The organism is Aeromonas sp. HMWF016 (assembly GCF_963878195.1).
Taxonomy (GTDB): domain Bacteria; phylum Pseudomonadota; class Gammaproteobacteria; order Enterobacterales; family Aeromonadaceae; genus Aeromonas; species Aeromonas lacus.
The window spans coordinates 1-46,389 of record NZ_CAWNWX010000077.1 but is presented as its reverse complement, the minus strand read 5'-3'; the positions used below and the strand labels follow the sequence as shown (position 1 = coordinate 46,389).

Below are 46,389 nucleotides of genomic sequence, written 5' to 3'. Positions count from 1 at the left end.
TTCTATGGATGTGCGAACCCTGCGTGCGTTTGTGGCTGTCTTCGAGGAGCGCAACATCACGGCGGCGGCCACCCGCCTCTTCATCACCCAGCCCACCCTCTCCACCACTATCAAGACGCTGGAGGATGAGTTGGGGGTGACCCTGTTTGTGCGGCAGGCGCGCGGGGTGGAGGGGACCGAAGCGGCGCACCGGCTCTATCCCCGCGCCAAGCGGTTGATCGCCGATACCGACTCCCTCGCCCGCGAGTTTCGTGAAACCTCCCCCTGTCTCGAGGTGACGGTGGGGATTGAGGCGGATCTGGGTGATGGCGTGGTGGGGGCGCTGGTGCAAGGGGCGCTTGCCCACGAGGAGATCCTGCTGACTCTGGAAGAAGGCTGCTGTGGCGATGTGCGGCTGGGGTGTGAGTCCCTGCGCTGTGGTGACGAGCTCTTTATCCCCCTGCTGGAGGAGGAGTTTGTACTGGTGCTGCCACCGGCTCACCCGCTGGCGGGCAAGGGGGCGCTCACCCCGACAGCGTTGGCGGATGAACCCTGGGTCACCTGCCCGCGCCACGACTCCCACCTGCGGCTGATCGCCATCCTCGGCAATCAGGCGCCGCTCTATCCACGGCGGGCGGGGTCGCTGCGACTGGCGGCGACTATGGTGGCCGCTGGGGCGGGGATCGCCTGGTTGCCCCGTTCGCTTTGTCCGCCCGGCTGTACGGTCGCCGAGCTGGCAGCCTCTTCCTTCAAGCGGCGGGTGGGGCTCTGCTACGCCCCCGATGCGTTGCGCTCGGTGGCGGTGACTGCCTTGCTGGAGCAGGTGCGCGGGATGCAGCTCCCCGCCTGATGTCGGCATAAAAATGTCGGCATAAAAAAGGGCCATCCGGTGGGATGGCCCTGTTGCAGGCAAGGATGCTGCGTGGCTAGAGCGACGCCCACCAGAGCCGCAGCTGCAGGCTCCACTTCGAGCTCCAGCCGGTGGTGCTGCTCACAAGCGTCCCATCCTTGATAACGAGGAACGTCGGGGTAACCCCCACCTGCCACTTGGCAGCCAACGCTCCCGACTCGTCGTTGTGGGTCGGGAAGGTGAGCCCCTTCTTGCTCATCCCCATGCCAAGCTGCTCTGCGTTGCCGGAGCGCAGCGCCACCGTCAGCACGTTTTCCCCCTCCTGCCAGAGCTGCTGCACCGCCGGGGTAGTGAAGCGGCAGACACCACACCAGCTGGCCCAGTAGTAGACCAGCAGCGGCTTGCCCTGACTCAGGGTGGCGAGATCCGTACTGGTGCCATCCTGCAGGGTGACGGGGGCGCTCATCGCCCCCTCAGGCAGGGCCGGGCTGCGCCACAAATCCAGCAACGTCGAGATGACCAGCGCCATCAGCAGTAGCCAGAGCGCCTCCTTGCCCCAGCGTCGCCAGCGGGGTTGAGGGTTGGTGCTTGCCATCCCTTATCCCAGCTTGGCCAGTTCGGCCTTCACCAGCTGCTCCAGCTCCTCATAGGGAACGGCGCCCGGCACCAGCTGGTTGCCAATCAGGGTCGCCGGTGTGCCCTGTACCCCGAGGATGGTGCCGATACGCAGGCTGTTGCGCAGCTCTTCGGTCGCCTTGGGCGCGGGCTTGAGCGCCACGTTGCCGGTGGCGGCCAGCGCCTTGTTGATATCCGCCTCGGTCAGCATCCCCTGCTTGCTCATCAGCTTGTCATGCAGGGCGAGGAAGCGGGCCGGATCCTGCTGCCACAGGGTCAGGCTGTATTGGGCCGCCTTGGCAGAGCTCTGCCCCTTGAACGGCAGCAGCTTGATCACCAGCCCCAGATCGTCCGGATAGGCCTTGAGCAGTTTGGTCAGCTGGGGATCGAACTGCTTGCAGTAGGGGCAGTTGTAGTCGGTGAACAGCACCAGAGTCAGCTTGGGGTTCTTGGCGCCGAGGCGCGGGCTGGTGGCGCTGTTGAACAGCACATCCTTGTTGCCCTTGATGAAGTTGCCAAGCTGCGCCTCCTGGGCTGCCGCGTTCTGCTTCTCCCAGGATTCGGCGGCCTCATCGAGGATCTTGGGGTTGGCGATCAGGGTCTCGCGGATCAGCTCCTTGATGCGCGCCTCCTGCTCCGGGGTGAAGGGGGCTGCGTGCAGGGCCGGAGCCAGCAGGGTTGCGGAAAGGGAGGCCAGCAGGGTCAGGGCGCTAAGAGTCGGTTTCATGGTTGCTCCTTAAAATCGGGTGGTGCCAGCCTGAAGCAGGCCAGCCTTGTGCAATGTGGTCAGCAGATCGTCCTTGTCGAGCAGGGGTGACAGCGTGACCCCTTGCGGCAACTCCGGGCCGTAAATCTGGTTGAAGGGAACTGCAGCCGTGCCCCGCTTACGCAGGAAGGCGGCGATGGTGTCGCTTGGTTTGCTCCAGTCGCCGCGCAGGGCCACCACATCGGGGGCCGAGAGGGCCTGTTGCACCTCATCGCGTAGCAACACGTTGTATTTGTTGGCCTTGCAGGTGACGCACCAGTCGGCGGTGACATCGATAAAGACCCGCTTGTTCTGGGCCAGCGCATCTGTGATGGCGCGCTCAGAGAGCGGCTGCCAGACCACCTTGTCAACGCTGGCCGAGCCCTGTGCGCTAAAGGCACCGCTCAGCAGCAGGGGGCTGCCAATCAGGGCGGTAAGGGCGATCGCCAGCGTGAAGCCGCGCATGCCGTAACGCCAGATGATGCCAGCCAGCAGTGCCAGCAGCATGGCAACCATCAGCCAGCCGGTGGCATAGCTGCCGAGATGGTTGTCGAGCAGGCTGGTGAGCCAGAGGCTGGAGCCCAGCATCATCAGGCCGAGCAGGATGCGCAGATGGTTCATCCAGCGACCCGGCTTGGGCAGCCAGAGGGCGAGCCGCGGCAGGGCCGCCACCAGTAGCCAGGGCAGGCTCATGCCAATCCCCAATGCTGTGAAGATAAGCCAGAGCTGGCCAAGGGGCGCTGCCAGCGCAAAGGCCACTGCAGTGCCGAGGAAGGGGGCCGAGCAGGGGGTCGCCAGCAGAGTGGCGAAGCTCCCCTGCAGGAAGTGACCGCCGAGGCCGTTGCCGCCGCAGGTGGCGAGGCGGGTGCTGAGGGCGCTGGGCAGGCGGATCTCGAACAGCCCCAGCAGGTTGGCGCAAAACAGCAGGGTGACCAGCACCATCAAGCCAATAAAACTGGCGCTCTGGAACTGGATGCCCCAGCCGACGGCCCCTTGCGTAGCGCGTAGCAGGCTGCTCATAGCCGCCAGCACCCAGAAGGAGGCGATGATCCCGGCGCTGGCGGCGAGGAACTGTTTGCGCACCGCTCCCTGTTCACGCTCCTGATGTTGCAACACAGTTCCCAGCTTGAGCGCCAGCACCGGCAGCACGCAGGGCATCAGGTTGAGGATCAGGCCGCCGAGCAGCGCTGCTCCCAGCAACCAGAACAGCGAATGGCTCTGGTTGGGCAGTGCGAGTGGCGCGCCGATCGTCCCCTTGCCCTGCCACGCCTGTTCGCCGCTGGTGAGCAGCAGGCCGAGGGATTGGCCGCGCAGATCCGGCGCATCCCCCTGCCAGCCATCGCTCACCGGCACCCGGGCGATCAGGGTGTTGCCCTCGACCTCAAGCGCCGGTTTGCCAAATTCGGCACCCTCCAGAGCGTCGATAAAGAGCGCTGGTGATTGCCAGCCTTCTGCCCGCTCGGCGCGCAGTTGCAGCTGGTTGTGCTGATAACCGAGCTCGACCCGGGTTGCGGCAGGCAATTGCTGGGGCAGGGTACTCATCGCCTTCGCCCAGGCAAAATCGAAGTCGGCCGGGGCCTGCCCATCCACCGAGAGGGTGAAGGGAAAGTCGGTCAGGATGCAGACATTGCTGCAGGTGGAGAGGCGTAGAGTCCCCTTGAGCGGTTGCCCGGCGGGATAGTTGAGGCTCAGAGGGAAGGTCACGTCCCCCTGATAACCCTGGGTGCTGAGCCCAGCTACCTCGAAGTGGCGTGGCACCGGCCAGCGCCACTGAAAGGCACCGACCGGCTCATCCCAGAGGATCTGGGGGGCAATGCCCCCTTCTCCCGGACTGTGCCAGTAGGTTTTCCAGCCTGACTCCAGCTCGACATCGAGCAGGATGCGGGTCTGATCTGCCGTGCTGCGGTCGGCCTGCAGCCGTACCCGGGCGTGATCATTCTGTGGGCTGGTGAGCCAGCCCGTGTCGCTGGCCAATCCCATGGATTGCCACAGCAGACCGCCCAGTAGCAGGGCCGTCTTGAAGAGATTCGACATCTTTTTGGTCTCGCAAAAATTGAGTGACAGCTAACGAAAGAACGCTGCCGAACTCATTCCCGCCAGACGCAGAGGGTGAGGTGCAGACGCCGCTCGGGCGGCGAGATGACTCTGGGAGGGGGCAGTGGCGGTGTGTAGCGCCAAAGGGGGGCCAGCAGGGCGATCAGCAGGGCGACGGCAAAGAAGAGCTGTTCGACGCAGAGCAGGGTGGCGGCGCTCAGCCACTTGCCGTTGAGCTGGCAGCTGGTGGGTTGCGGGCTGGCCGGTTTGGCATCCTCTTGATCCGTTGCCGAGCCTGGAACGGGCAGTGCCTGACAGCTGAGGGCATGATCGAGCAGGGCAAGCCGGGCCAGCGGCTGGGCCGCACAATTGAGCACCAGCAGGCAGACCAGCAGCAGGAGATGTTTCGCTACCCGTTGTTGCAAAATCATGTTCGCCCCGTCCATCAAGATGGGGCCATCCTAACGACCAATGGCGGGTGGGGCAAGTCGGCGGCGTATTGATGTGCAGGACTGTGGGTGGCGCGACGGGGAGGGTGGTCGGTTCTGTTTGGCGAACGCTTGTTCGCTAAAAGGGGGATCAGTATACTGCGCCGAGTTAAAACTCGAGGTGTTCGATGCTCAAAATTGCCCGTGTGCTGCTGCTTGGTCTGCTGCTCATTTTCTGGTTCCTGTTCGGCCTGCTGCTCTGTCTGGTTCGTCCGCGCCATCCCAACAACGTCTATGTTTTCGCCCGCATGTATCACGCGGTCTGCCCGCTGATCGGGCTGCGAGTCAAGGTGACGGTGGCCGACGAGGTCAAATCGGTCGGCCCGGCGGTCTACGTCTGCAACCACCAGAGCAACTTCGACATCTTCACCGTGACCGGTGCGGTGCAGCCTGGCGTGGTGGCGGTGGGCAAGAAGAGCCTGCTCTGGCTGCCGCTGTTCGGCCTTATCTTCTGGCTCTCCGGCAACGTGCTGATCGACCGCTCCAACCGCTCCCGTGCCATCGGCACCATAGGTCAGGTAGTGGATCGCATCAAGAATCGCGGCACCTCCATCTGGATGTTCCCGGAAGGGACCCGCTCCCAGGGACGTGGCCTGCTGCCGTTCAAGGCGGGCGCTTTCCACACTGCGGTACAGGCTGAAGTGCCCGTGGTGCCCATCGTCTGCTCCAGCTACTTCGGTCAGGTCGACCTCAATCGCTGGGACAACGGCGAAGTGCTGGTGGAAGTGATGGCGCCGGTCTGCAGCAAGGAGCACGGTGCCAGCGGCATTCGCGATCTCTCCGATACCTGCCGCGCCCGGATGGAGGCCAAGCTGACTGAACTGGACAGCAAGCTGGGCCACAGCCATGCCGCCTGACGGATAGCGCAGACGAATCGACAAGGGAGCTTGAGGCTCCCTTTTTTGTTGGTAAAAATCACCACCAGGTTGGCTATTCTCACCAACAATCCCTTCTTGAATTTCCTCAGTAAATTCCCATCTATATGTAAAACAACAATAATTTTTCTTGGCACGGCTCTTGTAATGCAATGGGAAGAGATAGCCATCCCATCAACAAGGAGCCAGACCATGAGCGTATTCAGCCGCCTGACCGACGTGATAAATGCCAACCTGCACAGCCTGCTCGACAAGAGTGAAGAGCCGGAGAAGATGCTGCGCCTGATGATCGAAGAGATGGAGCAGGTGCAGGTCGAGATGCGTACCCAGGCCGCCCGCGTGATTGCCGAACAGAAACAGCTGGAGCGTCACCAGCAGGGGTTGCAGGCGCAGATCCTGGAGTGGTCGGCCAAGGCCGAGCTCGCCATCCAGAAGGGTCGTGAGGATCTGGCCCGCGCCGCCCTCACCGAGAAGCTGGCGGAGGTCAAAAAATGTGAACAGCTGGAGCAGGACAAGGCTCGGGTGGCCGAGGTGCTGGCCCAGCTCACCGCCGACAGCGAGCGGCTGGCGGCCAAGCTGACCGAGGCCCGCGAGAAGCAGAAATTGCTGACCTTGCGCGAGCAGACCGCCCACAGCCGCATTCGTGCCCGCGCCCAGGTGGACAACCAGCGCATGCATGAGCTGATGGCGCGCTTTGACGGTTTTCAGGGCCGGGTCGATCAGCTGGAAGCCCAGCTGGAGGCGGCCACTCTGGGGCAGAATCCCTCGCTGGAGGCCCAGTTCCGCGAGCTGGAGCTCAATGATGAGATCGAGCGCGAGCTTGCTCGCCTCAAAGGCCAGAAGGCGGAGGTGTAATCATGAGCCCCTGGCCCAAGGATCTGGTGCATCGCAAGCTGACCGGGGTCTGCGCCGGTATTGCCAGGCGGTTGGGGGTCTCCAGAGTCACGGTGCGAGTGGTGGCACTGCTCGCCCTGATCCTGATGCCGCCGCTGGCACTGGCTGCCTATCTGCTGGCGGTGCTGGTGATGCCGCCCCGTTATGAATTGAAGCGCTGGCTGGATTGACCGAAGGGTTGATCAGCCGGCAGACAAGGTACTGATAAGGAGCAAGTTATGCTGGAATTTTTCATATTGCTGGTGGTGCTGCTGGTCATGGCACTGACCGGTTTTACCCTGGTAGCCATGTTGCTGGTGAGCGGCCTGTTCGTGCTGCTTGGGGCACTGGGCGGCATGCTTGCTCTGATCATCAAGCTGGCCCCCTGGTTGTTGCTGGTGCTGGCGGTTTGCTGGCTGATCAGCAACCGCAGCAAGCGTTCCAATACCTACCTCTAACCCGCCTGAGGTTGTGCAAGACGTTGTGTGATGCTCCCTGATTTCCCCTTTCCGGCCACTCATCGAGTGGCCTTTTTTTGCCTGCATCCCTTAAGGCCGAGTCGTTTCGGTTAACCACTGCGCGCTCCAGCTCTGCCAGAGTGCCGGGCTTTTTATCAGCTGCTCCTTGAAGGATTTTGGCTGCTGTTTGAGGCGGTATTCGATGCGCAGGGCCGCCCCCTTCTCGCCGACTTCCTGTTGCCACGCCAGCGTCAGTGGCCCCTTGCCGCGCAGGGCGCGAGCGCCCTTGCCACTCTGGTGCTGACGTAGACGGCGCTGCGGATCCGTGCTGATCCCGGTATAGAGCAGGCCGGTGGCGGTACGCACCATATAGACAGACCAGCGGGAAGGGGCGGATGGTTGCTGTGCCGGTGTGGTGGTCGCGGGTTCTCTCATTCAAATTCTCTGTGCCAAACTCAGAGGCAGCTCAAGGAGGTGCGATGAGAGTCTGGTTTTGGTTGTGGTTACTGTTGTCGGTCCCGGCTCTGGGGGAGACGATCCGTCTCTACGATTACCATCAGCATCCCCCCTTCAACACCGGAGTGGATGCAGGGCTGAGCCGCGAGTTGGTCAAGTATCTCAATGAAAAGCTGGGGGGTGAACCCAGAATCGAGCTCTGGCTGGTCAATCGGGCCCGGCTGGCGCTGGAGATGGCGGATCCCGACTTTGACGGTCTGGTGGTCTGGGTCAATCCCGCCTGGGTGGGGGATCCCCATCGCGAGCGCTATCTCTGGACTTTCCCGGTGATGCGCGACACCAACGAGCTGGTCTCGAACATTGACAACCCGGTCACCTATCGCGGGCCAGACTCCCTCAAGGGGTTGGTGTTTGGCGGGGTGGAGGGCTACCGCTATCAGGGGATCGATGATGCCGCTGCACGGGGCGAGCTGGTGCGTCAGGATGCCAAGAAGGTGAAGACCAATCTTGAGCTGCTGGTGCGCGGTCGCATCGATGTGACGCTGGTGAGTGGTTCATCGCTGGGCTTTTTCATCGACGCACAGCACTATCAGGGCAAGCTGTTTATCTCGCCCTTCCCCCAATCCAGCTATACCCGCCATATCCTGCTGCCCAAATCTCGCCCAGAGCTGCATGCCACCCTCAACGACATCGCCGAGCAGATGGACAGGGATCCCCGCTGGCACAAAGTGCTGGAGTCCTATCGCGGTACGCCCTGAGGGCGGCGCTTGAGCCGGTGCAGCGGTAACAGGCTCACCAGCAGACCTGCCCAGACGAAGGCGAAACCGACCGCCTTGATGGGGTCCGGCGCCTCACCAAACCAGTAGATGGCGAGCAGGAAGGCGAGGCTGGGCTCGATATATTGCAGCAGCCCCACCGTGCTCATCCGGGTTCTCGCCACCGCGTAGCAGAACAGCCCCACCGGCAGCAGAGTCGCGGGCGCACTGCCCATCAGCAGCAGCTTGTCAGCCAGATCCCCGTTCACGAATGCCCCTTCCCCGTGCCACGCCAGCGTGCCGATGATGATCAGCGCGATGGGCAGTTGCACCATGGCTTCCAGATAGAGGCTGGTGCCGGTGTCGTAGTGGATTTTCTTCTTGATAAGGCCGTAGCAGGCGAAGTTGGCCCCCATGATGAGGGAGAACCAGGGGATCTGGCCGTAGCAGAAGAGCATGTAGGCGAGACCCGCCAGCGCCAGGGCGACCGCCAGATGCTTTTGCGGGGTAAGCCGCTCTTTGAGGAAGATGACGGCGAATACGATATTGAACAGCGGGGTCATAAAGAAGGCGAGGCTGGTGGTCAGTACCTGTCCGGTGGTGAGGCACCAGGTGAACATGCACCAGCTGATGGACATAACGGGACCCGCCAGCAGAATGAGGCCCAGCTGGCGCGGCTCGCTGCGCAGTTGTGCCCAGGGCACCTTGTGGCCAAGCAGCAAAAACAGGGCCCCCAGCAGTACCACAGACCAGAGCACCCGGTGGGAGATCAGCTCCCACATGTTGACCTCGGGCATGAATTGATAATAGAGCGGCAGCATCCCCCACAGGATGAAGGAGAGGGTCGCGGTGCCAGTACCTAGCCAGTTTTTCATTATTATCCGTTTATTAAATTAAACACCCATGGCGATAGTAGGGGGCTCGCCCTGTTTCCACAAGAGGGAAATCAGGGAAATGCTGGTACTATCAACGTCATGCAGCGAATCGATAAGTTGTTTGAGCAAATCAGGGCCTGCCGTCTGTGCGAGGCTCATCTGCCGCTGGGGCCTCGTCCGGTGATCCGCGGGGCCGAGAGTGCCCGCTTGCTGATCATCGGTCAGGCGCCCGGCACCCGGGTGCATGCCAGCGGTATCCCGTGGGATGACCCCTCCGGTGACAGGCTGCGCCAGTGGCTCGGGGTCGATAAAACCACCTTCTACGACGAATCCCGCATCGCCATCATGCCGATGGCTCTCTGCTATCCCGGCAAGGGCAAGTCGGGCGATCTGCCGCCCAGACCCGAGTGTGCGCCCACTTGGCATGACAAGGTACTGATGCTGTTACCCAATATCGAACTGACCCTGCTGATCGGCCAGTATGCACAAGCCCATTACCTGCGGGGGGCGGCCAAGGGATCGCTCACCGACACGGTGCGCAGCTGGGCCGACTATGGCCCAGGCTGGCTGCCGCTGCCGCACCCGTCACCGCGCAACACCTTCTGGCTCAAGAAGAACCCCTGGTTCGAGCAGGATGTGATCCCCCATCTGCAACAAAGGGTCACCCCAGTGCTGGGGTGACCCTCGTTGGCTAGAGCGCCGGTTCGACCTGCGGTTTGGGCTTGCTGCGGGCCATGGCGATGAGCGGCAGTATGATGCAGATACAGCCCAGCAGCAGCGGCAGGCCCGGCTGCTCATCGAACAGCCATACCCCGATGGCGACCGCCATCAGCAGGCCGGTGTACTCCGCCGAGGCGATTTTGCTCGCCTCCGCCTTGCGATAGGCCACCACGCACAAGCCCGCATAGACCATGATCAGCGCCGAGGAGCCGAAGGCGGGCCACCACATCTGCCACTGCCAGTCGCCCCCTTCCCACCAGGCTAGCGCGAGAATGAAGGGCATGCTCAGCACGTTGGTGAAAAACAGGGTCTGGGCGATGGGCTGCTTGAGCGGGATCCGCTTGATCAGCAGATTGTTGAGCGCCATGGACAGCGCCACTCCGAGCGCTGCCAGCGCAGCCCAGTTCACTTCGGTCGGGCGTAGCACGATCAGTACCCCGATAAACCCGATAACCGCAGTCAGCACCTTCTGGCGCGAGATTGCTTCCCCTGCCATCCACACTGCCAGCGGCACCATCATCAGGGGCGCGGCATAGAAGAGGGCGTTGGCAGTGGCGAGCGGCAAGCGGGTGAGGGCGACCACCATCAGGCAGACACCGACCGCCCAGATATGGGCCCGCAGCAGGTGCCACTTGATGGCCACCGGCGGGTTGCGTCGCCATGACCAGAGCAGCCAGGGCATCAGCAGAATGGCGGCTGAGAGCTGGCGGAAAAAGACAAACTGGAAGATGGGCTGATCCGGCTCCAGCACCTTGACCAGCGCATCGGAAAAAACCGCCACCATATTGCCCAGCACCAGATAAAGGATGCCGATCCCCACTGCATTCATACCACCTCCCACTTCAGATGAGGGGAGGGTAGCGTGCCGGTTGATATCCAGTAAAATGATAAAAAATGACCATCCATGAGATATTTAGATAATGAAGCTTCCCCCCCTGCGTGCGGTGCAATATTTCGAGGTGGTGGCCCGGCTGCTCAGCTTCTCCCGCGCCGCCCTTGAATTGAACGTCAGCCAGAGTGCGGTCAGCCACCAGATCCGCCTGCTAGAGGATTTTCTGGGGGAGCGGTTGCTGCTGCGTCAGGGGCGGCTGCTCTCGTTGACGCCGCAGGGGGAGAGCTATTTCGAGGGGATTGCTGCCGGACTCGGCCAGATTGCCCAGAGCAGCGAGCAGCTGCGAGGGGGCGGCGAGATGCGGTTGCGTCTCGCGGTTTATAGCTCGTTTGCGGTGAAGTGGTTGATCCCGCGGTTGGCCGGATTGCGCCAGCTCTATCCCGAGCTGGATTTGAGTCTGGAGATGGTGGCTGAGGATCCCGAGCTCTCCGATCGGGTGGCGGATTGCTTTATCACCGTCTCACCCCACGGGCGGGGCTACTGCCACGACCTTATCTATCAGGAGCGGCTCTTTCCGGTCTGCAGCCGCCGCTTGTTGCAGCAGGTGGAGGGGGAGTGGCCAGACGCCATCTGGCAACTGCCGCTGTTGTCGGTGCAGTCCATTTACAAGGCGCGGGGGGAGGATTGGCAGCGCTGGGCCAAGGCGGGTGGCTTGGTGATCCCTGACGAGGCGCGAATGCACCACTTCAGCCATGTGTTGCTGGCGATGGAGGCTGCAGCCTGGGATCAGGGGGTGGCATTTGTGAATGACTACATGCTGCGGCCCGATGATCCCCAGCTGGTGGCCTTGCCGGTACACCAGCTGGAGACGGGGGATGCCTTCTACTTTACCTGCAAGCGCTCGCGGGCCCATGAGCCTGCCATAAGCCGGTTGCGCCAGTGGCTGATGATGGAGACACGCCAGAGCATGCCTCTCTAGCGCGGAATCAAGCCTTCTTGAACTGGCTCAGGACAAACAGGCTGGTGGCGCAGACAACCACCGAGGGTCCGGCCGGGGTGTCCTGATACCAGGATAGGGTCAATCCACCCAGCACGGCGAGGCAGCCGATCAGCGCGGCAAAGCCGGCCATCTGCTCCGGCGTCTGACTGAAACGGCGGGCGGTAGCGGCGGGGATGATCAGCAGGGAGGTGATGATCAGCGCGCCGACAAACTTCATCGCCACGGCGATCACCAACCCAATCAGCAGCATCAGCACGCAGCGCAGCACATCGACCCGGATCCCCTCTACCCGGGCCAGCTCTTCCGAGATGGTCATGGAGAGCAGGGGATCCCACAACCGCCACAGGGTGAGCAGCACCAGCGCGCCACCGCCGTAGATCCAGAGCAGATCCATCGGTTGTACCGAGAGCAGGTCGCCAAACAGGTAGGCCATCAGATCCACCCGCACGTTATCCATAAAACTCAAGGTAACCAGACCGAGGGACAGGGCGCTGTGGGCCAGAATCCCGAGCAGGGTATCGGTGGCCACCTGCTGGTTGCGGCTCATGATCACCAGCAGCATCGCCATGGCAAGGCAGCAGACCACCACCGCCAGGGTGAGATCCACCTGCAGCAGGATGCCAAGCGCGATACCGAACAGGCAGGCGTGGGAGAGGGTGTCGCCAAAATAGGCCATTTTGCGCCATACCACGAAGCTGCCGAGGGGGCCGGCCAGCAGGGCGATACCGAGACCGGCCGCGAGGGCGTATAACAGAAAGCTGTCCACTTGAATGTCCTGTTGCTTGCGCTATTTGCTGTGAGCGTTGTTGCGAGAGGGCAGGCGGATGACGGGGGCCTGCGGTTCATGATGATGGTGTTCGCCGTCGCAGTGGTGATGGTGGGTATAGACCGCCAGCACCTCCTGTTCCGGTCGCCCGAACAGGCGGGCAAATTCGGGATGGCGGGCCACGCTTTCCGGTTCGCCATGGCAGCAGACATGGCGATTTAGGCAGATCACCTCGTGGGTGCTGGCCATCACCAGATGCAGATCGTGTGAGACCATCAGCACGGCGCAATTGAACTCGGCGGCGAGTTGGCCGATCAGGGCATAGAGCTCGATCTGGCCGGTGATATCGACCCCCTGCACCGGTTCATCCAGCACCAGCAGTTCGGGTTTGACCAGCAGGGCGCGTGCCAGCAGTACCCGCTGCATCTCACCGCCGGAGAGTTTCTGCATCCGGTTGTCCAGTAGCCCTTCGGCGCCGACTCTGGTCAGCGCCTCTTCGATAGAGAGGCGCCCCTTCTTGCCCAGCTGCAGAAAGCGGCGCACGGTGAGCGGCAGGGTGGGATCTAGATAGAGGCGCTGGGGTACATAGCCGACTCTCAGGTCGCGGCTGCGGATGATCTGGCCGGAATCCGGGGTGAGCAGACCCAATACCAGTTTGCTCAGGGTGCTCTTGCCCGCCCCGTTGGGGCCGACTAGCGTGGTGATTTTGCCTTTATTGAGGGTAAAGGAGACCTTGTCGAGCACTGAGCGTCCATCGAACGAAAGACAGACCTCTTTCAGCTCTACCAGTTGGGTCATGACAGCTCCGGGGTTTACAGCCAGTGAGAGTTATAATATAACAAAAAATAGAAGCTGTTATATTATCACACAATCACCCGCTGACGAGATTCACCAATGAGAATTATTGCTTTTTTCACTGCCCTGCTGGCGGTGAGTTTGCCTGTCCGTGCCGTGGAGGTGCTAACCACCATCAAGCCCCTTGGTTTTATTGCTGCGGCGATCACTGACGGGGTTAGCGAGCCCAAGGTATTGCTACCGACCGGCGCTTCTCCTCACGATTTCTCCCTGCGTCCCTCCGATATTCGCAGCATCAGGGAGGCCGATTTGGTGGTGTGGGTCGGCCCCGAGCTGGAGGGCTTTATGAGCAAGCCTCTGGCTAATCACCCCCATGTCTTGACCCTGACCCAGGTGCCGGGCATACCGCTGTTCAACTACGCGACCAAGGATAGCCATGATGGCCATCAACACGATGAGCATGCGGCTCATGAACATGGCGATGAAGGGCATGAAGGTCATCATCATGAAGGGATCGACCCCCATATCTGGCTCGGCCCGATGCAGGCCAAGGTGATTGCCAAGGCGATCGCAAGCGAAGTGGGCAAGCTGGATCCGGCCAATCAGGCTCGCTATGACGCCAACCTCGCGGCATTTGATGCCAAGGTAGATGCCAAGGATAAGGTGATTGCCGGCCAGATGAAGGCGGTGAACCAGAAGGGGTACTTTGTCTTCCACGAGGCGTATGGCTACTGGGAGCGTCACTACGGCATGAGTTCAAAAGGTCACTTCACCGTGAGCCCTGAGCGTCGCCCGGGCGCCAAGACGCTGGTGAATATTCGCAAGGCACTGGAAGAGAAGCAGGCAAGCTGCATCTATGCCGAGCCGCAATTCTCGCCGGCGGTGATCGAGTCAGTTGCTCGCAATACCGGCGCCAGAGTGCTGCTGCTGGATGAGGTGGGTGAGCAAGTTCCGCTCGGTCCGGATGGTTATCCCCAGTTCATGGAGCAGCTGGCCAGCGCCTTTGCCCAGTGCCGTTGATGCAGGGGCTCGAAGAGCCTGCTCTCTGTTGGCTGGGACTATACTGACCTCCAGCATCTGACATGGAGTGTCCGGTATGAAATGGCTGTTAATCCCCACCTGTATGCTGGCACTCGGTTGTGCCGGCGTGCAGGCTTCCCGCTTGTCGGAATATATCGCCAGCCCCGAGCTGCGGGAGAAGTTGCAGGAGGTCTACGGCGGGCGTGCCATTCAGCGCGCCGAGGCGTTTTCCCGCCTGCTGACGCCCAGAGCTGGTACCACGGATCAGCAGAAGATCGAGCTGGTAAATCACTACTTCAATAACTTGACCTACAGCGATGATCCCAGACTGTGGGGGGCCGAGGATTATTGGGCCAATCCGCTGGAGTTTATCGGCGCTCGCGGTGGCGACTGCGAGGATTACAGCATCTCCAAGTACTACACCCTGATGGAGCTGGGGGTGCCGGAAAAGAAACTGAGGCTGGCTTACGTCAAGGCGGTGCGTTACAACCAGTTCCACATGGTGACGCTCTATTTCGCTACCCCAAAATCTGATCCGCTGGTACTCGACAACATCAATAGCCGCATTCTGCCCGGTAGCCAGCGCACCGACCTTATCCCTGTCTACAGCTTCGATGCCAAGAGCATCTGGATCATGAAGTCTCGCCGTGAGGGAACACTGGCAGGCAGTGCCGACAGGCTGGCTCAGTGGACGTCGATGAAGACCCGGTTCTCCAGCGAGCAGCTGCGCTCCCCCCGCCGCCAGTTATAGTTTTCCGGCGGCTTTCAACTCGGCAAAATAACGTGCTGCGCCCGGATGCTGCTCAATGCTCAGCACCGGGCCGATTTTGTTGCGTGCCTGATGGAACATGTTGGCGTAGCCATAAGTCTGCTCGTTGAACTTGGTCTGCTGTGCCAGCATGGCGCGCGTCAGGTTATAGACCTCTTCTTCGGGAGTGGTTGCATTGGTCACCAGAGTGGCCGCGATAGCAAAGGTGGGTGTGGCTTTCAGATTGCCCGGATAGATGCGCGCGGGCACCTGGCTGCGCTGGTAATACCTGACCCCCTTGATCAGCTGGTCGCGCAGAGTGCCATCGACCGGTAGAAAGCGAATGGCACACCGCTTGGCAGTATCGAGCACGATCCGGTTGGGGTGCCCCATCACCAATCCATAGGCATCGATCTGTTTGCTGCAGAGCGCCTCGGCTGCATTGGCCATGCTTTTCAGGTCGAGATCCTGCTCTTTGGCGCCCAGCAAGTTGAAAAGAGCCAGCGCAGTCTGGCGGGTACCGGAGCCCTTCAACCCCATATCGATGGGGGCGAGCTTGAGCTGTTCCAGTGACGTGATATCGCCATCGGCCCGGATCACTATGGTAAAGGGTTCGGCGTGGGTCGCGAACAGCGCGCGCAGGCCAGTTTGTGCGGCGTTGGCGAAAGGGCTGCTGCCCTGACGGGCCTGATAGAGCCAGTCAGACTGCACCATGGCGTAGCGGCTTTCACCGCTCCGCAGTCGCTGCAGGTTTTCCATCGAACCGGAGGTTGCCTGCAGCGCACAGCTGATCTGTGGGTCTGTCTTGTATGCCAGCCGGCAGAATTCACTGGTGACCTGATAGTAGATCCCCTGCTCACCCCCTGTTGCTATGGTGGCCGGTGTGGCCATTGCTCCGGCTTGGCCGAACAGCATCAGCAAGATAGCCAGCTTTTTCATGATTGTGCCTCCCTGGCATAACCATCAACTCCCCAGGTGCGCAGCTTGGCGATGTCGCTGCCCGTGCCCGCCTCGGCCAACAGGGTGTAACCAGCCGCATGCATGGTTTGCGAGAGGAGATGCCAGTAGAGCGGCTCCTCGCTCAGCTGGCAGCAGACAAAGACAGGATTGAGGGGATCGAGTTGATTGAAGGTCTCCGTATTGAGCGGAATAGCGCTAAACGCCAGCTCGACCCCCTGCTCCTGCAAGCGGGTCAATATCGACTCACCCTCATCCGGGAAAGCGGTGACATCCCAGCGCCAGTCGAGTGTCTTGCCTCTTCCCTGGGTCAGCAGCAGGGCTATGGCTTGCCATTGCGGGTGGTGGAGCAGGGAGAGTGGTAGCGAGATACCTTCAACATGGTGCTGCAACCACTGTTCCAGAACCGCTTGAATGGTCGTCAGTTCGCTGTTGGCGGTGAGTGCCGGGTATGGCAGGAAGCGTTGGTAGAGGGTGATCTCGCCCTGTGTCGAGACGAAGGTTTGCAGGTGGCCGCCACGGGTGTCGGTCAGCCCTTGCAAGGGCTGCGCTGTGGATAGCGGCAGTTGCTTGCCCATCTGAGTGATTTTTAGGCGTTGCTGGAGCAGATCCCGCTTGCGCTCGGAGACCAGCTGATTGATGGAGAGCACCACCTCTTTGAGATCCTGCAGCCAGGGGGTAGGGAGGGCGCTGTTGAACTGGTGCTTGCGGACCCGGATCAGCTGCAGATTGATCTGCTCCAGCGGCCGTAGCAGCCGTTGGCTGACCAGGGAGATCACCAGAGTAAAGACAACCAGTCCACCCAGCAGTGCCAGTCCGATACGACTGATGGCATTCCACAGGTGCTGGTAGGCGTAGCCGCTGTGACCTTCCAGTGTCAGGGTTCCGAGCATGCGCCAGCCATCGGTCAGTTCTTGCTCAATCTTGACCGGTGGCATGCCGATAACCGAGGGAAGCCAGCCAGGCACGTTTTGCTGGGTAGCCTGGAAAACCTTCTGGAACAGCAGTTGTCCGTCCGGGTCGACCAACCTGACCGAGCTGACGAAGCCGCCATCGAACATGGCATTGACGATGGTTTCGGCCAGCACCTTGTCATCGTTGAGCAACGTGCCTTGCAGCACCAGACCCAGAGCGGTGACGGCAGTCTCCAGATTGGCGGACATCTGGTCGATGATGGATTGGCGGACTGTGGTGATTTCCAGCACAAACAGCAGGATGGCACCGATCAGAAACAGGATCAGGATTATCCTGCTCAATAGTTTTGATAACGTCATCTCCACTCCATGGAAAAGTTATTGCAACATTTGCGGTTTTTATTCTGGCGCTATGGCGAGCCGGTTCTTAAAAATAGGAAAAAATGGTTAAAAAAGACGATCATTTCTGCCCATCCGGGCTGGTTATGCATAAAATGTGAAGTTCATGCAGATTGCGATGAACTATTTGTATCGTTTTTTGTCAAACAGACAGTTTTATGCGGATTTGGTACTACCACATCGCAACTCACACTCTTCAGATATAAAGACAGGATAGCGGATGAAACGTCTCCGTCCCTTGGTAGCACAGGCTGCCAATTGGGAACCACCGGTTCCCCGCAAACACTTTTACGCAATGGTGATGCTGACGGCGATGACCCTGTCAGCAGTGGCATTGCTGCCGGCCCCGGGCGACATTCTGGAGCGGCCCCTGCGTTTGGAGTTGCCGATTGATACCGCTGGTACGGCAACCAACGAAAACAACACCGACTTTAACGACATCCCCGATCACGAACTGGTTGATCCCGCCACGCCGGACGATGATATTCCGGTCGATACCGCGCCGCAGTGGCAGGATTACCGGGTGCGCAATGGCGAGAATCTGACCGCCATCTTCAACAATCTGGGGCTCTCGACCACCACCCTCTACAAGGTGCTGGATGCGGACAACAAGAACTATCTGGCGCGGCTCAAACCGGGTCAGACCATTGAGCTGCTGATCGATCAGGACAACATCCTGCAGCAACTCAAAATCCGCCTGAACATCAAGCAGACGCTGGTGATGGCGCGTACCGACGACACCTATACCGCCTCGATGATCAACGAGAAGGTGGATTGGCAGCCTCAGCGTTACGATGGCGTGATCAATGGCAGCTTCTATGTCAGCGCCCGCAATGCCGGTATTCCGGCCAACCATATCCAGAAGATTGCCAACCTGTTCCAGTGGCGAATGAACTTTGCCCAGGACCTGAAAAAGGGTGACAAATTCAAGGTGCTGGTACGCCAGGAGACCGTCGAGGGCAAGAGCACCGGCAACAGCCAGCTGCTGGGTGTGGAAGTGACCAGCCAGGGCAAGACGGTATCGGCCTGGCTCTCCGATGACGGCAACTATTACGACGGTCAGGGCAACAGTCTGGAGCGTGGCTTCCGTCGCTATCCGACCCACAGCCGCTACCGGATCAGCTCCAACTTCAACCCGGCGCGTAAACATCCGGTAACCGGAATGGTGCGTCCTCACGAGGGTACCGACTTTGCAGTGCCGGTCGGTACTCCGGTGCTGGCAACCGGTGACGGTGTCGTCCAGAAGGCAACCAGCCACCCGCTGGCAGGTACCTATATCGTCATCAAGCATGGTCGCACCCTGTCGACCCGTTATCTGCACCTGAGCAAGCTGCTGGTCAAACCGGGTCAGCGGGTCAAGATGGGCGACAAGATCGGCCTCTCCGGCAACACAGGTCGCTCGACCGGTGCTCACCTCCACTATGAGCTGCGCATCAACAACCGCCCGGTCAACGCCATGACTGCCAAGCTGCCGATGGCCGAACCGCTCAGCGGCAAGGAGCGTCGTCAGTTCCTGGCCAAGGTGAAGGGCTACCGCAAGGAGCTGGCTGCGGGTTGATACCTGTAATCACAGCCTGAAATGAAAAGGCCCCGCCAGATTGGCGGGGCCTTTTTGCATGCGAAATCAGGGGTTAGTAGCCCTTGTCGAAGTCTATTTTGCCATCGAGGGGCTGGCCGTCGATAAAGCGGATATAGTTGCGCACGAAGATCTGGGCCACATCCTCGGGGAAGCTGTAGGCGCTGTTGTGAGGGGTAACGATGAGGTTGGGTTGCCCCCACAACGGGCTGTCGGCCGGCAGTGGCTCCTGTTCGAACACATCCAGCACCGCCATTGCCAGCTTGCCGGTTCGCAGTGCTGTGAGCAGATCGCCGGAGTGAACGGCATTGCCGCGTCCCACGTTGAACAGGATGGTGCCCGGTTTGCAGAACTCGAAGCGGGCGGCATTGAAGAGGTGGCGTGTATCGCGGGTCGCCGGCAGCACGCTGACGATGACATCGGCCTGCGCCAGGATCTTGTTGAGCGCCGGCAGCTGGTAAACCTGATCAAAGCTGGCTCGCTCCCGGCCACTGCGGCTGATGCCAAGCACCTTCATGCCAAAGTGCTTGCCGGTCTGGGCGATATGCTGGCCAATGCTGCCGGTGCCAAGGATCAGCATGGTTTTCCCCTTGAGCCCCTGATAGGGGTGGCTCTGCCAGAGGCGCTGCCTCTGCTGTTCCCGATAGAGAGGAATTTGTCGCATCAGGCTGAGCAGATGGCCAAAGACATATTCGCTCATCAGCGGGCCAAAGATGCCGCGTACATTGGTAAGCTGGTAGTCGCGCCGACTGTCCGGGTCGAGCAGTACGTCCACTCCGGCATAGGTAGACTGGAACCATTTGAGTTTTCCCGCCTTGGGGAGGAGCGGTTTGGCACGGGCCGGTTCTGCCATCAGAATATGGGCTTCGCCGATCAGCGTCTCGGCATCGCTCTGGTTATCGGCCCGCAGAATGCGCAGATGGGGGAGATTGGCGGCCTTGAGCAGACGTTCGTAGTGAGCATTATCCTGGCTGAGCAAAAGAAGGGTACGTTGGCTCATACTCTTGTTCCTTATCAGAATTTGCGGCGCGACAAGATGCCGCTCTCGTCCCATCTTACCCGAGTTGCCAGCGCAACATAGCCGACCAGGGCGCTTTTTCGTTTTCGCCGCGCCCCTCGTGGGCTACAATCTGCCCCACATTTTGCAGAGGATCCGACTCCAGTGTTTGGTGACAAGTTTTATAAGCGACTGGCCGAGCTACAGCCTTGGCAACAGACCGTCTACACCCTGGCGCTGGCAGAGCGCATGTACCCCAACTATGCCCTGTTCAGTCAGGCCTCCGGCTTTGGCAATGCAGACGCCTTCCGGCATGCGCTGGATCAGATGTGGAATTACCTGACCGTCAAGGGTTCCCGGGTCAATCTGGGAGCCATTCTCGAAGAGTTCGAAGCCCATATTCCGGATCCCCGCAAGTTTGAATCCTACGGTGCCTATCCGGCACTGGATGCCTGCGTGGCGCTGGGCTGTGCCTACAACTCGGTGATCTGCCGTGTTGGGGAAGAAGCCAACGATGCCAGTCATGCCTCCGTCGGTACCGTTGCCGGTTTTATCGAGATGATGGAAGAGCGGGATCTGACCGAAGAGGAGCTCTACGAGCACGAATACATGGAAGCCGAGCTGGAGTTTCAGGTCGAGCTGCTCAAGCGGGTTGCCCATGAGCGCGACAGCGACCGTATTCTGGCCATCAAGGCCTTTGCCGCTCAGGATGGCGTCTCCAACATCGGGATCAGCCTGGAAGAGTAATCGCCGGTGCCAACCACTAAAAAAAGCTCCCGTTTCGGGAGTTTTTTTATGCCTGTTCGGCGGTCAGGGGGCGGACGCTCAACACCGGGGCGGCATCGATTCCGTCGGCATTCATCATGGCGGAGATGCGCTGCAGGGAGGAGAGCAGCAGGGTTTGCTCCCAGGTTTCAAGGGATTGAAAGCGCTGAATAAAGCTCTCTTGCAGTGGTGTCGGCGCCTCGGCCAGCAGGGCGCGGCCGGCATCGGTCAGGGTCGCGTGTACCTTGCGCTTGTCGGTCTCGCTGCGAACGCGCTGCACCAGCTGGCGGCTCTCGAGGCGATCCATGATGGTGGTGGCGGTGGCCTGACTCATGTTGGTGTGGTCGGCCAGCTGGCGCATGGAGATCTGGCCCAGCTCATCAATCCCTTTGAGCAGCAAGAGTTGTGGCGAGGTAAGACCCGCCTCCTTGATCAAGCGCTTGGAGTGCATGTCGATGGCACGAATGATCTGGCGCAGCGCTACCAGCACTTCATCATGTTTTTCCATGGTGTCGGAGTAGGAAGTCGGGTTGAAAGGGTGAAAATTCTGCTCCCGGCAGATAAAAAGGTCAATATAGTTATTGCTCAAATGGTTTATGTTCAAATTAATTTTGTGTTAGTTTAGCCCCTCTTTGCGCTGTTTAACCTGACAAGAGAGGAGTAAACATGACCAATGAACTGGATATCAAGACCCTGGCCAGCGGCCTGAAAGTCGTGCGAGTTCGCTATGAACTACCTGATACATCAGCCTTTGTCCGCTATCAGCCCGCCTACGATGAAGACCCGAACAACCTCAAGGTTCACCACTACGATGGCGAACTGCCGCTCTCCTGTAGCGAGACAGGTACTTTCAACCTAAAGGAGTTGGTAAACGAATTGCGCTACGCCTATGTGCTGGTGCACCTCTTTCCTGACGAAAGCGCCATGAACTTCTATCTGACCGGCCTCGATACCGGTCTGGCCCAGCTGGAGTTTATCGGCGGCTCCTACGACTTCAATCGCCTCTGGATCACCAGCGGTGTCTCCAATCTGGGGGTGCCCATGGCCATCTTCCTCGGCAAGCGCCATGCAGTGAACGGTCAGCCTTCGGTCACTCTGGTGGATCACCGTGAACAAGCGGCCGGCAAGCTGGTCTATCGCGCCATCGGTGGCGCCGGTGATCACGTGGGCGAAGAGTTTTTCAACAACGACTAAGGAGGCTGGATGAGAGCAAGCAAAGGGCTATTTAAAGGCCTCAACCCCACCATGGCCATGACGGCGTTGACCGTCATCACCCTGTTTCTGCTGTTCGGGGTCTTTGTCCCCGAGACCGCCGCCAGCTGGTTTGTCGGAGCCAAGGATCAGATTATTGCCGGGTTCAAGTGGTACTACATTCTGGTGGTCGCCCTGTTCCTGTTCTTCGCCGTCTACCTGATGTTCAGCCGCTTCGGCAACATCCGGCTGGGCGACGACGACCAGGTACCGGAGTTCGGCTACTTTGCCTGGTTCGCCATGCTCTTTAGCGCGGGCATGGGGATCGGGCTGGTGTTCTGGAGCATCGCCGAGCCGATGAACCACCTGCAGGGCAACCCTTTTATTACCGAAGGGATGACCCCGGAAGCGGCCCAGATCGCCATGCGCCTCACCTTTTTCCACTGGGGCCTCCATCCCTGGGCCATCTATGTGATCGTCGGCTTGTCGCTGGCCTTCTTCAGCTACCGGCGCAAGCTGCCACTGGCCATTCGTTCCGTGCTCTATCCGCTGCTCGGCGATCGCATCTACGGCTTCTGGGGCCATGCGGCCGACGTGCTGGCGGTGTTCGGTACCGTGTTCGGGGTGGCGACTTCTCTTGGACTGGGGGTCTCCCAGATGAACACCGGCCTCAACCAGATGTTTGGCATGGAAGTATCGCAAACGAACCAGCTTTGGCTGATTGGTGGCATCAGTCTGATCGCCACCCTTTCTGCGGTCTCAGGCGTCGGGCGCGGGGTTAAGATCCTCTCCGAGCTCAATATCTGGTTGAGCGTGTTCGTGCTCGCGCTCTTTCTGGTGCTGGGGCCGACCACCTATATCCTCAACGCCTACGTGCAGAACATCGGTGACTACCTGCAGAACATCGTCAAGCTGAGCTTCTGGACCAACACCGAAGCCAATGGCACCTCGGCCTGGCAGTCGAGCTGGACGGCGTTTTACTGGGGCTGGTGGATCGCCTGGGCGCCGTTTGTCGGCATGTTTATCGCCCGTATTTCGAAGGGGCGAACCATCCGCGAGTTTGTGCTCGGTGTCTTGTTGGTGCCTTCGTTGCTTGGCATGTTCTGGCTCACTGTGTTCGGCGGCACGGCGATGAATCTGGAGTTGTTCGGTGGTGGTGGCGTGGTCGCTGCGGTCAATCAGGATGTGACGCTGGCGCTCTACAAGACGGTCGAGCTGCTGCACTGGGAAACCTTCGGCTGGATCGCCAAGGCTGTGCTGACCCTGCTTATCTGCACCTATTTCATCACCTCCAGTGACTCGGGCACGCTGGTGATTACGACCCTGCTCTCCATCGGTGATCAGGAGCCGCCGGTACTGCACCGTGCCGTATGGGGGCTGGGACAGGGGCTGGTTGCCGCCATCCTGCTGGTCTCAGGCGGCTTGGCAGCCTTGCAGGCTGCCAGCATCATAGCCGCGCTGCCCTTCTCGGTGATCATGCTGGCGATGTGCTATTCGCTGATGCTGGGGCTCAAGCAGGAGAGCCAGCGCCAGTTCGAGTATCGCCAGAACCTCAAGCGCCACGATGGCTCATCCCATATGAGCCTGATGGAGCGAATTGGTCCGGCATAACGGTATCAGCAGGGGGTTAACGCCCTGTCACAGGTAAACCTGGATGCAAAACGGCCGCCCTGGCTATGCCCTCCTTGCGGAGCTCATCATCAGGGCGGCCGTCTGTTATGGGGCCGAGGTTACTCTTCGATAAAGGTCCACTCATCCTTGATGCGGCTGATGGCATCGGTCCGCTTTTTGGCGAGCTGCTCCTTGATCTCTTCCCCCTTGTAACCGGCAGCCACTATCTCTTTTACCGGCACTGCCTGGGCGGCTGCCAACGCTTCGGCCACGTAGTCCGGCTCGGCGTAGACCCTCTCCTCGAAACCGGTGCGGCCATGGAAGTCGGCGCGGCAGGCATCCAGCAGCTGGGCAAAGCGCTCGGGGCGGCGCCAGGCATCAGCCTTGTCGAACACCTTGAGCAGGGTAGCGGGCTTGAGCTCAAAGGCGATGTGGATGTGGGTGTGCAAATCGCTCACCAGCAGCGCCAGATCCCGGCACTCATTGGGTACCCTGAACCGCTCGCACAGGGCGCGAATAAGCGGCAGCCCCTTCTGGCCGTGTCCGTGATGGCTGGGCCAGAACTCCTTGGGGGTTACTCCCTTGCCAAGGTCGTGGCAGAGGGCGGCAAAGCGGACGGTCAATTCCGGGGAGATCCGGCACGCCTGCTCCAGTACCATCAGGGTGTGGATGCCGGTGTCGATCTCCGGGTGCCACTTGGCCGGGGCGGGGACGCCGAACAGGGCATCGATCTCGGGGAAGAGTGCCTTGAGGGCGCCACACTGGCGCAGCACCTCGAAGAAGATCTGTGGGGTTGGCCCCAGCAGCACTTTTTCCAGCTCCTTCCAGACTCGCTCCGGCGTGAGGTGGGCCAGCTCGCCAGCCGCTGTCATTTTGCTCATCAGGGCGAGGGTCTCTGGCGCGATGACAAAGCCCTGGGCGTGGAAGCGGGCGGAGAAGCGGGCGACCCGCAGGATGCGCAGCGGGTCTTCGGCAAAGGCGGGGGAGACGTGGCGCAGCAGCCGTTTTTCCAAATCCTCAATGCCGCCGTAGGGATCGTGGAGCTCTCCCTGTTCATCTTCGGCGATGGCGTTGATGGTGAGATCCCGACGCAGCAGATCCTGCTCCAGCGTCACATCGGGGGCGGCGTGGCAGACAAAGCCGGTGTAGCCCTGACCCTGCTTGCGTTCGGTACGGGCGAGGGCATACTCCTGCTGGGTTTTGGGGTGAAGAAACACGGGAAAGTCGCGGCCGACCTGGGTAAAACCCAGCGCCAGCATCTGCTCCACGGTGGCGCCGACCACCAGATAATCCCTGTCGCCCTGCGGCAATCCCAGCAGGCGATCCCGCACTGCTCCCCCAACCAGATAAGTCTGCAAACCATCTCTCCCGTCAACAATCGTGGGGCCGAGTATATCGTCTTTGTTACTGCATTGCTGCCCGACCGTGACCGGGAAAATGTGTGGTAATCGAGTGTGTCAGCAGGGCTTTGACTTGGGCGTGACGAGGCCGTACCCTGCCGCACCAGACGGCTGGCTCTGTATTGCGGAATGGCTTTACTACCGAACAGCCAAAATAAGCCGAAGGAACCGCAGAGTTCCCTATATATCAACGACATGAGAACAACGTGAATCAATCAACCTTCGCAAGCCGGGTTCTGGAGTGGTATGAGCTTCATGGCCGCAAGAGCCTGCCCTGGCAGCAGGAGAAGACTCCTTACCGGGTCTGGGTCTCGGAGATCATGCTGCAGCAGACTCAGGTCGCTACTGTGATCCCCTATTACCAGCGTTTTATGGCGCGCTTCCCCGATGTGGTGGCGCTGGCCGATGCCCCCGTGGACGAGGTGCTGCATCACTGGACCGGATTGGGCTACTACGCCCGGGCCCGCAACCTGCACAAGGCGGCCCAGCATATCCGCGATCATCACCACGGCCTCTTTCCCGAGCGCTTTGACGAGGTGATGGCGCTGCCGGGCATTGGTCGCTCAACCGCCGGGGCCGTGCTGTCGCTCTCTCTGGGTCAGCCTCACGCCATCCTTGATGGCAACGTGAAGCGGGTACTCACCCGCTGGCTGGCGTTGCCGGGTTGGCCCGGCCAGAAGCAGGTTGAGAACGAGCTGTGGGAGATCGCTATCCGGCTCACGCCCAAGCTGGGTGTGGCGCAATACAATCAGGCGATGATGGATATCGGGGCAACGATCTGCACCCGCAGCAAGCCTGCTTGCGAGCGTTGCCCGGTGCGGGCCGATTGCCAGGGGCTGTCGCAAGGCAACCCGACTGCCTATCCCAACAGCAAGCCGAAGAAGAGCATTCCGGCCCGAGATGGCATCATGCTGCTGATCCGTCATGGCGACGAACTGCTGTTGGAGAAGCGACCGCCGCAGGGGATCTGGGGTGGGCTCTACTGCTTCCCGCAGGTCGCCTCGCTGGCGGAGGTGGAGGGTCTGCTGGCGTCCCTTGGCCTGAGTCATCACGGTTATCGGGAACTGGCCGGTTTTCGCCATACATTCAGTCACTTCCACCTCGATATCCAGCCGCTGCTGATCGAGATTGAGGCGGCGCCAGCGCTGCGCCTCATGGAAGCAGATAACCGACTCTGGTATAACTTACGCCATCCTGCCGAGGTGGGGCTGGCGGCCGCCACGGCCCGTCTGCTCGCCTATCCGGAGCTACAACCATAGAGGTCAACATGAGCCGTACTGTATTTTGCCAACGCCTGAAAAAAGAGGGCCCGGGCCTGGATTTTCAACTCTACCCGGGTGAACTCGGCAAGCGGATTTTTGACAACATCAGCAAGGAAGCCTGGGCCGAGTGGCAGAAGAAGCAGGTGATGCTGATCAACGAAAAAAAGCTCAATATGATGAATCTTGAGCATCGTCAGTTGCTGGAAAAAGAGATGGTCAGCTACCTGTTTGAAGCGGGTGAAGTGCAGATCGAGGGTTATACCCCTCCCAGCCAGTAAGCAATCGAGCTGTAGTACCTGTGAGCGGGGAGTGGAGCCAAAGGTGGTCAGCCTCCCCTTGTTTACTCGCGGCATATGAATGATGGGCGGCTCTGCCGCCCTGTTTGAGGATCCTATGGGCCGAATTTTCTGGCTGCTGTGCACCCTGCTGTTTCTCTCTGCCTGTTCATCTTCTCCCAAGCCCAGCGGGAATGAAGATGACGATCTCGTCAACGGCAAGGACATCCGCGGCTTTGAACACATGATCAGTGCGCTCTCCCATAACGTGAACGAAATATGGGGACGAGAGGCGCTGTTTGCGGGCAAGTATGACTACGTCAAATATACGGATCAGTACAAGAGCCGTGCCCACATCGACTTCTCCAGCGGCCATATCATGGTCGAGACGGTATCTGGCATAGACCCCCGTGCTCACCTGCGTCGCGCCATTGTCGAGACCCTGCTGACACCGGACGATCCGGCCGAAGTGGATCTTTACTCCGACCGGGAGATCATGCCCGGCGGCGAACCTTTCCTCTATGGCCAGGTGGTGGACAATCAGCGTCAGCCCATTCGGGCATCCTGGCGTGCCGAACGCTATGCCGACTACCTGCTGAACACGGCGATGAAGAAGCGGACCCTTGGCATTCGCACCATCTTCTTCGTTGATATCCCCATGGTGGCCAACCACGAAGACAGACGGGGCTACAAGTACGCCAGCCTGATCCGTGAAGCCTCCCGCAAATACGGGGTCTCTGAAAGCCTGATCTATGCGGTGATCAAGACCGAGAGCAGCTTCAACCCCTATGCGGTGAGCCATGCCAATGCCTACGGCCTGATGCAGGTCATTCCGGCAACCGCCGGTCGAGACGTCTACGTGCGGGTCAAGGGCAAGAGCGGTCAACCGACCCGGGAAGACCTGTTCAATCCGGCCTACAACATCGATGTCGGGACTGCCTATCTGCATCTGCTGCAGACTGTCTATCTGTCGGATATTCAGGATCCCCAGTCTCGTCGCTATGCGGTGATCTCCGCCTATAACGGTGGGGCTGGCGGGGTGCTCAACACCTTCTCCAGCGATCGCAAGGCGGCGCCCGGCATGATTAACCAGCTCTCACCCGAGGCGGTGTATCAGGTGCTGACCGAGCAGCATCCCAAGGCGGAGGCGCGTCGCTATCTCTACAAGGTCAATCAGGCCGAGAAGGGGTTCAAGCGAACATTTGCCAGCCGTTCCGGTTAACGGGTCGCAGCGGCAGAACGGAAAATGAAAAAGGGCGCTTTCAACAGCGCCCTTTTTTACGTCTGGTCAGTCAGGGATCATCCCGGCCTTACTTGGCGATGAAGCCGCCTTTGGCCTTGGGCGCCGCGCCCACCTTCTCCAGACTTTCCACATCAAGCTCGGTCTTGTTCCAGCTGTGGTCCACCTCTCCACGGATGCGGATCAGATCGTCCGGTCCTACCTCGGTGCCACGCCATACCTTCTCGTCAACCTCGACCTCTACTTCACCGCTCTCGTCGCGGAACAGGTAGTTTTCACCACCAAGGTGCTTGACCAGCTTGCCCTCCAGCGTGGCCCAGCTGTCATCGGCCAGATCCTTGAGTTGCGCCACGGAGACCTTGTTCTGTTCCATCGGGCCCGTGTAGGCCGCCATGGCGAAAGAGGATACGGACATCAGGGTCAACATTCCGATAATGGCTGCGCTTGCTTTGTTCATTTCATGCTCCTGTCGTTGGGATGGGGGCATTGTGAAGAGGTGGGCGTGAAACAAGCGTGAAAGCCTCCTCTTTATTTGCGAGAAGGTGATAAATCAAAAAAATGCGCGCTTTTTTCGACAGCGACCGGACTCGAAGCGGGTTAAAAATGGGAGAAGAGAGCACATGTTTTGTGAGCGCAATCGATTCTATTGCGCGAAAGGGTAGGTGAAGGTTTAGCCAGATCGCTAATCTGTCGTCTTGATCAGGCGTCAGTGGAGATCTGTCTCTTCCCAAAGAGATCTCCGTTCGAGGAAAGCGAGCAGGGGTAACCCTTGCCGAACAATGAGAATAACAAAATGAAAAAGTGGCTTGTTTGTTTATTGGGGTTGATGGCGTTGACCGTTCAGGCGGTCGAGCGTCCTGCCTTTTCCCGTATCGTGATGTTTGGCGACAGCCTCTCCGATACCGGCAAAATGTACCAGAAGATGAAAGGGTATCTACCCTCCAGTCCCCCCTATTTCAAGGGGCGTTTCAGTAATGGGCCAGTCTGGCTGGAAGTGTTGCAACAAGAGCATTTCCCGGGGCTTAAGCTGGCCAACGAGGCTGAAGGCGGTGCTACTGCGGTGGCCTATAACCACCTTGGCCCCCTGAATGGCTGGCTTGGCTTCTGGTCCTGGGATCCCAAGTATCAGGTGATCAACAACCTTGAGTACGAGATCAAACAGTTTCTGAAAAAAGACAAGTTCCGCCCCGATGATCTGGTGGTGATTTGGGTAGGGGCCAACGACTATCTGGCCTATGGCTGGAACAAGGAGAAGGATGCGGATCGGGTGGTCGCCACCATTCAGGCCGCAGCGAATAATCTGGTTTTAAATGGGGCCAAACAGATACTGCTGTTCAACATTCCTGATCTGGGGCAGACCCCGTCGGCTCACAGCATGAAGGTGGTCGACAAGGTGCGTCATGTGGCCAAATACCATAACCAGCGTTTGCAGGCGCTCACCAACGAGCTTGCCCCTCTTGGCATCGTGAAGCTGTTCGAAGTAGACAAGCAGTTTGACGAGATGGTGCGCGACCCGCAGCAGTTCGGGCTCAGCGATATCGAACATGCCTGCTACGGCGGTGGCTATGTCTGGAAGCCCTTTGCCAAGATGCCGAAAGCAGCGGCGCTGACGCTGCCGGAGCAGCTTGCCATTGCGAGCAACCCGATCCTGGCGCAGGCTGTTGTCAGCCCCGAGTTGATGCGGGCGGCCATGACGGCCAATTGCGAGGGCAACATGTTCTGGGATCAGGTTCACCCGACTCGTACCGTGCATAAAGTTCTGGGTCAGCGTGTGGCCGATTTTATCGAGCAGAACTACGAGTTCATCCGTCAGTAACACCCCTTCCGGGCCAGCGACAGGCTGGCCCATTTCCCCGCAGAATGATGCATTCATCCCTTTCTTGGTCAAATAACAGACATTTGTTGCTGTTTTTGTGATGTCATTGAGTTAAAGTGTTATTTGTTAATTGATATCAGGTACTTGAAAATAGGCTAACGTTGATATGCTGCGATCGTGTTTGTGCGATTGCGCCTATAAGACGAGGTGATATCAATCAACCTCCTCCTACATAAAGTTGCAGAGGCTAAGACATGAAAAAATCATTGATTACCTTACTGGTTACCGGTTTGCTCGCTGCCAACGCACAGGCGGCCGGTCAGGACAACACCTGGTATGGCGGTGCCAAACTGGGCTGGTCCAACTTCTATGGCATTGATGAAAGCAACGCTTTGACTCTTGGCAATGAGACCAATGATGCTCTGGGCGCCGGCGTGTTTGGTGGCTATCAGGTCAACAAGAACCTGGGGATCGAGCTGGGCTATGACTACCTGGGTAAATATAAATACGATGCGGTGAAAAGCGGGGCAGCATTCAGTGATGAAGTCACTGCACAGCTGGCGCAGTTGACCCTCAAACTGGGCTTCCCGGTGACCGATAGCCTAGATCTCTATGGCCGCGTTGGTGGTGGTTATGGCTGGGCGGATGCCAAGAGCGATGTCTTCAAGGATGACAGCCGCTTTGTTGTCGTAGGTGCTCTGGGTGCTGAATATGCCTTCAACCGCGACTGGGCTGCTCGCCTCGAGTATCAATATTCCACTCCGTATGGCAGCCGTGACGACACCGGTCTGCGTATGGACAACGGCCTGCTCTCGCTGGGCGCTGTCTATCGCTTCGGTCAGGTTGCTCCTGTGGTTGCCGCACCGGCTCCTGCGCCGGCACCAGCACCCGAGCCTGTTATTGTCGAGAAGCAGTTCACCCTGAGCTCCGACGTGCTGTTTGACTTCAACAAGGCAACGCTGAAGCCGAAAGCCAGCGAGGCTCTGGACAACCTCTACAGCCAGATTGAGTCTGCGCGTCCGAAGGATGGCGTCGCCACCGTGATCGGTTACACCGACCGCATTGGCTCTGACTCCTACAACCAGAAGCTCTCCGAGCAGCGTGCCCAGACCGTTGCTAACTATCTGGTAGGCAAAGGGATCCCGGCCAGTAAGGTCAATGTGGAAGGGCGTGGCAAGGCTTCCCCGGTTACCGGCGACAGCTGCGTCAGCAAGTCCAAGCGCGAGCTGATCGTCTGCCTGGCTCCGGATCGCCGTGTCGAAGTGAAAGTGGAAGGGGTCACAGAGGCCCAGCAGTAATCGTCTGACTGGTGCCGCCGTGGTTTAACCCTGGCGGCATTGGTAAGAGATGAAGAAAAGCCAGTCAGTGATCTGACTGGCTTTTCTATTGGGGAAGATCCGGCAATTCGACGGCTCTCAGGAGGGGAGTGGCATGACCCGGTTACGGCCAAGCTCTTTGGCCTTGTAGAGCAGTTTATCGGTTCGCTCGACCAGACAGTCGGCACTCTCCTGACCGTTGAACTCGCCCACGCCGAACGAAGCGGTGATGTGATCGATGCGCCGGCCTGACTTGCGATCCAGAATCGACATCCGCTCGATGGCGCGGCGCATGCTCTCTGCCATCTGCCTGGTCAGTGCCAGATTGCGATGGGGCACCAGCATGGCGAACTCTTCGCCACCCAGCCGATAAGCTGTCACGCCCTCCTTGCAGGCATCGCGCAGCCGCTTGCTGAAAGCGCGCAGCACCTGATCGCCAAGCAGGTGACCATATTCGTCGTTGAAGTTCTTGAAGCGGTCGATGTCGGCAAGGATCAGCGAGAAGGGCTGCTGGCTGCGGATCAGGCTCTCCAGTTCGAGGTCAAAGGCGCGCCGGTTGAGCAGGCTGGTGAGGGCATCCTCGTTGGCCAGCTTGCGGGTCTCGTTGAGCGCAGCCCGCAGCTCCTTGATCTCTTTTTCGGCATTGCTGAGCTGGTTGCGAAAGTGCATGGTCGACATGCGTACATCCCGCGATTCACGCACCAGATCGCGCAGGATACCCATGGTGTCTTCCAGACTGAAACCCTCGTCGTCGATACGGCTCAGCTTGTCGAAGCTCTTGTCGAGCATCTCCTGAAACATGCCGGTATCCGAGATGGCATCCTGCATGGAGTGGCCCAGCTCGTTGGCCATGGCGGCGAGGTTGAGCTTCATCGCCTCCATCTGCTTCTCGTCCTGAGCCGCCAGATATTGGTGGTAGAGGCGCTCGCAGGTGGTGAGGGAGCAGGTGCCCTGCAGCTTGACCGCCTGATCGATCGCCTGATTGAGCTCGGGCATGCTGGCCGCAACGTAGTTGTACCAGAGGTGATAGTTATCCGGCGTCGTGGGGATCTGGTACTTGATCATCAGGGGAACTGCCTGCTTGAGATAGGCGGCAGATTGGGCAAATGTGTCCTTACTCATGAGTTCTGTGTCTCATCATGCCAGCGAACTGAAGATAGTATGACAGAGAGATTGGCCAAAAGGCAGCCGATGGATGCCATTCGCCCCCCCCTCCGATATAATGGCACCGTTACCACCTACCCTAAGGCCTGCTTATGTCTCAAAAAGATCCTTTCCTCGAACGCGAGGCCGAAAAATACGAGAATCCCATCGCCAGTCGCGAGATGATCCTCGACCTCATCAAGGGCCACGAAAAACCCATGTCACGGGAAGAGCTGGCCAAGGTTCTCAAGCTGACCGATGAAGAGCCACTGGAAGCCCTGCGTCGCCGTCTGCGTGCCATGGAGCGCGATGGACAGCTGGTCTTCACGCGCAACCAGTGTTATGCCCTGCCGGATCGCCTGAATCTGGTGAAAGGCTACGTACTCGGCCACAAGGATGGCTTCGGTTTCCTGCGTCCCGAGGGTGGTGGCCCGGATCTGTATCTGAACAACCGTGAAATGCAGCGTCTGATGCACGGCGACTATGCGCTGGTGCAGCCGACTGAAATCGACCGCAAGGGGCGCCAGGAGGCGCGTCTGGTGCGTCTGCTCAAATCCCGCGAGGCGGATATCGTCGGCCGTTACTTCGTCGAGAACGGCGTCGGTTTCGTGGTGCCGGATGACAGCCGCATCGGCCAAGACATCATCATCCCGGAAGGGGAGAATAAGGGGGCTCGCCAGAGCCAGGTCGTGGTCGTGCGCATCAACCAGCGCGCCACTGCCCGCTTCAACGCGGTCGGTACCGTGCTGGAGGTGCTGGGTGAAAACATGGCGCCCGGCATGGAGATCGAAATCGCCCTGCGTACCCACGGTATTCCACACACCTGGCCGGAAGAGGTGACCAAAGAGGTCGCCGGTCTCGGCGAACAGGTGCCGGAAAAAGCCAAAGAGGGCCGTATCGACCTGCGTGCCCTGCCGCTGGTCACCATCGACGGGGAAGATGCCCGTGACTTCGATGACGCCGTCTTCTGTGAAGCCAAGCGTGGTGGCGGCTGGCGTCTGTGGGTTGCCATTGCCGACGTTTCCGCCTACGTGAAGCCGGGCACAGCTCTCGACACCGAAGCCTATCAGCGCGGCAACTCCGTCTACTTCCCCGAGTTTGTGGTGCCCATGCTGCCGGAGGTGCTCTCCAATGGCCTCTGTTCGCTCAACCCGCAGGTTGACCGCCTCTGCATGGTGTGCGAGATGACCATCTCCGCCTCTGGCCGCATGTCCGGCTACAAGTTCTACGAAGCGGTAATGAACTCCCACGCCCGTCTGACCTACACCAAGGTGGCGGCGATCCTCGACGGGGATCCCAAACTGCGCCAGCAGTATGACCCGCTGGTGGGCCATATCGAGGAGCTCAACAACCTCTACAAGGCGCTCAAGCATGCCCGTCATCAGCGCGGCGCGGTGGAGTTCGAGAGCGAGGAGACCCGCTTCATCTTCAACGCCCAGCGCAAGATCGACCGCATCGTGCCGCTGGTGCGCAACGACGCCCACAAGATCATCGAAGAGTGCATGATCCAGGCGAACGTGGCTGCCGCCCGTTACATCGAGAAGAACGAAGCTGCCGCCCTGTTCCGGGTGCACGACCGTCCGGGTGAAGAGCGTCTGACCGGTTTCCGTGACTTCCTGGCCGAACTCGGTCTGGAGCTCAAGGGCGGTCTTGAGCCCGAGCCGAAGGACTTCGCCGAGCTGGCTGCCAAGTTTGAAGGGCGCCCCGATGCGGAGCTGCTCTCCACCATGCTGCTGCGCTCCATGCGTCAGGCTATCTATCAGGCTGACAACATCGGTCACTTCGGTCTGGCCCTGAAGTCCTACGCTCACTTCACCTCGCCGATCCGTCGCTACCCCGACCTCATCCTGCACCGCGCGATCAAGTATCAGACCGCCAAAGAGCAGCAGGCCAACCTGCGCCACAAGTGGACTCCGAGCGGTGGTTACCACTACCAGCTGGAAGAAGTGGATCCGATGGGCGAGCACTGCTCCATGACCGAGCGCCGTGCCGACGATGCCACTCGCGATGTGGCCGACTGGCTCAAGTGCGAGTACATGCTGGATCACGTGGGTGACGAGTTCGACGGCGTCATCGCCAGCGTCACCGGCTTTGGCTTCTTCGTGCGTCTGGCCGAGATCCACATCGACGGTCTGGTGCACGTCAGTACCCTCACCAACGACTACTACCAGTTCGACCCGCTGCACCAGCAGCTGATTGGCGAGAACTTCCGCCGCCGCTACCGTCTGGGTGACAAGGTGCGGGTCAAGGTGATGGGCGTCAATCTGGACGATCGCAAGATCGACTTCGTGATGGTGGAAGAGCCCCTCAAGGCCACCGGCAAGAACGCCAAAGAGATGGCGCGCAAGCAGGCCGAGATCAAGAAAGAGAAGGCCAAAAGCGCCGAGCGCCACGAAAAGCGCAAAGAGAAAGATGGCAAGGAGAGCGGCAAACCCGCCAAGGGTGGCCGTGCCAAACCCAGCAACAGACGACCGGGCAAAAAAGCTCGCGATAAGGCCAAGAGCACTAAATGAGTACTGAACTGATCTACGGCATTCACGCTGTTACCGCGCTGCTGGAGCGCACTCCCGAGCGTTTCATCGAAGTGTGGGCCCTCAAGGGGCGGGATGACGACCGGCTGCAACCCCTGCTGGCCGAGCTGGAATCCCTCGGCCTCAAGGTGCAGAACGTGAACCGCAAGACCCTTGATGACAAAGCGGAAGGCAACAATCATCAGGGCATCATGGCCAAGGTGATCGAAGCGCCGAAGCTCGCCGAGCACGATCTGGCCAGCCTGCTGGACGAGCTGGCGGCACAACAGAGCCAACCCTTCCTGCTGGTGCTGGATGGTGTGACTGACCCGCACAACCTCGGCGCCTGCCTGCGCAGCGCCGATGCTGCCGGGGTGCACGCGGTGATCGTGCCGCGCGACAAGGCCACCGGCCTGACTCCGATCGTGCGCAAAGTCGCATGTGGTGCCGCCGAAGTGGTGCCGCTGATTCAGGTCACCAACCTGGCTCGCACCCTGCGCGAGCTGCAGGAGCGCGGCGTCTGGATCGTCGGCACCGCTGGTGAGGCCGATCACGACCTCTATCAGGCCAAGCTGACCGGCCCGATGTCGCTGGTGATGGGCGCCGAAGGCAAGGGCATGCGCCGTCTGACCCGCGAGCACTGCGACGAGCTGGTGAGCATCCCGATGGCGGGGGCGGTATCCAGCCTCAACGTTTCGGTGGCGACCGGCGTCTGCCTGTTTGAAGCCGTGCGTCAGCGCCGTGCTTGATCATGCTGACTGACAGACCCCCCTTCGATTGGGCGCAGGTCGCAGATAGAGAGGAGGCCGCGCGCCTCCTCTCTTTTGCCCGCCCGCTGACCCTCAGCCCGAAAAGCTGCCTCTGGCACGCCGGCGACAGCCCGGATCTGCTGGTCAGGGTGGAGCAGGGGCTGCTGCGGGCCAAGCTGGTGCTGGAGGATGGCCGCGAGTACATCAAGGAGTTCTATTGGGAGGGGGACGAGTTTCTCGACTTCCACCACCTGCTCAGTGGCGAGCCGGCCCGCTACAGCGTGGAGGCGCTGGAGCCCTGCCGTCTGCAGTTGTTCAGTCTGGCCGACTTGCGCCAGCTGCCCGGCTGGCCGCGCTGGTACCAGCACCTGCTGGAGGTGCAGCTGCGCATCAAGGAGGAGAAGGAGCAGTTGCTGCTGACCGGCAGCCCGCAGGCACGCTATCAGCACTTTCTCGACAGCTTTCCCGCACTCGATGCCAGAGTGCCCGACCACCAGATCGCCGCCTATCTCGGTATCACTCCCATCAGCCTGAGCCGCATTCGCAAGCGACTGAAAGAACTTAACAAAGGTTAATGCAGGGCACTGGCGCCACGATTATGCTGGCAGGCCGAACCGATAAGGAGTTGCCGATGAACTGGATCTTGAAACCCTGGTCTGAACTGACCACTGACGAGTTGTATGAGTTGCTGGCGCTGCGGGCCGAGGTGTTCGTGGTGGAGCAGACCTGCCCCTTTCAGGATCTGGACGGGCTCGATCGCCGCGAAGGGGTCTGGCACCTGCTCGGCTATCAGGGCGATCTGCTGGCCGCCTATGCACGGATCATGGCGCCCGGCATCGGCGATGAGAGTGGTGCTGCCATTGGCCGGGTGGTGACCTCACCCAAGGCGCGTGGCGGTGGTCTCGGTCACCAGCTGATCGGCGAGGCGGTGCAGGCGTGCGAGGCGCGCTGGCCGACCCACAGCATCTGGCTGGGGGCGCAGGCCCATCTGCAGGGCTTCTACGGCCAGCACGGTTTTGTGGCCGAGGGGGAGGGATATGTCGAGGACGATATCCCCCATATCGGCATGCGCAAGACGGTGGCCTGACAGGCCGGCAGCATTCGCTTGATTCGTTGCCCGGATCGGGTGATGGCCCGGCAGGGGGTCTGGCGGGTAAATTCATGCCCTGATGATCGGATGAGGTTCACTATAAGTTTTAGTTAGGTCATTTCCCTAAAACTCATAAATTATATTTATAGTTAGCCGTTCTGGCTGCAAATAGCCCTGCAACGGCTGTGGTGAGCCCGGAGTGGCACAGCTCCGATTTGCCAGATGCACAGAATGCAGAAGGGCCATCCCGCAGGATGGCCCTTCTTGTTTAGCGTTCAGCTATCACTTCTTCTTTTTCTTCTTGGTCGCTTTCTTCTTGCCATCGACCGGCTTTTTCTTCTTCACCGGCACCCGCGCTTCTTTATGTTTGGGGCGCAGCTCGTCGATCACCCGGCGCTTGAGGCGCTCTTCGGTGTAGCGCTCGATCTTGGCGACCATCGCCATATCGTGCGCTTCCACCAGGCTGATGGCACAGCCGCGGTTGCCGGCGCGGCCGGTACGGCCGATCCGGTGGACGTAGACATCGGCGCCGTAGGGCATGTCGTAGTTGATGACATGGCTGACGTTCGGCAGGTCGATGCCGCGGGCGGCGACGTCGGTGGCGATGAGGAAGGGCACTTCACCCTCGTGGAACTTGCGGATCGACTCGATACGCTTGCTCTGCTCCATCTCGCCACGGATCCAGGCGCAGGAGATGCCTGCCGCCTGCAACTGGCCGGAGAGCTCCGCCAGACGCTCGCGGGTCTTGACGAAGACGATGGCTTTCTGGGTGTCCGGATCTTTCAGGATATGAACCAGCAGCGCCAGCTTGTGGGCGGCGTCATCGGCCAGATGGATCCACTGGGTGATGGGGCGACGCTCACTGCGCGGCGGCTCGGCGTGCAGCTCCACCGGATCGTTGAGGATTTCGCTGGCGAACTTCTCAAGGCCGGCCCCTTCCAGGGTGGCGGAGAAGAGCATGGTGTGCTTGCGGTAGCGCGCCTCTGCCACGATGCGGTTCACATCCTTGATGAAGCCCATGTCCAGCATGCGGTCCGCTTCGTCCAGTACCAGTACCTCGATGTCGTGGCTCTCGAACTCCTCTTTCTCGATGTACTCGAGCAGACGGCCCGGGGTGGCGACCACGATATCGGTGGTCTTGGTCAGGGCAGGCAGCTGCTCTTCATGGCTGACGCCGCCGATGATGGTTTCGATGCTGAGGTTGGTGTGGGCCGCCAGCGCCTTGGCGTGGGCAGTCACCTGCAGCGCCAGCTCGCGGGTCGGGGTCAGGATCAGCATGCGGCAGGGGCCCGGCTTGCGGCGCGGGAAGTCCAGCAGGTGCTGGAGTGCCGGCAGCAGGAATGAGGCGGTCTTGCCGGTACCGGTCGGAGCGGATGCCAGAATATCGCGGCCGTCCAGGGCTGGCTCCAGTACCATCTGCTGGATGGTAGTGGGGCGGGTGAATCCCATCTCGGCCAAAGCCCGGTTGAGGGCAGGGTGCAGGTCGAAATCATCAAAGGACTGGCTCATGGCAATACTCGGTCATTAAGGAAACGGCAGATTATAGGCGATTATCTCGTCGGCTCCTATGGCGAGTGTGGCTTAGTCGCTATAATCGCCAACCATTTTTCAGATGACGGGGGCCAGATGGGGCGTAGTCGCGGTTTTACCTTCAAACAGTTCCATATCAATCACGATCGCTGCGCTATGAAGGTGGGCACCGACGGCATCCTGCTCGGTGCCTGGGCCCCGGTCGAACAGGCGCGACGGGTGCTCGATATCGGCTCCGGCAGCGGCCTCATCGCCCTGATGCTGGCCCAGCGCAGCAGATCTGACTGCCATATCGACGGGGTGGAGCTGGATAGTGATGCAGTGATCCAGGCCAGAGAGAACGTCGCTGCCTCCCCCTGGGCTGATCGCGTGGCCATCATCGAAAGCGCGGTGCAGGGGTATCAGGCCGACCCTTACGATCTGATTGTCTCCAATCCCCCTTACTTCGTGGCAGGCCAGTCATTTAGCGATCCGGCGCGGGCGATGGCTCGCCATACCGGCGCCCTCGACAGCCATGCGCTGCTGGCTGCCTGCGACCGACTGCTGGCTCCGAATGGCGAGGTGGCACTGGTGCTGCCGACGGCCATGGCTGATGAAATTTTATGCATCTCGGCGGATTATGATCTGCATGGCATTTGTTATACAGCTGTTATCACCAGAGAGGGTAAAGAGGCAAATCGTGTTTTATTGCGACTTGGCAGAGGATTAAACAGGTGTGAAAGGGGGGATATTGTGATCCATTCTGCTGATGGAGCCTATTCCGACAGATATATCCAACTGACCAGCCCCTTCTATTTGAAGATGTAAATTTCGTCTTGAACTATTTTTTCATGTCATTATGCTGGTTCCAGATCGAGCGCCCGCTCCAGACCAGCCAAAACCACTGGTCGCGATGAAAAATCAAGCGGGGCTCTTTTTTTACCCATATGAACAAACTGGTCAATGACCGATAAAAACTATAACAAGCAATAATTTACAAGACAGACGAGGTTGAACTTGAAGAAATCACTCACGTTGTCCGACGTTCTCGGATTGGGGTTCATGACCTTCGCCTTCTACCTGGGCGCCGGTAACATCATCTTCCCGCCGCTCGCTGGTTACATGGCTGGCGAACACCTCTCTCTGGCGATGCTGGGTTTTCTGGTTACCGCTGTGGGCCTGCCGCTCATCACCATCATTGCTGTCGCCAAGGCCGGTAACGGCTGGGCTGGCATGACCAAGCTGCTGCCTGCGGGCGTAGCCACTGCACTGGCGGTTGCCATCTACATCATCATCGGCCCGGCCTTTGCGGCTCCCCGTACCGGTCTGGTGGCCTACGAGATGGGTCTCAAGCCCTTTATCGGCGATATGGGTCAGGCGGGTCTGGCTGCCTACACTGTGCTCTTCTTCGGGGTGGCCGTGCTGGTCTCCATGAATCAGGGCAAGCTGATGGACGCCATCGGCAAATACCTGACTCCAGTGCTGATGCTGCTGCTGCTGACCCTGGCGATCGGGGTATTCGTGGCGCCGCAGGGCACCATGCCGGAGTCTGCCGGTGACTATCAGAACAGCCCGTTTGTGAAAGGGATCCTGGAAGGCTACAACACCATGGATACCCTGGCTTCCCTGATGTTCGGTGCCCTCATCGTCGACCTGCTGCGCCAGAAAGGGATTAACGACTACCAGAGCCAGTTCAAGTATCTGGCCATCGCCGGCCTGATCTCGGCCATCGGCCTCTCCGTGGTCTACATCTCCCTGTTCGAGTTGGGCAACACTGCTGCAGGCGTGGCGACCGATGTCAGCAATGGCGGCGCCATCGTCAACGCCTATGTGCTGAGCCTGTTTGGTCAGCCGGGTCAGTTCATTCTGGCAGCCATCATTACTCTGGCTTGCTTCACCACTGCCGTGGGTCTGATCTCTGCCTGCTCCGACTTCTTCCACAATCTGACCGGCATGGCTTACAAGAAGCTGGTCGTGCTGCTGGGCGTTATCTGCGCCGTGGTGGCCAACGTGGGTCTGAGCCAGCTCATCAGCCTCTCCATTCCGGTGCTGGTGGCCATCTATCCGGTTGCCGTGGCGCTGGTGCTGGTCACCTTCCTGAAGGGTTACTTCGGTCGCCCGCGTCTGGTGTTCCGCGCTGTGCTGGTGGTGGCTTTCCTGTTCGGCTGCCTGGATGGTCTGGGTGCTGCCGGCATGAAGATGGATGCGTTTGCCTTCCTGCCGCTGTTTGACAAGGGCCTTGCCTGGCTGATGCCGACCCTGCTGGCCTGCGTGGTAGGGATGGTGGTTCGCCCGGCCGAGAAGCTGGCCGCCGAAGCTGCCTGATAGTTTCCCTCTCTCTGACCAAAGAGCCTGCCTTGTGCAGGCTCTTTTGTTTGTTAATTCCTGCACTTATGCCGGATGCTCTGCGGCCTCCTTTCTCTCTCCCGCTCTTTTGCGACTTCCCTGCGATGACCATTCAGTGATTAATTCTGGCCAAGTAAATTGTTTCAAGATATTAATGTGTGATTGAGATCAAATATCTCTTCTTTATGCTCAGGATGGCTCTCCTCATCCGATTTTCGGGGAGAGCGGGAAGCGAGCATATGGTTGTCAGGTTATCTGCCAGGCAGTGGGTGTAATCAACAAGAACAAGCTGATAAGGCAGATGAGGTTGGGTTTGACGAAATCATTGAAGTTGTCCGACGTATTCGGACTGGGGTTTATGACGTTCGCCTTCTATCTGGGGGCAGGCAATATCATTTTTCCGCCGCTGGCCGGTTTTATGGCCGGTGAGCATCTGGTTGCCGCCATGTGCGGTTTTCTGCTGACGGCGGTGGGACTGCCGCTGATCACCCTGATTGCGGTAGCCAAGGGCAGCTCCGGGCGTGGTGCCGGTGGCTGGACCGAGCTGACCCGCTATCTGCCGGCAGGCGTGGCCACTGCGCTGGCCATCGCCATCTACATCATCATGGGGCCCGCGTTCGCCATTCCCCGCACCGGTCTGGTTGCCTACGAGATGGGGCTCAAGCCCTGGCTCGGCGATGCCGGCCATGCGGGGCTGCTGCTCTATACCCTGAGCTTCTTTGCGCTGGTAATCCTGGTGGCGCTCGATCGCGGCAAGCTGCTCGATGCGGTCGGCAAGTACCTGACGCCGGCCCTGATGGTGATGCTGCTCATTCTGGCAGTCGGGGTCTTTATGGCGCCGCAGGGCTCCATGCCCGATGCCAGCGGCGAGTACGTGGACGCAGCCCTGACCAAAGGCATGCTGGAGGGGTACAACACCATGGATACCTTGGCCTCCCTGATGTTCGGTGCCCTGATCATCGGTTTGCTACGCCAGAAGGGGATTGAGGATTATCGCAGTCAGTTCAAATATCTGACCATCGCGGGCTTGATCTCGGCGGTCGGGCTGTCGGCTGTCTATATCTCGCTCTTTCATCTGGGCAACAGTGCTGAAGGCGTCGCTAGCGATATCAGCAATGGCGGCACCATCGTCAATGCCTATGTGTTGAGCCTGTTTGGCCAGCCGGGTCAGTTCATTCTGGCCGCCATCATCACCCTGGCCTGCTTTACCAGCGCGGTCGGCCTGCTCTGTGCTGGTGCCGACTACTTCCACGGTCTGACTGGCTGGGCCTATCGCAACTGGGTCATGCTGCTGGGGGCGCTCTGTGCGCTGGTGGCCAATGTGGGGCTGAGCGAGTTGATCGGCCTCTCCATTCCGGTGCTGGTGGCCATCTATCCGGTCGCTATCGCGCTGGTGCTGGTCACCTTCCTCAAGGGCTATTTTGGTCGTCCTCGCCTGACGTTTCGCTGCGTGCTGGCGGTGGCCTTCCTGTTTGGCTGTCTCGATGGGTTGGGGGCTGCCGGCATGAAGATGGAGGCGTTTGCCTTCCTGCCGCTGTTTGACAAGGGGCTCGCCTGGCTGATGCCAACCCTGCTGGCCTGTGTGCTTGGCATGCTGGTGCGGCCGGTTGGCGATCTGGCTGCCGAGGCAGCGTAAACGGGTGATTCACCTGCCCGCATAACAAAAGAGGCCAGCTGATGCTGGCCTCTTTGTATTGGTCTTTGAGCAGGCGAACTAGATGCGCGGACCTTCCGGCTTGGGTTTGCCATCCAGACCGTACCAGTGGGTCTGTACGCGCCCGGCGTGCCATTCGAAGGTGCCCCACGGTGCTTTGGCTTGCCAGCGGGGGAAGTTGATGACCACCCGATTGTCTTCGTATTTGTAGAGGGAGGTGCTGATCTGGATATCAGAGAGGATCAGCAGCAACGCCCAGCAGATAAAGAACCACTTCAAGGCAGTCCACATCGTGACTACTCGAAGCAGATTTCGATGGTGGCACGACCAAAATCAGATTCGAAAGGCATCATGATCTTGGTGCCATCGGCGCGGTGAGTGATGGTGTGGTTGGGGCCGGAGACGATGACCGGAGTGGCCATGTCAAATTCATAGCCCTTCTCGCCCAGCATCCGCTTGGCGCCGCCGGTCACCATGTTGGTGATCTCGCCCACCATGTCGGTCACCTCTTCATTGATGGTGGCAGGAGCTTCCCCCAGCATGCGGCGCATGATCTCCAGCGCCAGCCCTTTTTCGAAGCTGATGGAGAGCGAGCCACGGGTCTGCGGGCCGACCATGCCGATCAGGCCTGAGACATCGCCGCGAGCCAGCTCGTCCATCTTGCGTTTCGGTTTGCCCGGTTTGAGTTCCAGCTGTGCCATGGTAGAGAGCACATTGAGCAGAGAGAGCAGGAACGGATTTACAAAATCAGCCTTCATGATGACTTCCTACAGTGGGCGTACAGCGAGCACATTGGCCATGTGCCTCTATCGTCTTATTGGTAATAGTAAAACCATGCAGATGGGCCTGCTCGGAAAACGCGCTATCGATCGCCGTATCGTGCAGCTCGACCACCTCGCCGCAGTCATCGCAGATGAGCAACTGCATCGGGTGAGCGTGATCGAAGTGGCAGCAGAAGATAAATGCGTTCAGCGATTCCACCTTGTGGGCAAAGCCCTGTTCGAGCAGAAAATCGAGTGCCCGGTAGACGGTTGGCGGTTTGGCGTTGGCTTCCGTTTGCTGCAGTTGGGCCAACAAATCATAGGCGCTGATGGCGTTGCCATGTGCCGCCAGCAGGCGAAATACCTGACGTCGGGTCGGGGTGAAGCGGATCCCTCGCTGTACACAGAGTCGCTCGGCTCGTTGTAAAAGTTGGTCTTGATTCATGATCGCGCAATTGCCCTTTCTATTAGCTGGATACTATCACAGGGCCTCGCATGGCGCGGCGACAAAATTCATTTTCTGGGGCTGCTTCACGTTGTGATAAAATCCGCCCCTTTCTTTAGCCAACCCGGATGATTTTTATGCAGGCGCAGCGTTTTTCCATCGCCCCCATGCTGGACTGGACCGATCGGCATTGCCGTTATTTTCATCGACTGATGAGTCGCCAGACCTTGCTCTATACCGAAATGGTGACCACCGGCGCCATCATCCACGGCAAGGGGGATTATCTGGGTTACAGCGAGCAGGAACACCCCATCTCCCTGCAGCTGGGTGGCAGCAATCCGGCCGATCTGGCGCGCTGTGCCAAGCTGGCCGAGGAGCGTGGTTATGACGAGGTGAACATCAACGTCGGCTGCCCCTCCGATCGGGTGCAAAATGGCCGTTTTGGTGCCTGCCTGATGGGTGAACCGGCGCTGGTGGCGGACTGCGTCAAGGCGATGCGCGATGTGGTCGATATTCCGGTGACGGTGAAGACCCGTATCGGCATCGACGATCAGGACTCCTACGAATTTTTGCAGGCTTTTATCGAACAGGTGCGCGATGCCGGTTGTGATACCTTCATCGTCCATGCCCGCAAGGCGTGGCTGAGCGGCCTGAGCCCCAAGGAGAACCGCGAGATCCCGCCGCTTGATTATCCTCGCGTCTATCGGGTCAAGCAGGATTACCCGGATCTCACCATCGCCCTCAACGGCGGTGTCACCTCCATGGAGCAAACCCTTGAGCACCTGCAACACGTCGATGGCGTCATGATGGGGCGCGAAGCCTATCAGAACCCCTACATTCTGGCGCAGGTGGACAATCTGGTGTTCGGCCAGAACAACGCCGTGCTGAGCCGTCACGAGGTGGTGCGGATGATGCTGCCCTATATCGAGCAGGAGCTGGCCAAGGGCAACTACCTCTCCCACATGACCCGCCACATGCTGGGGCTGTTCCAGAACATGCAGGGCGCGCGCGCCTGGCGTCGTCATCTGAGCGAAAACGCCTGCAAGCCGGGGGCGGATATTCAGGTGGTGCTGGATGCCATGGCCAAGGTGCCGGAGTTTGCCGCCAGCGAGCAGAGCGAATAACTCTCCTGTCAGGCAAAGCGAAAAAAGCGCGTCTTGTGACGCGCTTTTTTATTTCAATCGGCTGTGGGCAGAGGCTCAGCTGGCGGGGTGGAAGTTGTGGATCTCCCCCTCGCGCGGGGTGAAGCGGGGATCGCTGTCGCGATACGCCTCTATTTGCAGCATGGTCTGGCAGAAGCTGCCTGCTTTGTCGTACTCCTGCCGGGCGAGATCGATAGCTCGCTCGGCCCGTCGCCGCGTCATCTTATCCGCCTTGCGATCGCTGAACTGCTGTTGCTGATGCAGCATCCAGTCGACAAAGGCTTGCTGGCAGTGAGATTCACTCTCGGCCAGGGCTGGCAGTGTCCAGAGCAGGGAGAGCAGTAACAGGTAGCGCATGATAAATGGCGATCGACAACGGGTGATGGAATCGGAAAGCGGGCATTCTATGCGGCGATATCAGGTGTGAACAGTATCAATAAGAGGGCCGCCCGCAGGCGGCCCTCTTGTGCTTCAGCGCTCTATATCAGCTCAGTGTTTGACGATATAGAGTTGGCGGCTGTAGGCCACATCTTCCGGGTTGTTGATGGGGTAGCCCTTGAGCCAGGGCTTGATGAGCCGGGCGTTGGTGTACTGATAGATGGGGGCGATGGGCGCCTGCTGTTCGAGGATGCTCTCCGCCTGATCGAACAGCCGGCTGCGGGCGCCGCTGTCGCGGGTTTGCGCCGCCTTGTCCAGCAATTGGTCATAGCTTGCATCGGCAAAGCCGGTCATGTTGCCACTGTGGTGAGAGCCCCACAGACCGAGGAAGGCGGACGGATCGTTGTAGTCGGCCACCCAGGAGGAGCGGATCACCTCGAACTGGCCGCTCTGGCGGCTGTCGAGATAGGTTTTCCACTCCTGATTGGTCAGCTCTACCTGAGCGCCCAGTTTCTGCTTCCACATGTTGGCGATGGCGAGCGCCAGCTTCTTGTGTACTTCAGCGGTGTTGTAGAGCAGCGAGAGCTTGAGCGGTTTGTCCGGGCCGTAGCCTGCCTCCTTGAGCAGTACCTGCGCCTTGCTGTCCAGCTCCTGCTGGCTGCTGCTCGAGAGCAGGTTGGCCTTGGGCTCGAAGCTGGCGGTCACATCCGGGGTGAAGTGGTAGGCCGGCTTCTCGCCGGTGCCGAGCACCTTGTCGGCAATCAGGGCGCGATCGATGGTGTAGGAGAGGGCCTTGCGCACCCGTACATCGTTCAACGGCGGCTGACGGGTATTGAAGGCGTAGTAGTAGGTGCCAAGTTGCATCGGGGTATAGACCTCACCCGGGATCTCTTTCATCAGTTTGTCGTACTGCTCCTTGGGGAAGGACTCGGTGATCTGCAGATCCCCCGCCAGATAGCGGTTGGTGGCGGTGGTCTCCTGATTGATCGGCATGAAGATGACCTTGGTCAGCACAGTGTGGGCCTTGTCCCAGTAGTGGGGATTGGGCACCAGCTCGAGCTTCTCGTTGACTACCCGGCTGCTCAGCACGAAGGCGCCGTTGCCGACCAGCTTGCCGGGCTGGGTCCACTTGTTGCCAAACTTCTCGATGCTGGCCTGATGTAGCGGCGACAGACTGGGGTGGGTCAGCAGGCTCAGGAAATAGGGAACCGGTTGGGAGAGGTTGATCTGCAGGGTGTGGTCATCGATCGCCTTGACACCCAGCTCGCTGGCAGGCAATTTGCCAGCCATGATCTCGTCCACCTTGTCGAAGCGGGCAAGCTGGGCAAACCAGGCGAAAGTGGCCGCCTCTTTCGGGTCGACCAGCTTGCGCCAGCTGTAGACGAAGTCGCCAGCCTTGACCGGATCGCCGTTGGACCAGCGAGCATCCGGGCGCAGGTGGAAGGTGAAGAACTGGTTGTCCTTGTTCTCCCAGCGCACGGCAACGGCGGGGACGGGTTTGCCATCCGGTCCTTGGGTCAGCAGCCCCTCGAACAGATCCCGCAGCACCTGCAATTCGGGCAAGCCGACCAGCTTGAGCGGACTGAGACTGGCAGGTTCATCTTTCAGGTGGCGAACCACCACCTGTGTGGCGGCCAGTTCGGTTCCGGCGGGAATATCGGCAGCCTGGACTGCGGCACAGCCCAAGAGGGCCAGCAAGGGGCTCCATCCTTTCATGGGTCGGATCCTTCAAATTGTGTGAAGCGGGGAGAAAACTCGGCGAGAAAATGTCGCCGACAGACGGGAAATCATGATATCCCGTTTACTGGTCTGACCGCCAGCATTCGGCTCTCATCTGTCGCCGGGGCGGCGCCGCGTTGTCGCGTGTCCGGGATTGAATGTGACTAGGAGTAGCAAACGATGAAAGCATGGTTATTGCCGGGCTGTTTCCTGATGGTCGGGGCGCTCAGCCAGAGTGTCTGGGCGTTGACGCCGTGTCAGCGCGACACGGCGGTGGGCAGCTGGTGCGAGGCGGGGATCGAGACTCTGCACCCGACCCAGGGGGGGGTGGGGCAGCTGC

General features: G+C 59.8%; 49 protein-coding genes and 1 pseudogene. 28 read left to right on the top strand and 22 right to left on the bottom strand.

The window, feature by feature from the left end; translation table 11 throughout:
* Positions 1-829, top strand: an 829-nt coding sequence (locus tag AACS24_RS11315) for a LysR family transcriptional regulator (RefSeq protein WP_258222903.1), incomplete at its 5' end; no start/stop codon positions are given.
* A 76-nt stretch (positions 830-905) separates the two neighbouring features.
* Here the strand turns inward: AACS24_RS11315 and AACS24_RS11310 are convergent.
* Genes AACS24_RS11310 through AACS24_RS11295 form a run of 4 tightly spaced genes read right to left on the bottom strand, consistent with a single transcriptional unit; the run spans position 906 to position 4,654 of the window.
* Positions 906-1,424: a protein disulfide oxidoreductase gene (locus tag AACS24_RS11310; protein ID WP_108570734.1), complete on the bottom strand. Its 519-nt coding sequence runs from the start codon at positions 1,422-1,424 to the stop codon at positions 906-908.
* 3 nt (positions 1,425-1,427) lie between these two features.
* On the bottom strand, positions 1,428-2,171 hold the full coding sequence (locus tag AACS24_RS11305) for a DsbA family protein (RefSeq protein WP_108570733.1): 744 nt from the start codon (positions 2,169-2,171) through the stop codon (positions 1,428-1,430).
* A gap of 9 nt (positions 2,172-2,180) precedes the next feature.
* Positions 2,181-4,223, bottom strand: a complete 2,043-nt coding sequence (locus tag AACS24_RS11300) for a protein-disulfide reductase DsbD family protein (protein ID WP_108570732.1) — start codon at positions 4,221-4,223, stop codon at positions 2,181-2,183.
* Positions 4,224-4,276: 53 nt separating this feature from the next.
* Entirely contained in the window at positions 4,277-4,654 is a 378-nt protein-coding gene (locus AACS24_RS11295; RefSeq protein WP_108570753.1) for a hypothetical protein, read from the bottom strand.
* Between the two features lie 185 nt (positions 4,655-4,839).
* Between AACS24_RS11295 and AACS24_RS11290 the strand changes: the two genes are divergently transcribed.
* The 4 genes from AACS24_RS11290 to pspG all read left to right on the top strand — a co-directional run bounded on the left by AACS24_RS11290 (position 4,840) and on the right by pspG (position 6,917).
* The gene (locus AACS24_RS11290) at positions 4,840-5,568 is read left to right on the top strand and encodes a 1-acylglycerol-3-phosphate O-acyltransferase (RefSeq protein ID WP_005335875.1); all 729 of its coding nucleotides are present in this window, start codon (positions 4,840-4,842) and stop codon (positions 5,566-5,568) included.
* A gap of 210 nt (positions 5,569-5,778) precedes the next feature.
* Positions 5,779-6,441 carry a phage shock protein PspA gene (gene pspA, locus AACS24_RS11285; RefSeq protein WP_058057954.1) on the top strand — a complete coding sequence of 221 codons (663 nt, stop codon included), beginning with the start codon at positions 5,779-5,781 and terminating at the stop codon, positions 6,439-6,441.
* A 2-nt stretch (positions 6,442-6,443) separates the two neighbouring features.
* Positions 6,444-6,650, top strand: a complete 207-nt coding sequence (locus AACS24_RS11280) for a PspC domain-containing protein (protein ID WP_005335873.1) — start codon at positions 6,444-6,446, stop codon at positions 6,648-6,650.
* Between the two features lie 48 nt (positions 6,651-6,698).
* A complete protein-coding gene (pspG, locus tag AACS24_RS11275; RefSeq protein ID WP_005335871.1) occupies positions 6,699-6,917 on the top strand; it encodes an envelope stress response protein PspG in 219 nt (72 codons plus the stop codon).
* Positions 6,918-7,007: 90 nt separating this feature from the next.
* Here the strand turns inward: pspG and AACS24_RS11270 are convergent, their stop codons facing one another.
* Positions 7,008-7,352 carry a GIY-YIG nuclease family protein gene (locus AACS24_RS11270; RefSeq protein ID WP_058057955.1) on the bottom strand — a complete coding sequence of 115 codons (345 nt, stop codon included), beginning with the start codon at positions 7,350-7,352 and terminating at the stop codon, positions 7,008-7,010.
* Between the two features lie 44 nt (positions 7,353-7,396).
* On the opposite strand from AACS24_RS11270, the gene AACS24_RS11265 reads away from it, so the two are divergent.
* Positions 7,397-8,131, top strand: coding sequence for a substrate-binding periplasmic protein (locus AACS24_RS11265; protein WP_108570731.1), 735 nt, complete (start codon positions 7,397-7,399; stop codon positions 8,129-8,131).
* Here AACS24_RS11265 and rarD read toward each other — a convergent pair.
* Positions 8,113-9,003: an EamA family transporter RarD gene (gene rarD, locus AACS24_RS11260; protein ID WP_108570730.1), complete on the bottom strand. Its 891-nt coding sequence runs from the start codon at positions 9,001-9,003 to the stop codon at positions 8,113-8,115. The two genes, AACS24_RS11265 and rarD, sit on opposite strands and share 19 nt — an antisense overlap.
* A gap of 99 nt (positions 9,004-9,102) precedes the next feature.
* Here rarD and AACS24_RS11255 point away from each other — a divergent pair, with 99 nt between their 5' ends.
* Entirely contained in the window at positions 9,103-9,684 is a 582-nt protein-coding gene (locus tag AACS24_RS11255) for a uracil-DNA glycosylase family protein (RefSeq protein ID WP_108570729.1), read from the top strand.
* A 10-nt stretch (positions 9,685-9,694) separates the two neighbouring features.
* Here AACS24_RS11255 and AACS24_RS11250 read toward each other — a convergent pair whose 3' ends face one another.
* Positions 9,695-10,552: a DMT family transporter gene (locus AACS24_RS11250; RefSeq protein WP_108570728.1), complete on the bottom strand. Its 858-nt coding sequence runs from the start codon at positions 10,550-10,552 to the stop codon at positions 9,695-9,697.
* A 91-nt stretch (positions 10,553-10,643) separates the two neighbouring features.
* On the opposite strand from AACS24_RS11250, the gene AACS24_RS11245 reads away from it, so the two are divergent.
* Positions 10,644-11,534, top strand: coding sequence for a LysR substrate-binding domain-containing protein (locus tag AACS24_RS11245; RefSeq protein ID WP_108570727.1), 891 nt, complete (start codon positions 10,644-10,646; stop codon positions 11,532-11,534).
* 7 nt (positions 11,535-11,541) lie between these two features.
* Here AACS24_RS11245 and znuB read toward each other — a convergent pair whose 3' ends face one another.
* Positions 11,542-12,321 (bottom strand): zinc ABC transporter permease subunit ZnuB, encoded by a 780-nt coding sequence (gene znuB, locus AACS24_RS11240; RefSeq protein WP_033115078.1) that lies wholly within the window; start codon positions 12,319-12,321, stop codon positions 11,542-11,544.
* Between the two features lie 21 nt (positions 12,322-12,342).
* The gene (znuC, locus tag AACS24_RS11235; protein WP_108570726.1) at positions 12,343-13,119 is read right to left on the bottom strand and encodes a zinc ABC transporter ATP-binding protein ZnuC; all 777 of its coding nucleotides are present in this window, start codon (positions 13,117-13,119) and stop codon (positions 12,343-12,345) included.
* A gap of 96 nt (positions 13,120-13,215) precedes the next feature.
* Here znuC and znuA point away from each other — a divergent pair, with 96 nt between their 5' ends.
* A complete protein-coding gene (gene znuA, locus AACS24_RS11230; RefSeq protein WP_108570725.1) occupies positions 13,216-14,136 on the top strand; it encodes a zinc ABC transporter substrate-binding protein ZnuA in 921 nt (306 codons plus the stop codon).
* A gap of 76 nt (positions 14,137-14,212) precedes the next feature.
* Positions 14,213-14,887 (top strand): transglutaminase-like cysteine peptidase, encoded by a 675-nt coding sequence (locus tag AACS24_RS11225; RefSeq protein ID WP_033115075.1) that lies wholly within the window; start codon positions 14,213-14,215, stop codon positions 14,885-14,887.
* Here AACS24_RS11225 and AACS24_RS11220 read toward each other — a convergent pair.
* Together AACS24_RS11220 and AACS24_RS11215 are read right to left on the bottom strand one after the other, a co-directional pair.
* The gene (locus tag AACS24_RS11220; RefSeq protein WP_108570724.1) at positions 14,882-15,823 is read right to left on the bottom strand and encodes a TAXI family TRAP transporter solute-binding subunit; all 942 of its coding nucleotides are present in this window, start codon (positions 15,821-15,823) and stop codon (positions 14,882-14,884) included. The genes AACS24_RS11225 and AACS24_RS11220 overlap by 6 nt on opposite strands.
* Positions 15,820-17,115: a LapD/MoxY N-terminal periplasmic domain-containing protein gene (locus tag AACS24_RS11215; protein WP_108570723.1), complete on the bottom strand. Its 1,296-nt coding sequence runs from the start codon at positions 17,113-17,115 to the stop codon at positions 15,820-15,822. The genes AACS24_RS11220 and AACS24_RS11215 overlap by 4 nt, the downstream gene beginning before the upstream one ends.
* 259 nt (positions 17,116-17,374) lie before the next feature.
* Between AACS24_RS11215 and mepM the strand changes: the two genes are divergently transcribed.
* The gene (gene mepM / locus AACS24_RS11210) at positions 17,375-18,712 is read left to right on the top strand and encodes a murein DD-endopeptidase MepM (protein WP_108570722.1); all 1,338 of its coding nucleotides are present in this window, start codon (positions 17,375-17,377) and stop codon (positions 18,710-18,712) included.
* A gap of 73 nt (positions 18,713-18,785) precedes the next feature.
* On the opposite strand, the gene AACS24_RS11205 is transcribed toward mepM, so the two are convergent.
* Positions 18,786-19,730: a D-2-hydroxyacid dehydrogenase gene (locus tag AACS24_RS11205; protein WP_108570721.1), complete on the bottom strand. Its 945-nt coding sequence runs from the start codon at positions 19,728-19,730 to the stop codon at positions 18,786-18,788.
* 162 nt (positions 19,731-19,892) lie between these two features.
* Here AACS24_RS11205 and AACS24_RS11200 point away from each other — a divergent pair, with 162 nt between their 5' ends.
* On the top strand, positions 19,893-20,474 hold the full coding sequence (locus AACS24_RS11200) for a YjaG family protein (protein WP_033115070.1): 582 nt from the start codon (positions 19,893-19,895) through the stop codon (positions 20,472-20,474).
* A 46-nt stretch (positions 20,475-20,520) separates the two neighbouring features.
* Here the strand turns inward: AACS24_RS11200 and AACS24_RS11195 are convergent, their stop codons facing one another.
* Positions 20,521-21,000, bottom strand: a complete 480-nt coding sequence (locus AACS24_RS11195; RefSeq protein ID WP_033115099.1) for a MarR family winged helix-turn-helix transcriptional regulator — start codon at positions 20,998-21,000, stop codon at positions 20,521-20,523.
* 158 nt (positions 21,001-21,158) lie between these two features.
* Between AACS24_RS11195 and AACS24_RS11190 the strand changes: the two genes are divergently transcribed.
* Positions 21,159-21,686 carry a hypothetical protein gene (locus tag AACS24_RS11190; RefSeq protein ID WP_033115069.1) on the top strand — a complete coding sequence of 176 codons (528 nt, stop codon included), beginning with the start codon at positions 21,159-21,161 and terminating at the stop codon, positions 21,684-21,686.
* Between the two features lie 9 nt (positions 21,687-21,695).
* A complete protein-coding gene (locus AACS24_RS11185; protein ID WP_108570720.1) occupies positions 21,696-23,294 on the top strand; it encodes a BCCT family transporter in 1,599 nt (532 codons plus the stop codon).
* 119 nt (positions 23,295-23,413) lie between these two features.
* Here AACS24_RS11185 and AACS24_RS11180 read toward each other — a convergent pair whose 3' ends face one another.
* Positions 23,414-24,652, bottom strand: a complete 1,239-nt coding sequence (locus AACS24_RS11180; RefSeq protein ID WP_108570719.1) for a multifunctional CCA addition/repair protein — start codon at positions 24,650-24,652, stop codon at positions 23,414-23,416.
* A gap of 248 nt (positions 24,653-24,900) precedes the next feature.
* On the opposite strand from AACS24_RS11180, the gene mutY reads away from it, so the two are divergent.
* The 3 genes from mutY (at position 24,901) to mltC (ending at position 27,453) form a co-directional block, all read left to right on the top strand.
* The gene (mutY, locus tag AACS24_RS11175) at positions 24,901-25,953 is read left to right on the top strand and encodes an A/G-specific adenine glycosylase (RefSeq protein WP_108570718.1); all 1,053 of its coding nucleotides are present in this window, start codon (positions 24,901-24,903) and stop codon (positions 25,951-25,953) included.
* Positions 25,954-25,961: 8 nt separating this feature from the next.
* Entirely contained in the window at positions 25,962-26,234 is a 273-nt protein-coding gene (locus AACS24_RS11170; RefSeq protein WP_041209221.1) for an oxidative damage protection protein, read from the top strand.
* Positions 26,235-26,349: 115 nt separating this feature from the next.
* A complete protein-coding gene (gene mltC / locus AACS24_RS11165) occupies positions 26,350-27,453 on the top strand; it encodes a membrane-bound lytic murein transglycosylase MltC (RefSeq protein ID WP_033115098.1) in 1,104 nt (367 codons plus the stop codon).
* 88 nt (positions 27,454-27,541) lie between these two features.
* On the opposite strand, the gene AACS24_RS11160 is transcribed toward mltC, so the two are convergent.
* Entirely contained in the window at positions 27,542-27,928 is a 387-nt protein-coding gene (locus tag AACS24_RS11160; protein ID WP_033115065.1) for a YgiW/YdeI family stress tolerance OB fold protein, read from the bottom strand.
* Between the two features lie 336 nt (positions 27,929-28,264).
* On the opposite strand from AACS24_RS11160, the gene AACS24_RS11155 reads away from it, so the two are divergent.
* Positions 28,265-29,287 carry an SGNH/GDSL hydrolase family protein gene (locus AACS24_RS11155; protein WP_108570717.1) on the top strand — a complete coding sequence of 341 codons (1,023 nt, stop codon included), beginning with the start codon at positions 28,265-28,267 and terminating at the stop codon, positions 29,285-29,287.
* A gap of 254 nt (positions 29,288-29,541) precedes the next feature.
* The gene (ompA, locus tag AACS24_RS11150; RefSeq protein ID WP_033115063.1) at positions 29,542-30,585 is read left to right on the top strand and encodes a porin OmpA; all 1,044 of its coding nucleotides are present in this window, start codon (positions 29,542-29,544) and stop codon (positions 30,583-30,585) included.
* A gap of 117 nt (positions 30,586-30,702) precedes the next feature.
* Here the strand turns inward: ompA and AACS24_RS11145 are convergent, their stop codons facing one another.
* On the bottom strand, positions 30,703-31,725 hold the full coding sequence (locus tag AACS24_RS11145) for a GGDEF domain-containing protein (protein WP_033115062.1): 1,023 nt from the start codon (positions 31,723-31,725) through the stop codon (positions 30,703-30,705).
* Between the two features lie 134 nt (positions 31,726-31,859).
* Between AACS24_RS11145 and rnr the strand changes: the two genes are divergently transcribed.
* Genes rnr through AACS24_RS11125 form a run of 4 tightly spaced genes read left to right on the top strand, consistent with a single transcriptional unit; the run spans position 31,860 to position 36,092 of the window.
* A complete protein-coding gene (gene rnr, locus AACS24_RS11140; protein WP_108570716.1) occupies positions 31,860-34,259 on the top strand; it encodes a ribonuclease R in 2,400 nt (799 codons plus the stop codon).
* Complete coding sequence (gene rlmB, locus AACS24_RS11135) at positions 34,256-35,005, top strand: 23S rRNA (guanosine(2251)-2'-O)-methyltransferase RlmB (RefSeq protein ID WP_108570715.1); 750 nt, start codon at positions 34,256-34,258, stop codon at positions 35,003-35,005. The genes rnr and rlmB overlap by 4 nt, the downstream gene beginning before the upstream one ends.
* Positions 35,006-35,007: 2 nt before the next feature.
* A complete protein-coding gene (locus AACS24_RS11130) occupies positions 35,008-35,580 on the top strand; it encodes a Crp/Fnr family transcriptional regulator (protein ID WP_005354833.1) in 573 nt (190 codons plus the stop codon).
* Positions 35,581-35,636: 56 nt separating this feature from the next.
* Positions 35,637-36,092: a GNAT family N-acetyltransferase gene (locus AACS24_RS11125; protein WP_104016628.1), complete on the top strand. Its 456-nt coding sequence runs from the start codon at positions 35,637-35,639 to the stop codon at positions 36,090-36,092.
* A gap of 285 nt (positions 36,093-36,377) precedes the next feature.
* Here AACS24_RS11125 and srmB read toward each other — a convergent pair whose 3' ends face one another.
* Positions 36,378-37,604 carry an ATP-dependent RNA helicase SrmB gene (gene srmB / locus AACS24_RS11120; RefSeq protein WP_108570714.1) on the bottom strand — a complete coding sequence of 409 codons (1,227 nt, stop codon included), beginning with the start codon at positions 37,602-37,604 and terminating at the stop codon, positions 36,378-36,380.
* A gap of 117 nt (positions 37,605-37,721) precedes the next feature.
* Here srmB and AACS24_RS11115 point away from each other — a divergent pair, with 117 nt between their 5' ends.
* The 3 genes from AACS24_RS11115 (at position 37,722) to brnQ (AACS24_RS11105) (ending at position 41,586) form a co-directional block, all read left to right on the top strand.
* Positions 37,722-38,432: a tRNA1(Val) (adenine(37)-N6)-methyltransferase gene (locus tag AACS24_RS11115; RefSeq protein ID WP_108570713.1), complete on the top strand. Its 711-nt coding sequence runs from the start codon at positions 37,722-37,724 to the stop codon at positions 38,430-38,432.
* A 189-nt stretch (positions 38,433-38,621) separates the two neighbouring features.
* Positions 38,622-39,929 (top strand): branched-chain amino acid transport system II carrier protein, encoded by a 1,308-nt coding sequence (gene brnQ, locus AACS24_RS11110; RefSeq protein WP_033115055.1) that lies wholly within the window; start codon positions 38,622-38,624, stop codon positions 39,927-39,929.
* A gap of 379 nt (positions 39,930-40,308) precedes the next feature.
* Positions 40,309-41,586, top strand: a complete 1,278-nt coding sequence (gene brnQ, locus AACS24_RS11105; protein WP_258222912.1) for a branched-chain amino acid transport system II carrier protein — start codon at positions 40,309-40,311, stop codon at positions 41,584-41,586.
* A gap of 78 nt (positions 41,587-41,664) precedes the next feature.
* Here the strand turns inward: brnQ (AACS24_RS11105) and AACS24_RS11100 are convergent, their stop codons facing one another.
* Genes AACS24_RS11100 through zur form a run of 3 tightly spaced genes read right to left on the bottom strand, consistent with a single transcriptional unit; the run spans position 41,665 to position 42,810 of the window.
* Positions 41,665-41,895, bottom strand: coding sequence for a hypothetical protein (locus AACS24_RS11100; RefSeq protein WP_041209212.1), 231 nt, complete (start codon positions 41,893-41,895; stop codon positions 41,665-41,667).
* A 5-nt stretch (positions 41,896-41,900) separates the two neighbouring features.
* Positions 41,901-42,362, bottom strand: a complete 462-nt coding sequence (locus tag AACS24_RS11095) for a chemotaxis protein CheX (protein WP_033115052.1) — start codon at positions 42,360-42,362, stop codon at positions 41,901-41,903.
* Positions 42,352-42,810, bottom strand: coding sequence for a zinc uptake transcriptional repressor Zur (zur, locus tag AACS24_RS11090; RefSeq protein ID WP_041209211.1), 459 nt, complete (start codon positions 42,808-42,810; stop codon positions 42,352-42,354). Before zur ends, AACS24_RS11095 begins: the two co-directional genes overlap by 11 nt.
* A 137-nt stretch (positions 42,811-42,947) precedes the next feature.
* Between zur and dusA the strand changes: the two genes are divergently transcribed.
* The gene (dusA, locus tag AACS24_RS11085) at positions 42,948-43,934 is read left to right on the top strand and encodes a tRNA dihydrouridine(20/20a) synthase DusA (RefSeq protein ID WP_108570712.1); all 987 of its coding nucleotides are present in this window, start codon (positions 42,948-42,950) and stop codon (positions 43,932-43,934) included.
* Positions 43,935-44,009: 75 nt separating this feature from the next.
* On the opposite strand, the gene AACS24_RS11080 is transcribed toward dusA, so the two are convergent.
* Positions 44,010-44,309, bottom strand: coding sequence for a hypothetical protein (locus tag AACS24_RS11080; protein WP_108570711.1), 300 nt, complete (start codon positions 44,307-44,309; stop codon positions 44,010-44,012).
* Positions 44,310-44,441: 132 nt separating this feature from the next.
* Positions 44,442-46,046 (bottom strand): peptide ABC transporter substrate-binding protein, encoded by a 1,605-nt coding sequence (locus tag AACS24_RS11075; protein ID WP_108570710.1) that lies wholly within the window; start codon positions 46,044-46,046, stop codon positions 44,442-44,444.
* Between the two features lie 183 nt (positions 46,047-46,229).
* Between AACS24_RS11075 and AACS24_RS11070 the strand changes: the two are divergent.
* Positions 46,230-46,389: pseudogene (locus tag AACS24_RS11070) on the top strand (ParB-like protein); the annotation flags it as partial.

What these genes read in the sequence shown, in the direction of transcription:
- AACS24_RS11280 (WP_005335873.1), top strand. Translation starts at nt 6,444, where the DNA reads ATGAGCCCCTGGCCCAAGGATCTGGTGCATCGCAAGCTGACCGGGGTC.
- znuC (WP_108570726.1), bottom strand. Translation starts at nt 13,119, where the DNA reads ATGACCCAACTGGTAGAGCTGAAAGAGGTCTGTCTTTCGTTCGATGGA.
- AACS24_RS11255 (WP_108570729.1), top strand. Translation starts at nt 9,103, where the DNA reads ATGCAGCGAATCGATAAGTTGTTTGAGCAAATCAGGGCCTGCCGTCTG.
- AACS24_RS11160 (WP_033115065.1), bottom strand. Translation starts at nt 27,928, where the DNA reads ATGAACAAAGCAAGCGCAGCCATTATCGGAATGTTGACCCTGATGTCC.
- srmB (WP_108570714.1), bottom strand. Translation starts at nt 37,604, where the DNA reads ATGAGCCAGTCCTTTGATGATTTCGACCTGCACCCTGCCCTCAACCGG.
- AACS24_RS11290 (WP_005335875.1), top strand. Translation starts at nt 4,840, where the DNA reads ATGCTCAAAATTGCCCGTGTGCTGCTGCTTGGTCTGCTGCTCATTTTC.
- dusA (WP_108570712.1), top strand. Translation starts at nt 42,948, where the DNA reads ATGCAGGCGCAGCGTTTTTCCATCGCCCCCATGCTGGACTGGACCGAT.
- AACS24_RS11125 (WP_104016628.1), top strand. Translation starts at nt 35,637, where the DNA reads ATGAACTGGATCTTGAAACCCTGGTCTGAACTGACCACTGACGAGTTG.
- AACS24_RS11095 (WP_033115052.1), bottom strand. Translation starts at nt 42,362, where the DNA reads ATGAAGGCTGATTTTGTAAATCCGTTCCTGCTCTCTCTGCTCAATGTG.
- mepM (WP_108570722.1), top strand. Translation starts at nt 17,375, where the DNA reads ATGAAACGTCTCCGTCCCTTGGTAGCACAGGCTGCCAATTGGGAACCA.
- AACS24_RS11190 (WP_033115069.1), top strand. Translation starts at nt 21,159, where the DNA reads ATGACCAATGAACTGGATATCAAGACCCTGGCCAGCGGCCTGAAAGTC.
- AACS24_RS11215 (WP_108570723.1), bottom strand. Translation starts at nt 17,115, where the DNA reads ATGACGTTATCAAAACTATTGAGCAGGATAATCCTGATCCTGTTTCTG.
- AACS24_RS11225 (WP_033115075.1), top strand. Translation starts at nt 14,213, where the DNA reads ATGAAATGGCTGTTAATCCCCACCTGTATGCTGGCACTCGGTTGTGCC.
- pspG (WP_005335871.1), top strand. Translation starts at nt 6,699, where the DNA reads ATGCTGGAATTTTTCATATTGCTGGTGGTGCTGCTGGTCATGGCACTG.
- znuA (WP_108570725.1), top strand. Translation starts at nt 13,216, where the DNA reads ATGAGAATTATTGCTTTTTTCACTGCCCTGCTGGCGGTGAGTTTGCCT.
- AACS24_RS11310 (WP_108570734.1), bottom strand. Translation starts at nt 1,424, where the DNA reads ATGGCAAGCACCAACCCTCAACCCCGCTGGCGACGCTGGGGCAAGGAG.
- AACS24_RS11305 (WP_108570733.1), bottom strand. Translation starts at nt 2,171, where the DNA reads ATGAAACCGACTCTTAGCGCCCTGACCCTGCTGGCCTCCCTTTCCGCA.
- AACS24_RS11185 (WP_108570720.1), top strand. Translation starts at nt 21,696, where the DNA reads ATGAGAGCAAGCAAAGGGCTATTTAAAGGCCTCAACCCCACCATGGCC.
- AACS24_RS11295 (WP_108570753.1), bottom strand. Translation starts at nt 4,654, where the DNA reads ATGATTTTGCAACAACGGGTAGCGAAACATCTCCTGCTGCTGGTCTGC.
- ompA (WP_033115063.1), top strand. Translation starts at nt 29,542, where the DNA reads ATGAAAAAATCATTGATTACCTTACTGGTTACCGGTTTGCTCGCTGCC.
- AACS24_RS11170 (WP_041209221.1), top strand. Translation starts at nt 25,962, where the DNA reads ATGAGCCGTACTGTATTTTGCCAACGCCTGAAAAAAGAGGGCCCGGGC.
- rnr (WP_108570716.1), top strand. Translation starts at nt 31,860, where the DNA reads ATGTCTCAAAAAGATCCTTTCCTCGAACGCGAGGCCGAAAAATACGAG.
- zur (WP_041209211.1), bottom strand. Translation starts at nt 42,810, where the DNA reads ATGAATCAAGACCAACTTTTACAACGAGCCGAGCGACTCTGTGTACAG.
- AACS24_RS11250 (WP_108570728.1), bottom strand. Translation starts at nt 10,552, where the DNA reads ATGAATGCAGTGGGGATCGGCATCCTTTATCTGGTGCTGGGCAATATG.
- AACS24_RS11245 (WP_108570727.1), top strand. Translation starts at nt 10,644, where the DNA reads ATGAAGCTTCCCCCCCTGCGTGCGGTGCAATATTTCGAGGTGGTGGCC.
- pspA (WP_058057954.1), top strand. Translation starts at nt 5,779, where the DNA reads ATGAGCGTATTCAGCCGCCTGACCGACGTGATAAATGCCAACCTGCAC.
- AACS24_RS11075 (WP_108570710.1), bottom strand. Translation starts at nt 46,046, where the DNA reads ATGAAAGGATGGAGCCCCTTGCTGGCCCTCTTGGGCTGTGCCGCAGTC.
- AACS24_RS11130 (WP_005354833.1), top strand. Translation starts at nt 35,008, where the DNA reads ATGCTGACTGACAGACCCCCCTTCGATTGGGCGCAGGTCGCAGATAGA.
- rarD (WP_108570730.1), bottom strand. Translation starts at nt 9,003, where the DNA reads ATGAAAAACTGGCTAGGTACTGGCACCGCGACCCTCTCCTTCATCCTG.
- AACS24_RS11155 (WP_108570717.1), top strand. Translation starts at nt 28,265, where the DNA reads ATGAAAAAGTGGCTTGTTTGTTTATTGGGGTTGATGGCGTTGACCGTT.
- mltC (WP_033115098.1), top strand. Translation starts at nt 26,350, where the DNA reads ATGGGCCGAATTTTCTGGCTGCTGTGCACCCTGCTGTTTCTCTCTGCC.
- AACS24_RS11100 (WP_041209212.1), bottom strand. Translation starts at nt 41,895, where the DNA reads ATGTGGACTGCCTTGAAGTGGTTCTTTATCTGCTGGGCGTTGCTGCTG.
- AACS24_RS11115 (WP_108570713.1), top strand. Translation starts at nt 37,722, where the DNA reads ATGGGGCGTAGTCGCGGTTTTACCTTCAAACAGTTCCATATCAATCAC.
- AACS24_RS11145 (WP_033115062.1), bottom strand. Translation starts at nt 31,725, where the DNA reads ATGAGTAAGGACACATTTGCCCAATCTGCCGCCTATCTCAAGCAGGCA.
- AACS24_RS11220 (WP_108570724.1), bottom strand. Translation starts at nt 15,823, where the DNA reads ATGAAAAAGCTGGCTATCTTGCTGATGCTGTTCGGCCAAGCCGGAGCA.
- AACS24_RS11195 (WP_033115099.1), bottom strand. Translation starts at nt 21,000, where the DNA reads ATGGAAAAACATGATGAAGTGCTGGTAGCGCTGCGCCAGATCATTCGT.
- AACS24_RS11080 (WP_108570711.1), bottom strand. Translation starts at nt 44,309, where the DNA reads ATGCGCTACCTGTTACTGCTCTCCCTGCTCTGGACACTGCCAGCCCTG.
- AACS24_RS11270 (WP_058057955.1), bottom strand. Translation starts at nt 7,352, where the DNA reads ATGAGAGAACCCGCGACCACCACACCGGCACAGCAACCATCCGCCCCT.
- brnQ (WP_258222912.1), top strand. Translation starts at nt 40,309, where the DNA reads ATGACGTTCGCCTTCTATCTGGGGGCAGGCAATATCATTTTTCCGCCG.
- AACS24_RS11265 (WP_108570731.1), top strand. Translation starts at nt 7,397, where the DNA reads ATGAGAGTCTGGTTTTGGTTGTGGTTACTGTTGTCGGTCCCGGCTCTG.
- rlmB (WP_108570715.1), top strand. Translation starts at nt 34,256, where the DNA reads ATGAGTACTGAACTGATCTACGGCATTCACGCTGTTACCGCGCTGCTG.
- AACS24_RS11300 (WP_108570732.1), bottom strand. Translation starts at nt 4,223, where the DNA reads ATGTCGAATCTCTTCAAGACGGCCCTGCTACTGGGCGGTCTGCTGTGG.
- AACS24_RS11205 (WP_108570721.1), bottom strand. Translation starts at nt 19,730, where the DNA reads ATGAGCCAACGTACCCTTCTTTTGCTCAGCCAGGATAATGCTCACTAC.